Annotated in this window: 52 protein-coding genes (1 of these 52 running past the window's edge); 29 read left to right on the top strand and 23 right to left on the bottom strand. The window is 67.4% G+C overall.

The genetic code is table 11. The features are described from left to right. Positions 1–702, bottom strand: the 5' portion of a protein-coding gene (locus EIZ44_RS21815) for a chitinase (protein WP_051729071.1). 270 nt of this gene lie to the left of the window's left edge; 702 of the gene's 972 nt are visible here — the first part of the coding sequence; it begins with the start codon at positions 700–702; the stop codon falls past the left edge of the window. A 326-nt stretch (positions 703–1,028) separates the two neighbouring features. Between EIZ44_RS21815 and EIZ44_RS21810 the strand changes: the two genes are divergently transcribed. Next, entirely contained in the window at positions 1,029–1,682 is a 654-nt protein-coding gene (locus tag EIZ44_RS21810; protein WP_134730875.1) for an NIPSNAP family protein, read from the top strand. Between the two features lies 1 nt (position 1,683). Here EIZ44_RS21810 and EIZ44_RS21805 read toward each other — a convergent pair whose 3' ends face one another. After that, complete coding sequence (locus EIZ44_RS21805; protein WP_134730873.1) at positions 1,684–2,127, bottom strand: nucleoside deaminase; 444 nt, start codon at positions 2,125–2,127, stop codon at positions 1,684–1,686. Positions 2,128–2,206: 79 nt separating this feature from the next. Here EIZ44_RS21805 and EIZ44_RS44800 point away from each other — a divergent pair, with 79 nt between their 5' ends. Further along, a complete protein-coding gene (locus tag EIZ44_RS44800) occupies positions 2,207–3,211 on the top strand; it encodes a helix-turn-helix transcriptional regulator (RefSeq protein ID WP_167754235.1) in 1,005 nt (334 codons plus the stop codon). Here EIZ44_RS44800 and EIZ44_RS21790 read toward each other — a convergent pair. Then, positions 3,158–3,736 (bottom strand): TetR/AcrR family transcriptional regulator, encoded by a 579-nt coding sequence (locus tag EIZ44_RS21790; RefSeq protein ID WP_134730869.1) that lies wholly within the window; start codon positions 3,734–3,736, stop codon positions 3,158–3,160. The genes EIZ44_RS44800 and EIZ44_RS21790 overlap by 54 nt on opposite strands. A gap of 89 nt (positions 3,737–3,825) precedes the next feature. On the opposite strand from EIZ44_RS21790, the gene EIZ44_RS21785 reads away from it, so the two are divergent. Then, positions 3,826–4,728: an NADP-dependent oxidoreductase gene (locus tag EIZ44_RS21785; protein ID WP_134730867.1), complete on the top strand. Its 903-nt coding sequence runs from the start codon at positions 3,826–3,828 to the stop codon at positions 4,726–4,728. Here EIZ44_RS21785 and EIZ44_RS21780 read toward each other — a convergent pair. The 3 genes from EIZ44_RS21780 to EIZ44_RS21770 form a co-directional block, all read right to left on the bottom strand. After that, positions 4,725–5,330: a TetR/AcrR family transcriptional regulator gene (locus EIZ44_RS21780; RefSeq protein ID WP_037814765.1), complete on the bottom strand. Its 606-nt coding sequence runs from the start codon at positions 5,328–5,330 to the stop codon at positions 4,725–4,727. The two genes, EIZ44_RS21785 and EIZ44_RS21780, sit on opposite strands and share 4 nt — an antisense overlap. Positions 5,331–5,743: 413 nt before the next feature. Continuing rightward, entirely contained in the window at positions 5,744–6,193 is a 450-nt protein-coding gene (locus EIZ44_RS21775; RefSeq protein WP_134730865.1) for a hypothetical protein, read from the bottom strand. A 96-nt stretch (positions 6,194–6,289) separates the two neighbouring features. Further along, entirely contained in the window at positions 6,290–7,126 is an 837-nt protein-coding gene (locus EIZ44_RS21770; protein ID WP_240691371.1) for a tyrosine-type recombinase/integrase, read from the bottom strand. Between the two features lie 208 nt (positions 7,127–7,334). Between EIZ44_RS21770 and EIZ44_RS21765 the strand changes: the two genes are divergently transcribed. Further along, positions 7,335–8,210 (top strand): GGDEF domain-containing protein, encoded by an 876-nt coding sequence (locus EIZ44_RS21765; RefSeq protein ID WP_134730861.1) that lies wholly within the window; start codon positions 7,335–7,337, stop codon positions 8,208–8,210. 9 nt (positions 8,211–8,219) lie between these two features. Here the strand turns inward: EIZ44_RS21765 and EIZ44_RS21760 are convergent, their stop codons facing one another. Further along, complete coding sequence (locus EIZ44_RS21760; RefSeq protein WP_167754234.1) at positions 8,220–8,591, bottom strand: winged helix-turn-helix transcriptional regulator; 372 nt, start codon at positions 8,589–8,591, stop codon at positions 8,220–8,222. Between the two features lie 399 nt (positions 8,592–8,990). On the opposite strand from EIZ44_RS21760, the gene EIZ44_RS21755 reads away from it, so the two are divergent. Together EIZ44_RS21755 and EIZ44_RS21750 are read left to right on the top strand one after the other, a co-directional pair. Beyond that, on the top strand, positions 8,991–9,380 hold the full coding sequence (locus tag EIZ44_RS21755) for a hypothetical protein (RefSeq protein ID WP_134730857.1): 390 nt from the start codon (positions 8,991–8,993) through the stop codon (positions 9,378–9,380). Next, on the top strand, positions 9,381–10,496 hold the full coding sequence (locus EIZ44_RS21750; RefSeq protein WP_134730855.1) for a hypothetical protein: 1,116 nt from the start codon (positions 9,381–9,383) through the stop codon (positions 10,494–10,496). It abuts the gene before it with no gap. 1,053 nt (positions 10,497–11,549) lie between these two features. On the opposite strand, the gene EIZ44_RS21745 is transcribed toward EIZ44_RS21750, so the two are convergent. Further along, positions 11,550–12,149: a TetR/AcrR family transcriptional regulator gene (locus EIZ44_RS21745; protein WP_134730853.1), complete on the bottom strand. Its 600-nt coding sequence runs from the start codon at positions 12,147–12,149 to the stop codon at positions 11,550–11,552. Between the two features lie 94 nt (positions 12,150–12,243). On the opposite strand from EIZ44_RS21745, the gene EIZ44_RS21740 reads away from it, so the two are divergent. Beyond that, positions 12,244–13,437 (top strand): epoxide hydrolase family protein, encoded by a 1,194-nt coding sequence (locus EIZ44_RS21740; protein WP_134730851.1) that lies wholly within the window; start codon positions 12,244–12,246, stop codon positions 13,435–13,437. 571 nt (positions 13,438–14,008) lie between these two features. Here the strand turns inward: EIZ44_RS21740 and EIZ44_RS21735 are convergent. After that, positions 14,009–14,785 carry a GntR family transcriptional regulator gene (locus tag EIZ44_RS21735; protein WP_134730849.1) on the bottom strand — a complete coding sequence of 259 codons (777 nt, stop codon included), beginning with the start codon at positions 14,783–14,785 and terminating at the stop codon, positions 14,009–14,011. A 148-nt stretch (positions 14,786–14,933) separates the two neighbouring features. Here EIZ44_RS21735 and EIZ44_RS21730 point away from each other — a divergent pair, with 148 nt between their 5' ends. From EIZ44_RS21730 to EIZ44_RS21720, 3 genes are read left to right on the top strand one after another with little or no spacing between them, the layout of a single operon-like run. Then, entirely contained in the window at positions 14,934–15,509 is a 576-nt protein-coding gene (locus EIZ44_RS21730) for an HD domain-containing protein (protein ID WP_134730847.1), read from the top strand. Then, complete coding sequence (locus EIZ44_RS21725) at positions 15,506–16,663, top strand: Ldh family oxidoreductase (protein WP_134730845.1); 1,158 nt, start codon at positions 15,506–15,508, stop codon at positions 16,661–16,663. The genes EIZ44_RS21730 and EIZ44_RS21725 overlap by 4 nt, the downstream gene beginning before the upstream one ends. Then, positions 16,620–17,981, top strand: a complete 1,362-nt coding sequence (locus tag EIZ44_RS21720) for an MFS transporter (protein ID WP_134730843.1) — start codon at positions 16,620–16,622, stop codon at positions 17,979–17,981. The genes EIZ44_RS21725 and EIZ44_RS21720 overlap by 44 nt, the downstream gene beginning before the upstream one ends. A 491-nt stretch (positions 17,982–18,472) precedes the next feature. Here EIZ44_RS21720 and EIZ44_RS21715 read toward each other — a convergent pair whose 3' ends face one another. Next, positions 18,473–19,063, bottom strand: a complete 591-nt coding sequence (locus EIZ44_RS21715; protein WP_134730841.1) for a TetR/AcrR family transcriptional regulator — start codon at positions 19,061–19,063, stop codon at positions 18,473–18,475. Positions 19,064–19,174: 111 nt separating this feature from the next. Between EIZ44_RS21715 and EIZ44_RS21710 the strand changes: the two genes are divergently transcribed. From EIZ44_RS21710 to EIZ44_RS45965, 4 genes are all read left to right on the top strand, one after another. Further along, positions 19,175–19,747 (top strand): carboxymuconolactone decarboxylase family protein, encoded by a 573-nt coding sequence (locus EIZ44_RS21710; protein ID WP_134730839.1) that lies wholly within the window; start codon positions 19,175–19,177, stop codon positions 19,745–19,747. Between the two features lie 272 nt (positions 19,748–20,019). Next, on the top strand, positions 20,020–20,421 hold the full coding sequence (locus EIZ44_RS21705) for a carboxymuconolactone decarboxylase family protein (protein ID WP_205673260.1): 402 nt from the start codon (positions 20,020–20,022) through the stop codon (positions 20,419–20,421). Positions 20,422–20,449: 28 nt separating this feature from the next. Beyond that, positions 20,450–21,439 carry an SMP-30/gluconolactonase/LRE family protein gene (locus EIZ44_RS21700; protein ID WP_134730837.1) on the top strand — a complete coding sequence of 330 codons (990 nt, stop codon included), beginning with the start codon at positions 20,450–20,452 and terminating at the stop codon, positions 21,437–21,439. Between the two features lie 198 nt (positions 21,440–21,637). Continuing rightward, the gene (locus EIZ44_RS45965) at positions 21,638–21,766 is read left to right on the top strand and encodes a hypothetical protein (protein WP_275291873.1); all 129 of its coding nucleotides are present in this window, start codon (positions 21,638–21,640) and stop codon (positions 21,764–21,766) included. 103 nt (positions 21,767–21,869) lie between these two features. Here EIZ44_RS45965 and EIZ44_RS45960 read toward each other — a convergent pair whose 3' ends face one another. After that, a complete protein-coding gene (locus EIZ44_RS45960; RefSeq protein WP_275291874.1) occupies positions 21,870–21,998 on the bottom strand; it encodes a hypothetical protein in 129 nt (42 codons plus the stop codon). A gap of 163 nt (positions 21,999–22,161) precedes the next feature. On the opposite strand from EIZ44_RS45960, the gene EIZ44_RS21695 reads away from it, so the two are divergent. After that, positions 22,162–23,271: an aminotransferase class I/II-fold pyridoxal phosphate-dependent enzyme gene (locus EIZ44_RS21695; protein ID WP_167754233.1), complete on the top strand. Its 1,110-nt coding sequence runs from the start codon at positions 22,162–22,164 to the stop codon at positions 23,269–23,271. A gap of 186 nt (positions 23,272–23,457) precedes the next feature. On the opposite strand, the gene EIZ44_RS21690 is transcribed toward EIZ44_RS21695, so the two are convergent. After that, the gene (locus EIZ44_RS21690) at positions 23,458–25,110 is read right to left on the bottom strand and encodes an alpha/beta hydrolase fold domain-containing protein (protein ID WP_134730833.1); all 1,653 of its coding nucleotides are present in this window, start codon (positions 25,108–25,110) and stop codon (positions 23,458–23,460) included. A gap of 219 nt (positions 25,111–25,329) precedes the next feature. Continuing rightward, positions 25,330–26,652: an MFS transporter gene (locus EIZ44_RS21685; RefSeq protein ID WP_134730831.1), complete on the bottom strand. Its 1,323-nt coding sequence runs from the start codon at positions 26,650–26,652 to the stop codon at positions 25,330–25,332. Between the two features lie 139 nt (positions 26,653–26,791). Between EIZ44_RS21685 and EIZ44_RS21680 the strand changes: the two genes are divergently transcribed. The 10 genes from EIZ44_RS21680 to EIZ44_RS21635 all read left to right on the top strand — a co-directional run bounded on the left by EIZ44_RS21680 (position 26,792) and on the right by EIZ44_RS21635 (position 39,646). After that, positions 26,792–27,655 (top strand): helix-turn-helix transcriptional regulator, encoded by an 864-nt coding sequence (locus tag EIZ44_RS21680; protein ID WP_167754232.1) that lies wholly within the window; start codon positions 26,792–26,794, stop codon positions 27,653–27,655. A 363-nt stretch (positions 27,656–28,018) separates the two neighbouring features. Further along, the gene (locus tag EIZ44_RS21675; RefSeq protein WP_134730827.1) at positions 28,019–28,774 is read left to right on the top strand and encodes an IclR family transcriptional regulator; all 756 of its coding nucleotides are present in this window, start codon (positions 28,019–28,021) and stop codon (positions 28,772–28,774) included. Positions 28,775–29,113: 339 nt separating this feature from the next. Next, a complete protein-coding gene (locus tag EIZ44_RS21670) occupies positions 29,114–30,496 on the top strand; it encodes a RidA family protein (protein ID WP_134730825.1) in 1,383 nt (460 codons plus the stop codon). Positions 30,497–30,547: 51 nt separating this feature from the next. Further along, complete coding sequence (locus tag EIZ44_RS21665; protein WP_134730823.1) at positions 30,548–31,339, top strand: enoyl-CoA hydratase/isomerase family protein; 792 nt, start codon at positions 30,548–30,550, stop codon at positions 31,337–31,339. 48 nt (positions 31,340–31,387) lie between these two features. Continuing rightward, entirely contained in the window at positions 31,388–33,436 is a 2,049-nt protein-coding gene (locus tag EIZ44_RS21660) for a 3-hydroxyacyl-CoA dehydrogenase NAD-binding domain-containing protein (RefSeq protein WP_167754231.1), read from the top strand. A 55-nt stretch (positions 33,437–33,491) separates the two neighbouring features. Beyond that, positions 33,492–34,646, top strand: coding sequence for an acyl-CoA dehydrogenase family protein (locus tag EIZ44_RS21655; RefSeq protein WP_134730958.1), 1,155 nt, complete (start codon positions 33,492–33,494; stop codon positions 34,644–34,646). 8 nt (positions 34,647–34,654) lie between these two features. Then, positions 34,655–35,848: a CaiB/BaiF CoA transferase family protein gene (locus tag EIZ44_RS21650; RefSeq protein ID WP_134730818.1), complete on the top strand. Its 1,194-nt coding sequence runs from the start codon at positions 34,655–34,657 to the stop codon at positions 35,846–35,848. Positions 35,849–35,927: 79 nt separating this feature from the next. Beyond that, positions 35,928–37,277: an MFS transporter gene (locus EIZ44_RS21645; RefSeq protein ID WP_134730816.1), complete on the top strand. Its 1,350-nt coding sequence runs from the start codon at positions 35,928–35,930 to the stop codon at positions 37,275–37,277. 35 nt (positions 37,278–37,312) lie between these two features. Next, positions 37,313–38,194, top strand: a complete 882-nt coding sequence (locus EIZ44_RS21640; protein WP_167754230.1) for an acyl-CoA thioesterase — start codon at positions 37,313–37,315, stop codon at positions 38,192–38,194. Positions 38,195–38,245: 51 nt separating this feature from the next. After that, positions 38,246–39,646 carry an amidase family protein gene (locus tag EIZ44_RS21635; RefSeq protein WP_134730812.1) on the top strand — a complete coding sequence of 467 codons (1,401 nt, stop codon included), beginning with the start codon at positions 38,246–38,248 and terminating at the stop codon, positions 39,644–39,646. Between the two features lie 387 nt (positions 39,647–40,033). On the opposite strand, the gene EIZ44_RS21630 is transcribed toward EIZ44_RS21635, so the two are convergent. From EIZ44_RS21630 to EIZ44_RS21605, 6 genes are all read right to left on the bottom strand, one after another. Continuing rightward, the gene (locus EIZ44_RS21630) at positions 40,034–40,468 is read right to left on the bottom strand and encodes an SgcJ/EcaC family oxidoreductase (RefSeq protein WP_167754229.1); all 435 of its coding nucleotides are present in this window, start codon (positions 40,466–40,468) and stop codon (positions 40,034–40,036) included. 69 nt (positions 40,469–40,537) lie between these two features. Beyond that, a complete protein-coding gene (locus EIZ44_RS21625) occupies positions 40,538–41,359 on the bottom strand; it encodes a class I SAM-dependent methyltransferase (RefSeq protein WP_134730808.1) in 822 nt (273 codons plus the stop codon). Between the two features lie 478 nt (positions 41,360–41,837). Then, positions 41,838–42,920, bottom strand: coding sequence for an NADH:flavin oxidoreductase/NADH oxidase (locus EIZ44_RS21620; protein ID WP_134730806.1), 1,083 nt, complete (start codon positions 42,918–42,920; stop codon positions 41,838–41,840). A gap of 23 nt (positions 42,921–42,943) precedes the next feature. Further along, the gene (locus EIZ44_RS21615; RefSeq protein ID WP_134730803.1) at positions 42,944–44,173 is read right to left on the bottom strand and encodes an MFS transporter; all 1,230 of its coding nucleotides are present in this window, start codon (positions 44,171–44,173) and stop codon (positions 42,944–42,946) included. 72 nt (positions 44,174–44,245) lie between these two features. Next, on the bottom strand, positions 44,246–44,665 hold the full coding sequence (locus EIZ44_RS21610; RefSeq protein ID WP_134730801.1) for a Rid family hydrolase: 420 nt from the start codon (positions 44,663–44,665) through the stop codon (positions 44,246–44,248). Positions 44,666–44,700: 35 nt separating this feature from the next. Beyond that, positions 44,701–45,387 carry an HD domain-containing protein gene (locus EIZ44_RS21605; RefSeq protein ID WP_134730799.1) on the bottom strand — a complete coding sequence of 229 codons (687 nt, stop codon included), beginning with the start codon at positions 45,385–45,387 and terminating at the stop codon, positions 44,701–44,703. A 71-nt stretch (positions 45,388–45,458) separates the two neighbouring features. Between EIZ44_RS21605 and EIZ44_RS21600 the strand changes: the two genes are divergently transcribed. Continuing rightward, positions 45,459–46,391, top strand: coding sequence for a GlxA family transcriptional regulator (locus EIZ44_RS21600; protein ID WP_134730797.1), 933 nt, complete (start codon positions 45,459–45,461; stop codon positions 46,389–46,391). A 573-nt stretch (positions 46,392–46,964) separates the two neighbouring features. Here the strand turns inward: EIZ44_RS21600 and EIZ44_RS21595 are convergent. After that, positions 46,965–47,918 (bottom strand): aldo/keto reductase, encoded by a 954-nt coding sequence (locus EIZ44_RS21595; RefSeq protein ID WP_134730795.1) that lies wholly within the window; start codon positions 47,916–47,918, stop codon positions 46,965–46,967. 147 nt (positions 47,919–48,065) lie between these two features. Between EIZ44_RS21595 and EIZ44_RS21590 the strand changes: the two genes are divergently transcribed. Beyond that, a complete protein-coding gene (locus tag EIZ44_RS21590; RefSeq protein ID WP_134730793.1) occupies positions 48,066–48,986 on the top strand; it encodes a helix-turn-helix transcriptional regulator in 921 nt (306 codons plus the stop codon). 1,043 nt (positions 48,987–50,029) lie between these two features. Here the strand turns inward: EIZ44_RS21590 and EIZ44_RS21575 are convergent. Both EIZ44_RS21575 and EIZ44_RS21570 read right to left on the bottom strand, forming a co-directional pair. Beyond that, positions 50,030–51,451 (bottom strand): family 1 glycosylhydrolase, encoded by a 1,422-nt coding sequence (locus EIZ44_RS21575; protein ID WP_134730791.1) that lies wholly within the window; start codon positions 51,449–51,451, stop codon positions 50,030–50,032. 50 nt (positions 51,452–51,501) lie between these two features. After that, complete coding sequence (locus EIZ44_RS21570) at positions 51,502–52,875, bottom strand: serine hydrolase domain-containing protein (protein WP_240691370.1); 1,374 nt, start codon at positions 52,873–52,875, stop codon at positions 51,502–51,504. 130 nt (positions 52,876–53,005) lie between these two features. On the opposite strand from EIZ44_RS21570, the gene EIZ44_RS21565 reads away from it, so the two are divergent. Together EIZ44_RS21565 and EIZ44_RS21560 are read left to right on the top strand one after the other, a co-directional pair. Beyond that, positions 53,006–53,617: a QsdR family transcriptional regulator gene (locus tag EIZ44_RS21565; RefSeq protein WP_134730789.1), complete on the top strand. Its 612-nt coding sequence runs from the start codon at positions 53,006–53,008 to the stop codon at positions 53,615–53,617. A 663-nt stretch (positions 53,618–54,280) separates the two neighbouring features. After that, on the top strand, positions 54,281–55,159 hold the full coding sequence (locus tag EIZ44_RS21560; RefSeq protein ID WP_134730787.1) for an SDR family oxidoreductase: 879 nt from the start codon (positions 54,281–54,283) through the stop codon (positions 55,157–55,159). Positions 55,160–56,128: 969 nt separating this feature from the next. Here EIZ44_RS21560 and EIZ44_RS44795 read toward each other — a convergent pair. Next, a partial coding sequence (locus tag EIZ44_RS44795; protein ID WP_167754228.1) for a hypothetical protein occupies positions 56,129–56,591 on the bottom strand: 463 nt, incomplete at its 5' end.

Raw genomic sequence — 56,591 nt, 5'->3', positions numbered from 1 at the left:
CACCGCGGATTTCGTCATCGCGACCATGTCGCCGCCGTCGGAGAAGTCGAACGGCATGAGCGACCACACGTCGACGTCCGCGCCCAGTGCCTTCGCCTGCGAGACCAAGCGCTTGCCCCAGTCGTTCGGGCCCTGCGGCGTGGTGCCCATGGTGATCACGACGCGCACGTTCGGGTTCTTCTCCTTGACGATCTTGACCGCGCCGAGGATCCGGTCCTGCACCGCCGCGTTCTCGAACTCGTCGGTGTTCTCGATGTCGAGGTCGATCGCCTTGAGGTCGTAGGCGTCGATCACCTTCTGGTACGCGCCGGCCAACTCCTCCGGCGATCCGCAGTTCGGGCCCAGTTTGTTGCCCTGCCAGCCGCCGAACGACGGGATCACGTCGCCGCCCGCGGAGCGGATCTTCTGGATCATCGCGGCGTCGGTCCCGTCGAGCGGGCGGTTGCCGTCCCAGGCGGGCGTGCAGCCGCCGCCGGAAAGCATGAACGCGAGGGTGAACGCGCTGACGCCGGTCGCGTCCATCGCGGCGGACGGATCGCTCTGGCCGCCCCACTGGTACAGGTACGGGGCCGCGAGGACCGGGTCTCCCGCGGCTGAGGCGGTGCCGGTCGCGGTGGACAAAGCGGCGCCCGCGGCGAGCGCCAGCACGCCGAGACGTCCGGCGAGTTTCCGGCGGGAACTGGTGCGGCGCAAGGATTTCATGGGTCCTCCAACGGGGGAACGCGCACCTCGCGGCACGCGTCATCGGAGCACCTGGCGAAGCCGGACGTGGCGGCGGCGCCCCGCAGGCACTCGGGGGAGTGTGTGCGCAGCCACAATGGACTAGACCATTGAGAAGTGTCAAGACATGGGCGGGAGTGGGAAAAAACCTCACCGAGGGCGCCGAGGTCGCCGGGAGGTTCCGGGGCGCCGGTCAGCGGGACGATCGGGAAGCGGTGCGTGGCCGGGAGGGCAGCCGAGTCCGCTCAGCGAGCGCGGCCGCGCGGCTGTGTCAGGCTGGAAGGGCGAGCGAACGAAGTGGGAGCGTCATGACCGAACCGGTCCGGATCAGCGGTGCCGACGTCGCCCCGGAGCAGCAGGCTGTCCGATACGAGCTGGCGATTCTGTCGTTCCAGCTGCTCGACGGGCCGAAAGCCGTCGAAGGCGTGCTGCCGTGGGTCGAGGGGCACGGCGAACTGCTCGGCTGCTGGCAGACGGAAAACGGTCCGCTCGGCAGGCTGGTCGTGCTGCGCGGGTTCGAGAATCAGCAAGAGCTGGACGAGGAACGCTTGCGCGCCCGGCACAGCCGCGCACCGTTCGGCGGCGGCTGTCTGACCGACCTGTCGCTGCAGAGTTTCGCGCCATTCCCGTTCGTGCCGCCGGTGCGGCCGGGCAAGTACGGCTCGGTGTACGAGATCCGCGACTATCACCTCCGGCCGGGCGGTCTGACCGCGACGATCGACGGCTGGCGCGAAGCGTTGCCCGCGCGGCATCTGGTCGATCCGCTGACCGTCGTGATGTACGCGCTCGACGGCCCGGACCGGATCATCCAGATCTGGCCGTTCGCGAGTCTGGACGAACGGCTCGCGATCCGTCGCGACCTCTACGCGAAGGGGATGTGGCCGCCGCCGGGCGCGCCGGAGGAGATTCTCGACGCGGACTCGGTCATCGCGGTGCCGCTGGAGTTTTCGCCGCTGGCATGAGTCACGTCGGTTCGCCGATGTCCTCGAACCAGAGCGCCGGTTCCCGTTCGATGAATTCCGTCATCAGGGCGACGCAGGCGGGGTCGTCGAGGAGGTCGACGCGGACGCCGTGGTCGGCGAGCCAGCCGTGGCCGCCGGTGAAGGTCCGGGATTCGCCGATCACCACGTGCGGGATGCCGAATTGCCGGACCAGGCCGCTGCAATACCAGCACGGCGACAGCGTGGTGACCATGATCGTGTCGCGGTAGTGCGGGCGGCGGCCGGCGGCGCGGAACGCGGCGGTTTCGGCGTGCAGGGACGGGTCGCTGTCCTGGACGCGGCGGTTGTGGCCGCGGCCGAGCAGCTTCCCGTCGCGGTCGAACAGGGCCGCGCCGATCGGCACGCCGCCCTCGGCTTTTCCGGCTTCCGCCTCTTCGCGGGCGACAGCGAGCAGGTCGTCGAGCATGCGTCACTTTCGCACGCCGCCGCGACGCCCTGGCGATCGAGGACCGAAGCTGTCCGCGAAGCGTGGCAGAGTGCTCGGCATGTACGGAACCTCCGAACGCCTGTTGCGCCTGCTCTCGCTGTTGCAGGCGCGTCGCGAATGGCCTGGTCCGGACCTCGCGGGCCGGCTGGGGGTCGACGTGCGGACGATCCGCCGCGACGTCGAACGGCTGCGGCAGCTCGGTTATCCGGTGCACGCGACGCCGGGGGTCGCGGGCGGGTACCGGCTGGGTTCCGGTGCGGCGCTGCCGCCGCTGCTGCTGGACGACGACGAGGCGGTCGCGGTGGCGGTCGGCCTGCGCACGGCGGCGAACGGCACGGTGGCGGGCATCGAGGAGACGTCCGTGCGGGCGTTGGCGAAGCTCGAACAGGTGCTGCCCGCGCGGCTGCGGCACCGGGTGCGGGCGATGGATTCGGCGATGGTCCGGATCCCCGGCGGCGGACCGAAGATCGACGCGGAGCTGCTGACCGTGGTCGCGGCGGCGTGCCGGGACAACGAGCGCCTGCGGTTCACCTACGGCACCCACGCGGGCGAGGTGGCCGAACGCGACGTGGAACCGTTGCGGCTCGTGCACGCCGGCTGGCGCTGGTACCTCGTCGCGTGGGACCTCGGCCGAGACGACTGGCGCACCTTCCGGCTGGACCGCATCGACGGTCTCCCGGTGCCTAGTTTCCGTTTCACGCCAAGGGAACCGCCGGCCGAGGACCTCGCCGCTTACGTGTCGAGCCGGATCGCGACCGCGCCGTATCCGCACATCGTGACGCTGCGCGTGTCGGCTCCGGCGGAAGTGCTGACGGCGTGGATTTCCCCGACGACGGCGGTGATCGAGCCGATCGACGACGAAACCTGCCGGATCCGCACCGGCGCGAAAACCTTCGAATCCATTCCGTTTTACCTGGCGCAGTGGGAATTCGACTTCGTGGTGGAGGACGGGCCGCCGGAATTGCTGGACCGGATGGCGAACATCGCGCAACGATTCGCGCGGGCGACGTCAGGCCGGACTTCCGCCGGTGGCGACGGCGAGCAAATCCGCGGCGGCGGTTGACAGGGCCCCGGGGAAACTGTTGCTGTCGCGGTGTTTCTCGGTCATCCAGCGTTCGGTGGCGAGTCGTAGGACGGAGAGTCCGAGGTCGGTGGCCAGCCGGGCGGTTTGGGGATCGATGCCGCGGTCTTTCAGTGCGCTGGTGAGGGTTTCGGAAATGGTGACGAGTTTGATCAATTCCCGTTCACGCAACGGGGGATTGGCAGCGATCACGGTCGCTCGGCGCAGCAGGAATTCGCGCGGACGGAATACGCGTGGCGCCGTAGCGAAGGCGGCCAGCAGGGTCGGCAGCGCGGGCGTTCCTGGCGGGACGGCGTCGATCGCGGTGACGAATTCGGTTTCCAGTTCCTGGCTGCCGCCGAACAGCACTTCCCGTTTGTCCGCGAACCAGCGGTAGAACGACCGCTCGGTGAGGTTCGCGCGCTGGGCGATCTGCGCGACCGTCGTGCGGTCGTAGCCCTGTTCCTCGAACAACTCCAGTGCGGCTTGCTCGAGCCGGTTCCGGGTGTTGCCCTCCCATCGCGCCATGGGGCCAGTGTAGCGACAGCAGATGCTGTCATCACTCTGGTAGCGTCAGTGACGACAGCTTCTGTCATCACTCACGAGGAGACAGCCGGATGCGCACCCTTCGTTTCTCTGAACACGGTCCTGCGGCCCAGGTCCTGCGGGTCGAGGACGCCGCGGTCCCCGAACCCGGGCCGGGGCGGATCCGCGTCGCGGTCCAGGCGTGCGGTCTGAACCCGGCGGACTGGGCGTTGTGCGAGGGCCTCTTCGCCGGTGACCTGCCGCGCGGGATCGGCCTGGAGGTGTCCGGCACGGTCGACGCGCTCGGCGAAGGCGTGACCAGCGTCGAGGTCGGCGACCCGGTTTTCGGCATCGCGCCGTTCACCGGCCCCACCGCGGGCGCGTCTGAACAGGCGCTGCTCGACACGTGGTTCCCGCGGCCGGACGGGCTCGATGCGGTCCACGCGGCGGCTCTGCCGATGGCGGTCGGAACGGCTTACGCGGCGCTCGACGCACTCGGCTCCGGCACCTTGCTCGTACACGGTGCGGGCACCACCACCGGGTTCGCCGCGGCGCAGATCGCGCTCCTGCGCGGGGCACGCGTGATCGTCACCGCGGGCGAAACGCACGCCGCCGCGCTCCGTTCGGCTGGTGCGGAAGTCACCGGCTACCAGGACGGAATCGCCGAACGCGTGACGGCGCTGGCCGGGGGGCCGGTCGATCGAGTGCTGGACGCGGCGCCGTTCAGCGGCAAGGCGGCCGAACTCGTGCGCACGGTCAAGGAACCCGGACACGTGCTGACGCTCGACCTCAGCTCGGACCAGCCCGGGGTCCAGACCATTGTCAGCTCGGGCGCTCAGCCGCGCTACGACGTCCTCGGCGAGTTCGCGTCGCTCGCGGCGGAGGGACGGTTTTCGATCCCGGTTTCCCGGATTTTCCCGCTGGACGACTGGCGGGCCGCGCTCGAACTGAGCCAGTCGCGGCAGGCGCGGGGCAAGCTGGTGCTGGTGCTCTAGCCCGCGCCGAGCATGCGGAGGACGAGTTCGCCGTACTCCTTGCCGAGTTCGGTGGGGGTCTGCCGGGTCCGTTCGCTGTACCAGCGCGCGACGTCGACGCCCAGCGACAGCACCGCGCGCGCCGCGATCCCGACGTCGCCGACGGTGAACGCACCGGACTCGACCCCGTCGGCGATCACCTCGCGCACGCGCTGCTCGATCTTCCGCCGAAGCTGCGCGACGACCTGGTATTCCTTCTCCGGCAACGCATTCAGCTCGTACTGCACGACCCGCGCGACCGTGTGCCGCCGCGCGTGCCAGGCGACGAAATCCTCGACGAGCAGCCGCATCCGCTCCACCGGACCGGTGACGCGCCCGATCACGTCCTCGACGAGGGCCAGCGTCTGCTCGTGCCCGTTGCGGCTGATCGCGAAAAGCAGCGCGGCTTTGGACGGGAAGTGCACGTACAGCGCGGCCGGGCTCATCCCCGCCGCACCGGCGATGTCCCGCGTGGTGGTGGCGTGGTAGCCGCGCTCGGCGAACGACTCCACCCCGGCGAGCATCAGCCGTCGCGCGGTCTCAGGCTGCACGTCGGGCCACAGGTCGGCCGAGAGCGTGGTCATCCGGCGATCCTCCTCTAGTCCCGCGCCGGCCGGTGAGTCCGCCCGTCGTCTGTCGAGTGTAAGCGCTCGCTTTGTCGAGGAATCCGGTGATATCTCCCGCAATCGGGGATGACATACCGATGAGCTTAGTGGGTCGCGGCGGCCACGGCCGAGAAAGGTAGCACCTGTGAGCCCTGGATCGCGGCCGCCGGAACGGGCCTCTTCGCCCGTCGGAACCACCCGAGGTCGGCCTTCAGCGGCGGCATTCATCAGATGTATACCGGAGGTGCTGCGGTGCGGCAGGCTACGCAGGAACAGCACGTCGGCTGCGCGTGTTGCCCATCGGCTAGCTTGCTCATGGCTGCGTCGCGAGGACTCCGCGTCGTCGGCGGTGAGGTACGAGCCGAGGCTGCTATGCCGTGGTCGAACTCCGGCTATGCGGGACCGTGGTAGGCGCGGTACGCGGCGTCCATCGTGAGCCGGTGGCGGACATAGCTGTGATGATGTGCCAACGGGGCACCGCTGGACGACGCCAGGTGCACGGTCAGGTCCTCTAGCAGTTCGATCAAGACCTGGAGCGGAAGAACTGCCTCGGGTTGGCCCCGTTCGTCGGTCAAGCCACGGTCGATTCCGGCTGCGCGCAGGAACGCCTCCCGCGAGTTGTCGTCCTGCGGAATCAGGTCGCGGTCGCCACGGTAATGGCGTGCGCCCGTGTGGACGAGCCACGCGCCGACAAGGTCGTGTGCGTGTCGCTCAGCGGCCTCATACGGGTGCACCTGATCGTCGAGCTCTTCGCACAGTTCGAATGCCGCGACCAGTTCGTCAGCGTCCAGGTGCAGGTTGGCGTCGATCAGAGCTACGACGCGAGCATCAGGGTGAGACACGACGCACACCATACGCAGTGGCTGGAACGGCGGAGACAGTGCTGCGATCGAGCGCCGCTCCTGCTCTTGCCGGCCGCAGTTGCGGTGAGGGTCGAATCAGGGTCGAGCCGCGAGCGGGTGTGGTTCGCCGGTCAGAGCCGCCACCGCGGTGGCGATCTCCTCGATCGTCGCCGAGACGTACGTGAGAGTCGTCCCGGTCTGGTATCCGCCGGCATGACCGGCGAAGGCTGCTGCGACGGCATAGCCGAAGTTCCGTTCCACCCAGGTCAGCGTCGTGTAGCGCAGCCAGTGAGCGGTGATGCCTGCTGCGCTGATCCAGGGCAGATGCTGTCCCAGTCGCAACCACAGGGCGGCATACCGTGACGCTTGCATGGGAGTTCCGTTACGCGTGCGCAGCAGCCGGTCACCGCTGTCGCCGTTCGGGTTGCGCAGCTCCGTGTGCTCGATCAGGGCAGCCAGCAGGGTCGGTGACACCGGCTGCTCGCGGCTGGTCCCGCCCTTCTCGCGCAGTCGGATTGTGGAGTCGGTGTCGTTGAGATCGACTGGCCGAAGGGCGAGGGCACCGCCGCGCCGACAGGCTGTTTCCGTGTGCAGTCGGATCAAGAGAGCGTCCAAGTGCGGATCATTCCCCGTCGTGGCAGCGACTTCGTTGATGTCGGAAAGCTGTTGGTGCGACAGCGCTCGGCGAAGACTGTTGTGTCGCCGCGGCCTCTTCACTCTTGCGGCTGGGTTCTCGGCCGACCCGATCAACTTGTCCGAGACTGCTTGGCTGTAAAACGCCCGGACGGCGTCGATGAAGGTCGTCTTTGCGCCTCGTCCGTCTCGTGAGTTTTCGCGAAGGGCTGAACGTTGTTGCACGACGTTGGCGAGCTTGCCGATTTCGGAGGCGGTCGGTTCGTCGATCCGTCGGTCTGCCCACTCTTCGGTAAGCACACTCCAGTAGTGCTGCCACGTTTTCACGGATTTTGGGGAAACAGCGTCGACAACCACGGGTAGGTACTCGGCGAAGGTCGGAATATCGACCTTGTCGGGTATCTCGATCAGCTCAGACGGTGATACCCGCTACCTGCATCTCTGGTGGAGGGCGTCGCGATGGACCAGCGGGATCGACCCGTACCGCGCGGTGTTCAACACCAGCGCGATGATCGTCTCGGCGTGTGCCTCCTACGGCGTTGTTCACGCGCTGGCGCCCGGGGGAGTAGTGAGCGCGCCGAGCGAGACCAGCGCCGCAGTGCTCTTCGCCGCGCTCGCGACGTTCTGGCTCGTCAATACGCTCGCTGTCGGTGCCGCCATCGTGGCCGCGGAGAAGCTGCGTTCGGTCACGGGCCTCGTCGGCGGCTGGAGCGCGAACGCTTTGGAGGTCGTGACGCTGTTCCTCGGCGCGATCGCTGCGGTCGTCATCCAGTTGCGGCCGTGGCTCGCGCTCTTCCTGCTGCCGTTGATTTACGTTCTGCACCGCAGCGACTCCGTCAAGCACCTCGAGATCGCGGCCAGCACCGACCGCAAAACCGGCCTGCTGAACATGGAAACCTGGCGCTGCCTGGCCGAAGCCGGCTTGAAGAAGGCACGCCGGCACCGCGTGCCGGTCGCCGTTGTGATGCTGGACCTGGACTTCTTCAAGCGCATCAACGACACGCACGGCCACCTCTTCGGCGACGACGTCCTGCGCGCGGTGGCGCACGTGCTCGGCAGCGAGGTTCGCCGGACGGATCTCGTGGGTCGCTTCGGGGGCGAGGAGTTCGTGGTCTTCCTCGCCGACGTGGATCTCGTGCGGGCGACGGAGATCGCTGAACGGATTCGCAGCGCTGTCGCGGCGCTCGAGATCTCTCCCGGTGCAGGCGGCGCTTCGTCGGCAGTTCCGGTGCGCATCACCGCGGGCGTGGCGTGCGACGACGGGTACAGCGACGATGACGTCGACCTGAGTCAGTTGCTTCTTGCTGCGGATAACCGGTTGTTCTTCGCCAAGGGGCAGGGACGCGACCGGATCAACGCCGGCTACGCCAGGCAAGCCCGCTGAGGTCCTCGGCTACTGGCTAGGCGCCGTTTCGTAGCGGTGCATCCACTCGATCAGCGGCCGGACGGCGCGCAATGCTTCCGCGCCCTTCCTGGTGAGTTCGTACCAAGTCGGCTTGAAGTGGCCCTCGTCGGCGTACAAGCGGACGAGACCGTGGTCCTGTGCTCGTTTGAGTGTTTTGGTGAGGCTCTGGTCGGAGAGCGGGCTGGCGTCCTCGCCGTTGTCCGGTCGTACTTCGCCTTCGTTCACGCGGTCGCGAATGTCGCGGTACTGGAGCTTGTCCTCGGTGGAGAGCGCGGCGAGCACGACGATCATCCACCGTCCTCGGAGCATCTCGACCGCCGACTCGAAGGTCTTTTGGTACGACATGTTCTGGCTCGACACGTTGCCAGCTAACACCATTCGCAGGGTGCTGTCTCGCTGACTGGCAGATCGAGTGCTGCGTGGGCCGAACGAGTGAATGCAGCCCGGAACACCCCTGCGTGAGTCGACGCCTTTCTCTTGCCTGAGTCGGCAGAGTGCCTGGTAGGCATGCCGCAGCCGGGATTGACCGCCTGGCGCCGCACACAAGCGCGAGGCTTGGGCCGAGGCCAGGAGCAGGCCGCACGCCCAAGCCTCGCCAACGGGCAAAAGGGCGGCCCGCCTTCGCGGCGGGCTGAGTTCACGAGGGTGGGAATGCGCGCGAACCGAGCAGAAGAGCCCAGGCTGGAACCGAGCATGGTCGCGGACGTCGCGAGACTGGTCAGGGAAGTCCCGATTCCTCGGCCGTTCAGCATGAACGGCTTGGTCGACCGGCTGAACCGGCACCGAGGCAAACCCATCCGCCTCATGCGCGGCGATCTGAGCGGAACCATGCCGACCGGCTTGCTGCTCAGAACCGAGGCTGCCGACTACATCGTCGTGATCCGCGACGTCCAGCGCGGGCATGCCCGCCACATCCACTTCCACGAACTCGGACACATCCTCCTGGAGGACGCGGACCTCGCCGGGCCGTGCCTGCCGCAGGCGGACCCCCGTGCTCGTGCGGCCGACGAGTTGATGGCGGAGGAGTTCGCCCATCAACTGGCCGAGAGGATCGATGCGCACCCCTGCGCAGGCACTGGTGCGGAGACAATCCCGCCGTTGCGGCGTTGGGCAAGACCTTCGCGGCGAGGACGGACCTGCGCGGCGTGAATGCGTGAGCCGTACGGATTGGTCGCGCTGGCAGCGGGGGCGTTGGTCGCGGCGGAAGGCGTCCGGACGCTGGCTGTATTCGCCCGGCATCGTGACGCGCCGGGCAAGGCGTACCTCGGAACGATGCTGACGTTGTTCGGCGTGTCGCTGGCGTTTCGGGCACCTGAGATGACTGCGGTCGTGACCGAGACGACCGGAGCGCCGAACCTGACGACTTTTGTGCGCGGGGTGTGCTCGTTGGGAACGGTCATCGGGCCGGTCGGTCTGCTCGGACTCGGCGGATGGACCTGGTTGCGGTTGCGCTATGGCGTGGCTGCTGTCGTCGCCGGGACCGGCGCGCTGGCGTGGCTTGCCTTCGGTGCCTCGCTGCCGCCTGATAAGCCTGAGTTGTTCGGTGCGGTCGTCTGGATCAGCGGTGGTGTCCCAGGACTCGCCTTCGCCGTGTTCGCGACGCGATTCGCGAAGATCATCCGGCAGTCGCCGTCGCGTGTGCGAAGAGCGGGCGCACTCAGCCTTGTCGGCAGCACGAGCTGTGCAATAGGGGTAGCGGCCAGCCTGGTTGCCGCGGTCGGAGGGCCGGACTTGACCGGAGGCAGCGTCTGGCGCGGCCTGCTGGTGCAGAGCCTCGGCGGCATGCTCATCGCCACTGGGTCGTGGTACGCCGAAGCTGCGGACTTGGTCGCTCATTTCCGCGGGGGAGTGGAGAGCAAGAGAGTCCGGCGATTGTGGTGCTACGTCGAGCCGATCAGACAGACGATGGCAGATCGGATCCCGGCGGATGGGGTGCCTGGTCGAGAGATCATCGACATCTACGATGCGCTCCTCCTTGCTCGGCAGCAGAACTGCGGACGGGTGCGCGAGCGAGCGTCGTTGGTTGCGGACGCAGCGGGGCTTGGTGCGCGGGAGCGGGCCGAGTTTCTCGACGCCGTGGAGCTGCGCTCCGCAGTAGTCAGGCCGCGTCGTCCTCCCAGCGCAGTTACCAGCGATCGAGCGGGAGGGTTGGGCGTCGATTTGGAGGAGGATCCGCTTGACGTCGATGTCGCAGCACAGCGAGCGCAGGTAGCCAGATTGGCTCAGCTTGTGCTGCGGGATCGAGTGGTGCGCCGTACTGCGTGAATTTCCCGCGGCCCATGACGGTCATGCATGCAAGTGCAGTGCATTCTCTCCTCCGGCAGTGCCGGAAATTCCAGCCGTGGTGCGCAGGCGCGAGCCAATCTCAGGCGGACTGCACGATCATCAGATCGACTGAGTTCGACACATGCCGATACGAATCAATTAACCGGAGGGTTCTTGGTTCGAGTCCAAGCGGGGGAGCAAAGCCCAGGTCATTGACTTGGGCTTTTTTGTTACCCGTAAGTAGGGGCGATTTAGGGTCGATTTTGGCGATCGTTTAAGCGGCTGGCCGGTCGGGGTCGTCTGTGGGCCGCTGCGGTAGGCGGTGGCAGTCTGAAGCGGTGGAGTGGTTGCCCGCGCCGGCCGCTGTCAGTACTCGCGCGGTTGGATTCCGCTCGCCATGCCGATTAGTCGCTCGACATGTGCATGCAACTTCCGGGGCGGCTTCGGGTTGTTGATCGAGTCCCGGCCGGCGAGCTCGGCACGAGCATCACCGACTTGTTCAGTTCGTCCGAGCGCAGTAGCGGCCACGTCGTCCGCGCCGAAGAGCGCGAGGTCATCGTCGTCCAGTGGCCGCCCGAGAGGAAGCACACGCAGCGATCGAGGTTGCACGATCCAGCCGCGTGCCAGGTAGGTTCGCTCGAGCCCGCTGTCGATCTGAAATCGAATGTCCGTGGACGGCCCAGCCAGCCGATCTCAACTGACACGTTGCTTCTCCGGCTCGCGAGCACCCGATTCGTCCGGGCGGCCGCCATCTCGGAGGGCGAGGTGCGGCCACACTGCGTTGCGGCTGTCATCGTTGCCCTGCAGCAGGTTCTCGGGGCCGTGTGCTTGTGCGAGCCCTGCTCGCCACCTCGAAGCGAGGTGATGACCCTTTGCCCGGCAAGGTGCTGGCGCGGACGGTGACCGACGGCCGTTGCGAAACGACGTCGTCTAGAGGGCTGCCGGTGCCGAATCGGCGCTTCGCTTAAGGAACGTCGGCCACTGACTCGTGGCGGACTCGGCCTGCCGGTTCGCGGACTTGCGAGCGGCGATCCGGCTCGTGCGGCGCCGCGGTCAGGGCTGGTCGCCCGCGAGAGCGAGTGCGCGCTCCTCGGGAACTCCCAGCATCAGCAGACTCGTGATCGTCGCCGCACGAGCGCTGAGAGTCCCGTTCGAAAGGCTGTTGTCCGCGATGGCGAACACGGCGTTGTAGGCAAGCTGGCTCAGGATGGTTGCAGGCAGGTGCTCCGCGAACACGTCGCTGTCCTGGCCCCGCTTCACGAGGCCGGCCAGGAGGTCGTCGACCGGCCCGAGCAAGCCGTGAATCGCCTCGCTGTACTCGCCTCGGCGCAGCGCCAGCAGCACTCGGTACCGGTGCGTCACCGGCCAGACGCGGGCAACGAATTCGGCCCATCCCGCGTCCGCTTCCGCGGCCGACGCGTTGACCTCGGTGAGCACGGCTGTCATATCGGCGACGGCCCGTTCCGTGAGCGTCCGAACCAGGTCCAGGCGGGAGGGGAAATGGCCGTAGATGGTGCGTCGGACGACGCCGGCGGCCGAGGCGATGTCGCCCATTCCGGCGTCGGGGTTCTCTCCCAGCACGTCGAGGGCGACGTCGAGGATGCGGTCGCGCTTCTCGATCATCGAGCGCGTGCGGGAGGACTCGGCAGGCACGACACCATTGTTGCACACTGGTGTGCAACGGCGTAGATTGCACACCAGTGTGCAATGAAGGGTTGTGCTGTGCTTCGACGCTCAGGAGAAGGCAATGACCGCACCGACGCCGCCGGCCTCGGCTCTCGTCCGCCCGTTCACCGTCTCGATCCCGGATTCGGAGATCGACGACCTGAAGCGGCGACTTGCCAGAACCCGATGGCCGGACCCGGAAACGGTGGCCGACTGGTCGCAAGGGGTTCGCGTGGAGAACGCCAGATCTCTGGTCGGCTACTGGGAGCGCGGCTACGATTGGCGGCGTTTCGAGTCCGAACTGAACCGCTTCCCGCAATTCCTGACCGAGATCGACGGGCTGGACATCCACTTCATCCACGTCCGGTCCAAGAATCCCGATGCGATGCCGCTGCTGCTCACGCACGGATGGCCAGGTTCGACAGCGGAGTTCCTGAAGCTGATCGGCCCGCTGACCGATCCGGTTTCGTCCGGGGGAGACGCCGCCGATTCCTTTGACGTTGTCGTCCCGTCTCTCCCCGGGTTCGGCTTCTCCGAAAAGCCATCGGAGACGGGGTGGACCGTATCGCGCGTCGCGAACGCGTGGGTGGAGCTGATGAAGCGTCTCGGCTATCCGCGCTGGGCCGCGCAGGGCGGCGATTGGGGCGCTGTCGTCACCACCGCGCTCGGGGCCATGGAACCTGAAGGACTGCTCGGAATTCACCTGAACACTCAGTACGCCTTCCCCGAACAGATCCCCGATACCTTGTCGCCCGAACAGCGCCACGCCGTGGAGACCCTCGCCCGCTACGCCGGCGAACTCGGCGGGTCGAACCACCTCCAGGGCACGAGGCCGGAAACTGTCGGATTCGCCCTGGCGGACTCTCCCGTCGGCCAGGCCGCCTGGATCTACGAGAAGTTCCAGTCCAAGACCGACAACCACGGGCTCGCCGAGGATGCGATCGGCATCGACGACATGCTCGACGCGATTTCCCTCTACTGGTTCACCAACAGCGCGGCGTCGTCCGGCCGCATCTACTGGGAGAACAAATCGCTCACCTTCGCCGGCCCGAAGCTGAGGCTTCCAGTCGCCGTGACCGTCTTCCCGAAGGACATCCCACGCCTGCCGCGAAGCTGGATCGAAGACGCCTACAGCAATCTGATCCACTACGGCGAGGCCGGCAAAGGCGGACACTTCGCGGCCTTGGAGCAGCCCGATATCCTGGTCAATGAAATTCGCGCTGGTCTGCGCACTCTTCGTTTCGAAGCCCACTCCACGCCGGCAGTTCGTGAGTGAAGAACAGCTGCCGAGCCGTATCCAGGTCAGCGGTGTGTCGCGCCGCGTAGCGGCTTCCCGATCCATCAGACGCTGTTCCGGATCTGACAAAGAGAAAGCTCGGTGACGACGATCAGCTGTTTCGTCGTCAGCCTGATTGGCCGTGCTTCGACGAGAGCGAGAGCAAACAGGTCGGCGACGATGATCTCGCCCCTTGAGTCTGGCTCGCCTGCCAGGGCGGGCCGCCGGAAGGCCGAGCACCAGGCACTGCGGGCCGCGATACCCAAACTAGGCTGAGTCGCAGATCAGGCTCCCCCGTTCGAGAGATCGCCAGGCTCGCTGTTCGCGGGGCCGCGCGGGTGCCGACCTGGCCCGGCCATCGTCGAGCACTCTGACGACATACCGGAGCATTGCAGACATCCGCTGAACCACCCGTCGCTGCTGGCTGTGAAGCAGTTCGCGGAGTTCGCGACCCAGCCGGGGATGGAGGTGCCTGTTCCTTCGGCGAGACGTTGGCTTGATCCTGAATTCACGGAACAACCACGGGTACCCGCCAGGGGCTCTGCTTCGAATCGCGAGGCACCGTTGATGATCAGCGGCTGTGCTGTCTGGCTCGAGCTGAGGTCGTGCGCGCTGCGGGCAGTGGTTCGGCGAGGCGGCTCCAGTGCTTCTCGATCGCGGCGAGCGCTTTCGACATCAGCGACCGGGTGACTGCCTCGGCGAGGGCGCGGTCGCGTGCTCGGTAGGCGTCGACGAGGTAGCCGTAATCGCGGCAAGAGACCTCCAGCCGGCCCGGCAGCGACAATCCGAAACTGCGCAGCCGGTAAATCCGCAGGCCGAGCGAGTCGATCAGCGCGCCGACCCGGCGGTTGGGGCAGATGGCGGCCTCGACGCGGCGGAAGTCCACAGTGGCGTAGAAGTACGCCTGCGCGTCGCCCGCGTCGCGGGCTGTCCGCAACCGGGCGAGCGGCTCGTCCAGTTGCTGGATCTCATCGTCAGCGGCCCGTTCGGCTACCGCCCCGGCTATCAGTGCATACAGCCCTGCGCGGATTTCGTAGAGATCGCGCACCTCGGGGAGGGAGAGCGTGACCACGCGGGGGCGGCGCCGGGGTTCGATCTCCACCAGTCCTTCGCGCTGCAGGACCCCGAGCGCCTCGCGCACCGGGGTCCGGCTGGTGCCGAATCGCCTGCCCAGCTCGGCCGAGGTCAGCTGGCACCCGCTGGGCAGCTCGCCCTCGATGATCTCCCTGGCCAGCTCCGCGGTCATTCGCCGTACCAGCTCCCCGTGCCCGGCGAGGCTGGGCGAATGCGCCAGGGCCTCGGTGATCCCCGCGGGGGCGGCCGGTGAGGCGGGTTCCTGCGCGTGCATGGGGGCACCCTATCCCGGCCGCCGACGCCCCGGCACCTGCCGCGGTGTCCGCGCGTACCCGCCAATCTGTCGCCAGATTGCTTGCAATCATCGCTAGCGGCTGCCTATTGTGGGGCGCACTCCATAAAGTGTCGACAGATTGGCCCTCATGTCTCAAGTACCCATCACCGTGGACCACGTCCGCGACTTGCTTCCCGAAGCCGGCGAGATCGCCAGGAAGGACCTGCGCGACAGCGTCCTGGACGTCTGGGTCCGGGCCTGGCGCTCCAGTGCCTGGCAGCAGTTGTCCGACGTGCCGAAATCGGTCGACCTGCCCAGCAGCCGGACGCTGACGACGCATTCGCGAGCGGTGGCCCGGATGTCGGCGCAGATGGCCGACACCGTCACGCAGCTGCACGGCATCGCCGTCGACCGCGACGCGGTGCTGGCGATCGCGCTGCTGCACGACGTCTGCAAGATCCACGAGTTCGAGCCGGCTCCGGCGGGAGGCGGGCAGTGGTCCACGCCCGGACGCCGGTTCCAGCACGGTTTCCTCAGCGCGCATTGGATGCTCGAAGCCGGGATGGACGATGACCTGGTCCACGCGGTCATCGCGCACACGCCGCATTCGTCAGTGGTCCCGCAGACTCAGGAGGGGGTCATCGTCCATTACGCGGACTTCGCCGACTCCGACGCGCAACTGCTCGACGCCGGGCAGCGCTTGTTCTGCAAGAGGCGCCCGTGAACGCGACTGTCGACAGTTCGGGAGCGGTGCGTTACGACCTCGGCGTGCTGTGCGCCTTCGCCGGCGATGTGCTGCGGACGACGAAAATGCGGCCGGAAGACGCGCGGCTGCTCGCCCGTTCGCTCGTCGAAGCCGACGCGACGGGGGTGGCGACGCACGGGCTGACTCGTCTGCCCGCCTATCTCGCCCAGCTCCGGGCTGGACAGGTGAATCCGTTGCCACAGGAGAAAGTCCTCGCTGAAACGCCGTCCGCGGTCCTGGTCGACGCGGACCGGGGGTTCGGGGTTCCGGTCGGCGTCCGCATGATCGACCGGCTCCTGCCGAAAGCCCGCGAAACCGGGGTCGCTTTCGGCGGGGTGCGGCGTGTTGCGCATTTCGGGGCGGCCGCGTTCTTCACCCGCCGCGCGGCGGAACAGGGCTTCCTGGCCTTCGCGATGAGCAGCACGTCGCCGTCGGTGGTGCCCTTCGGCGGACGCGGCCCGAGGATCGGCAACAGCCCGATGTCCTTCGCCGCGCCGGGAACCGATGCGCCCGAGCTGGTCCTCGACATGGCCCAGTCGGTCAGTTCACGCGGGCGGATCAAGGTTTTCGCGGCGGAGGGCAAGGAGCTGCCGCCGGACTGGGCGGTGGATCGCGACGGCCTGCCCACCCGCGACCCGGCGGCCGCGCTGGCCGGGGGAGTGCTGCCCAGCGGCGGGCACAAAGGCGCGGCGCTGTCGCTGATGGTCGAAATGCTGGCTTCCGGGCTGACCGGCGCGCACTTGACCCAGGACATCCGGCACGCCGGGTTCACCGCGGCGGGCACTCCCGACCTCGGCGCCGACGTCACCGTCGGCAATGCCTTCCTGGTCCTCGACGCGGCGATGTTCGGCGACGCCGCGGCCGTGCGCCGCCGGGCGAGCGACATCGCGGACCACGTCCGCCGCAGCGAACCGGCCCGCGACGTCGAGCGCGTGCTCGCGCCGGGCGATCCCGAACGGGCGCGGTTCGCCGCGACGAGCGAGAGCGGCGTTCCGATCGCCCCGGCGACCGCGCACAGTCTCGACGTTCTCGCGGCTGAACTCGGGCTCGCCGCCCCACTTCCCCTCAACGACGATCAGGGAGCACTCAATGGACGCGGACGCGAGCACGGAACGGGCGCAGTATTCGAATGAGAACGGCCCGGCCGCGCGCGGCGGCCGGGAACGCTGGCGGATGATCATGACGGCGTCCGTGGGCAATTTCGCGGAATGGTACGACTGGGGCATCTACGGCGTCGTCGCCACCTTGATCGCTCAACAGTTCTTCCCCGCCGGCAACAGCGCGCTGGCGCTCGTCGGCGCCTACGCGATCTTCGCGATCGCGTATCTGACCCGGCCGTTCGGAACCGTTGTCTTCGGGCACATCGCCGACAGCCTGGGCCGGCCGAAGGCGCTGACTTTCACCATCGTCCTCACCTGCACGTCGACCGCGATGATCGGGTTCATCCCGACCTACGCCTCGATTGGCGCCGCGGCGCCGTTGCTGCTCGTACTGTGCCGGCTGATCCAGTCGCTCGGCACCGGCGGGGAGCACGCCACGGCCATCGCTTTCGTCTACGAGCACGGCGCCAGCGGCAAGAAAGCGAAAGCAGTCGGGATGCTCAGCGCGCTGACGCTCGCCGGACTGCTGTCCGGGACGCTGCTGGCGACCGGCCTCTCGGCGATCCTGCCCGACGGCGCGTGGACCTCCTGGGGCTGGCGCGTCCTGTTCTGGCTGTCGCTCCCGATGGGACTGATCGGGCTCTACGTGCGCCGGAACGCCCGTGACGGCGAGGAATTCCGGCAGGTGAAAAACCATCAGCGGCGGAAGGCCGCCCTGCGCAGCTCGCCGGTCCTGGAGGCGATCCGCACCTCGTGGCGCAAAATCCTGGTGTTCGTCGCCTTCCTCGGCACCTGGTCGATCGTCTCCGCGATCGTGACCTCCTACCTGGCGACCTTCCTGAAACAGAACCACGCGCTCACGCAAGCCCAGGCCTACGGCGCGAATACCACCGCCTCCGCGTCGGCGGTGGTATTCGTCCTGCTCTTCGCGCCAGTCGTGGACCGGGTGGGGCTGTCCCGGGCGACCGTCATCGCCAGCATCTTCGTGGCGGCGGCGATCGTGCCCGGATTCCTGCTCGCCGGAACCAATCTGGCCGGCGCTTACCTCGGCGCCGTCCTGCTGGGCATGGCCAAGGGAGTGCTGGCTGTGCCGTCGCTGCTGGCGGTCAGCCAGATCTTCCCGGCGCGGTTCCGGGTCAGCGCGGGAGGATTGTCCTACAACCTCGCCGCCTCCGCGCTCGGCGGCACCGCGCCGCTGGTCGCCGTCGCGCTCAACGAAATTTTTGGCTCCTCGCTGGGGTTCTCGTGCTACATCGTCGCGGCGGCTCTGGTCACGCTCGTCATCGCGCTGACCGTCGGCAGGCGGTGGATGACGGAATCCGCGGAACATCCGGGCAGTCTCGCCCGCTGATCCCGCGGGATCGGAAGCGCCGCGAGACCGGTTGGCTGCGGGCGGCTGATTCGCCCGCAGCCGGCCGGGTTGTTCGCGCTCTGGCCGGTGTCCGGATCGGGCCGCCGCCGCTCTCCGCCGGGCCGTGCCGGTTTGCGAAGCGACACGGAAGGTTCGTCATGGAACTGCACGCACGAGACCGGCAGGCCAGCGGCGGCTTCGATGGAAAGACCCCGCGGCCGGACCGGCCCCGACACGATGGGCGACTTTGCAAGGTCCACGTCAAGGGGCCGATCCTGCTAGCGAACTGCTGACGCCACACTTGCGCGACGGTTGGCCGTGCCCGGTATGTCGCGAATCCGGTGTACTTCGGCTGCTCGTCGATGAAGGGCGTGATCGAGGCGTGCACCAAGTGCGCAGTCAAGACTCTCGCCAGCCGCTCCGTCTTCGCAGGCTTTGACGCGGCGGTGCCATTCGGCGAACGACCGGTCTTCGGTGTCGTGCCGGGCCGCTCAGCTTCGCCACAGCGTCCGGACGGTGCCGGGGAATCCGGCAACTCCGCGTGGGCCGTTGAGAGCCAGGTTGAACAGGAATCCCGGCAGGATCGACAGGACCACAGCGGCGAACTCCTCCGCTGGCCGTCCGGCCCAGGCACCGGCCCGCTGGCGCTCGCGGATGAGGTCGGCGAGGTCCTGGCTCATGTCGACGCTCGCCTTTTCCAGCCGTTCGGCCAATGCCGGGTTGCGCAGCGCCTCGGACCAGACCATCAGTGCCACAGCGGCAAGCTGCTTGTCTCTGTGTCGCTCCGTCACCGCCTCCAGCAGCTCCGCCATCACCTGGCCGACTCCGCGCTCGCCGCCGCTGCGGGTCAGCGCGGCGTGCAGCACCTCGGCGACGTCGTCCAGGTTCTGGGAGGCGACGCCCAGGATCAGGTCGTCTTTCTTCGTGAAGTACCGGTAGACGGCTCCCGCGGACTTGCCGGCCTCGGCGAACACGTCCTGCATGGACGTGCGGTGGAAGCCGTTGCGGACGAAGCAGCGGCGTGCCGCGGCCAGGATCTCGGCACGCTGATCGTCCTTGTACTGCTGGCTCACCCGCGGCATGGGCCGTCCTTCCTCGCCGGTTGACACCCGTCGGACACAAGTCTATCTTAAGAAAAGCGGACGTCCGTTCTTTTTATCCGTCTAGTCCGCAGCACGACGAGGAGAGGATCCATGCGCCTGCCACTGCTCCGCCCTGCGGACCTGACCGCCGAACAGCAGTCCCTTTACCAGGCCTTCGACGCGATGGTCGAAGGCGGCGAGGAGTACACGGGCTTCGAGGTGCGCGATGCCGACGGTGCATACGTCGGGCCGTGGGGCGTGATGCTGCACTTCCCGGAAATGGGCCGGGCGCTCGGGCGCTTCGTCGACCTCGCCCAGCAGCTGCCTGGCCTGTCCGAGCGTGCGCGCCAGGTTGTCATCCTGACCGTCGGGGCGCGCTTCAACGTCGCGTACGAGATGTACGCGCACGCTCGGCTGGCCTCTCGGGCCGGGCTGCGCGCGGACCAGATCGCCACTCTGTGCGCGGGCGGCCGTCCGGCCGGCCTCGCCGAGGACGAGGTGCTCGCGGCTGACGTCGCGACGGCGCTGACCGAGAGCGGCCCTCTGCCGGGGCCGCTTTACGGCCACGTCGTCGAACGGCTGGGGCAGGACGCCCTCGACGCGATCGTGTTCGTGACCGTCCACTACCTGGCGCTCGGCGCCATCCTCAACGCCTACGACGTGAAGGCGCCCGCCGCAAGCTGACCGGCCGGAGCCGGGAGCACAGCCCGACCGCCGTCACCTGGCGACCCGACAGTTTTGGCGGCATAACAGAAAGGAGGAGAATTCCATGTTCGACGGAACCCCCGATCCCGCGGATTTCGGAACGTTTGGCCGCTACACGGAAACTCCAGTAGCCGAAATGCCGACGGAAATGCGCAGCGCGTACGACTACACCATGGAGCTGCGCGGCCTGGTCCCTGGTCCCTGGTCCGCACAAGATCTGGCTCGCCAACCCCGCGTTGCTGAAGGCCATCGTGCCGACCGGGGCGTACTTCCAGAAGGACTCGTCGCTGTCGAAGGCCGAGATCGAAATCGTCACCAACGTCGTCAACGGCCGCTGGCTCGCGGCCTACGGCAACTATGAGCACGAGAAGATCGGGGTGGAACTGGGGGGCTTGGACCCGCGGCAGGCCGAGGCCCTGATCGCCGGCCTGCCGACCTCGTTCGACGACCCCCGGCAGCAACTCGTGTACGAACTCTCGTCGACCCTGGTGCGGCCGCGCGTGGTTCCCCTCGGCCTGTACCGCCGGGCGGAGGAGACGATCGGCGTGGCGGGCATCGTCGATGTCACCGTGCTGATGGGCTGGTTCACCAGCGTCTCGCTCACCCTCGCCGCGTTCGACGTGCCCTCGAACGCGGCCGGCCTGAAGCAGTAACCCACATTCGAGAAATCGGAGAATTGCCATGCCGATGACACCTGTCCCGGACGTCGCCCTGACTCCGGTCGCCTATTTCCCGGAAAAGTACTTCCTGGAAAACCTCGCGGTCCGCGCCGATGGTTCGGTGCTGATCACCGCGGTACTCCAAAAACAACTCTGGATCGTGCCGAGCACGCCGCCGGGTTCGACGGTCGAACCGGTTCTGGTGCACGCTTTCGACCACCTGATCACCGGGGTCGTCGAGGTCGAACCCGATGTGTTCATCGTCAGCGTTACCGACGGGTACGCCACTCACGAATCGCATCTCGTGCGGATCGACCTGAGCGGCTGGGCGCCCGGCGAGCCAGTGGCCCCGGAGATCGTCTTCACCTTCGACGACCGCGTCCGTGCCCTCAACGGCAGCTGCCTGCTCGGCCCCGGAGTGCTGGCCGTCGCCGACTGCTTCGACCCCGGGCGGATCTGGCGGGTCGACCTGGGCGAAGGCGCGAGGAGTGCGAGCGCCCGGGTCTGGCTCGAGCACGACACGATGGCCGACGATCCGGACAGCGAGATCGCGCCGCCGCCGCAGCCGGGCGTCAACGGCGTCCGTTACAGCGCGCGGACCGGATACCTTTACTACACGTCGACCGCGCAGAAGGTCTTCATGCGGGTACCGGTCGACCCTGGCACGCTCGACCCGGCAGGCGGCGCGGAGTTCGTCGCCGCGATCGACAACGCCGACGACTTCTGCGTCGACGAGGACGCCGGATTCGCTTATGTCACGCGGCATCGCGCCAATACGCTCGACCGGGTGCCGCTCAAGCCGCGGCACGGCAGCGAGGTCCGCCACCTCGCCGGCGATCCGTTCGACGAGGTCCTGGTCGGTCCTTCCAGTGCCGTCTGGGGTCGAAGCTCCGGTGACTACGGCCGGGTCATGTACGTGACCACGGACGGCGGTACCACCGCCCCTCCGGACGGGGTCTTCCGCAAGGCCGCGTTGCTGCGCGTCGTACTGTCCCCTCGGGCCGAGTCGTGAACCGGCACAGCGAATTCGTCACCACGTAGGCCTCTATCGAGACCTGCGTCGACGGGACCGGGCCCGACGCGGTGACCTTGCCGCCCTGCGGCCGGGACGGCGGCGAGGACTTCGACACGGTCACCGGCGTTCTGGCCGACGCGGGGTTACCGGGGCCTGCGACCGCAACCGCCCGGCACCGGACGGTCGACCGGACCGATGACCGGCATCACCGTCGGCGAACTCGGCCATGGACCCGCCGTCGTGCTCGGGCACGCATACGGCAACTTCGATGGCCGAACCGTGGCCACCAACCACCCGGACACAGCGTCCGCGGTGCCTAACTGAACGGCTTCTTCGTCGCGGGGGATCCATCCTGATATCCATTGTGGACCGTCGTTCTCGGATGCCGTCGGGAACGGCGTTCACCTCGATGCGGCGCATGGCTCAGTCAGAGCGGTTCCTCGTGGATTACGCCGTTCTTCGCGATCAGTGCGAGGTTCTTCAGCCGGTCGGCGGGGGAGTCTTCCGCGAACACCCGCCGGTCCTTGGTGGGAGTGTTCGCATGGGTCGCGGGCACTCGGCCGAGACCAGTTTCTTCGAATTGGCCATGGAAGCAGATGCCGGTTGCGGGCACGGTATTGCCGTGCGGTTCGGCAGGCCGCGGCAGACGGCCGGTGCCCGGGTACGGATCCGGTCGAGCCGTGCGTTTTCTTGACCGCGGCAGCGAACGAGGAGGACATATGCGGATGCCCCGCTTCGCGCTCGAGGATTGGGTTGCCCAGTACCGGTCTGCCTGCGCCTATTCGATCGGTAGTTCCGATGTCGATCCCTTGACGCTCGACGAACTGCTGTCCGGCGCCGACAGCGAGATCCTCGGGCTCTGGTCGAAACTGACCCTGTCCTATGGCCACTCCCGCGGAGCGGCGGCCCTCCGGGACGAGATTGCCGAGCGCTACCAAGGCATCGACGCCGAGCGGGTACACACGTTCAGCGGCGCTACCGAGGCGATTTTCGCTCTGCTGAACGTTCTGGTCGCGACTGGTGACGAAGTCGTCGTCGTCGGTCCGAGCTATCAGCTGGTGTCGGACCTGCCCGTGGCCATCGGGGCCCAGGTCCGGCGGGTCGACCTGCGCGCCGACCGGGAGTGGGCGCTCGATCTCGATGAACTCCGCCGCGCGGTCACCGCGCGGACCCGGGTCGTCGTGCTCAACTTCCCGAACAACCCGACGGGCACGTCGCTGTCCCGGGACGAATTCGACGAGGTGCTCGCCATCGCCCGCGAAGCGGATGCGTGGCTGGTGAACGACGAGATCTACCAAGGGGTAGAAGACGACGCCGACCGGCTGCCTGCCGCGGCTGAACTCGGCGAACGCTGTGTGAGCATTGGTTCGATGTCCAAGGTCTACGGTTTGCCCGGCGTCCGGCTCGGCTGGGTCGCGGCACCGGACGCCAGGCTCATGGACGAACTGCGCACCTACCGCTACTGGACGTCGTTGAGCAACAACGTTGTCGGCGAAGTCCTCGCGCTCGCCGGACTTCGCCAATCGGCCCGCCTCATCGATCGCGCCAAAACACTGCTGAGTGCGAACAAGGCCGCGCTGGAGCAGTTCGCCGCTGGACACCCGGGCCTCGTCCGCTTTACCTCGGCGAAAGCAGGCACGACCACCTTGCTCGAACTCCGGAACCATGAGGCGACCGCAGTCGCGCGCCGGCTCGCGCAACGGCATTCGGTCTTCGCGGTGCCCGGAGCCGCGCTCCACCTTCCGGATCGGTATCTCCGGTTCGGGCTCGGCCGCGCCGCGGTGCCGGTCGCGCTGGAGGCCCTCGACAGCGTTCTGAAAGAATCGTAGAACTTCTCGTTCCGGCAGGGCTCCCGCGATTCGCCGGTCACCGCAGCCTGCGACCGGCCGGGTCGCCCCGGCTCAGGTGGCGCTGGCCTGGGTCTGCGCCCAGGCCAGCGAGCACGACGTCCAGCTCGACGAGGTCTTTGACGTCGCGCCCACCGGTGACCTCACCGGTCCGGAAACCGGCAGCTATCAGCGGCTGCTGGACATCGCCCCTGCCGCGGTCCAGCTCTGGCCGAATTCGAGGGGAACGACCTCGATCGGGTCACCGGCAAGATTTGCCGCGAGCTGGGTCGGCAGAGCGTCGCCGGGGGTGTGGTGGACCGGAATCACGGTCGATACCCCGAGCCATCGAGCTGCGGCTGCCGCGTCAAGGGGCGGTAGTTCGACTACGCGAGTCGCGCCGAGCCACAGCCCGCCGATTCCGAGTACGGCTGTCTCCGGACGGTAGAGCTCGCCCCAGGTTCGCAGGTCCTGGGACAGGGAGGTGTCGCCGCCGCAGAACACGCGCGCGCCGTTGTCCGTGGTGAGCATGAACGACTGCGGCTGGTCGGCGACGAATCCGCTCTCGGTGGTCATGCTCGACTCGTGGCGGGCGGGCAGGGAGCGCAGCGTCACGTCCCGGTGCCGCACCTCGACTCCGGAGACCGTGACGGCAATCCGTTCGATGGGAACTCCCGCGGCGCGAGCGGACGCGAACAGGGCTGTTCCGCACACCAGGACGGAGTGTCCTGATCGGACGATCTCCAGCGCCTGGGCACGGTGGTCGAATCCGGCGTGGGTCACGACCACCACATCGACGTCCGCCAGGTCGACCGGCCGGATCGGACTTTGCGGGAGTCCGTGATGGATGCCCTGACTGCCCGTGAGGTAGGGGTCCACCAGGACTCTGGTCCCTCGTTCGGTGGTGATCACGTAGCTCGCCCAGCCCACCCGCCGGATGGTCAGGGGACCGAGCGCGTTGCCTGCCGGACGACCCGCGAGGTGCTCAGTGGCGAACGCGGCGATCCGGTCCAGCAACAGGCTCGTCGCGTCGGTGTCGAGGACCGGGAAGCCGTGCGGCATGCCGTCGTACAGCTCGAGGCTGACCTCGTTGCCGGCGGCCGCGGCCCGCTCGGCGAATCGCACGGTGTCGTCCCGTAGCCGCTCGTCGCCGCCGCACACCATCATGAGCGGGGGCAAGCCTGGGCACGCTCCGGTGAGCGGCGAAACATCACCAGCTGGGTCCGCGTCCCCGAGAAACGCGTCCCGCGCCTGGCGAAGCTCCTGGTGCGTGACCACGTCATCATGGCCGTTCGCGATACTCGCGCCGCCGAAGGTGAAGTCCGTGATGGGGGAGACCGTGACCGCCGCCGCCGGCAGCGGTTCACCAGCCGTGCGAAGCCGCAGCAATGCCTGCAATGTCAGCGTCGCGCCGGCGGAATGGCCGATCAGAACGATGCGGTCGGCGGGGAACCCCTGCTCTAGCAGCGCTCGGTAGGCGTCGAGCGTGTCGTCCAGTGCGGCCGGATAGGGATGAGCTGGGGCCAGCCGGTAGCGCGGCATCAGGACCGGCCATCCGGTGGCGGCGGAGAGCTTGCCGGCGAGCACGTTCGCCGGTTCCTCGAATTGGAAACGACGGCCGTGCAGGTACAGGACGACTCCGTCGACGGAGGTGCCCGGCGCGGCGACCCATTCGCCGGTGATGCCGCCGACCTGGAACGGAGAGGTCGCGATCGTCGGACCCTGGTCGGCTGCCATGCTCACAAGGCGTTCTCCGGTGTCGGCGGCGCCGTGTGCTTTCGTGCGGACCTCCGCCATCCGCGTGGCGTCGCGCGCGGAAAGAGGATGGTGGATTGCGTGCATGGAAGAACTCCTCACTGGCCGGTTATATTGTCCGCAACGGTGACGTCCCGCGTGGTCGAAGTGTTCGGCAGCAGGTCGTCCGGCCACGAGGAAGTGCGCCCGCGTAGCCCGCTCCCGGAGTTCTGCGGATCCAGCACCGCACGAGGCGGGAAATACGGGACCGGCGACGGCGCGCCGCGTGTCTGTCAGCCGGTCGGCTGGTACACCGTTTTGCGTTGCTCAGGCGGCTGTGTCGCGTTGGGCGACCTGAGGCGACCGCATCTCGCGTGCGGGCGCGGTCCGCTGCCGCACGAAGCCCGCACACGCCGCGGCGACAACGGCCACAGACGCGAACAACAGCAGACTGGTGGCCGCGCTGGCGCCCGCACCGACGATCAAACCCGTGACGACGGGACCGACGACGGACCCAAGCCGTCCTGCGGCCGATACCCACGCCACGCCCGATGCCCGGCAGGACGTCGGATAGAAGTTCGCGGCGAACCCGTAGATCAGGACCTGGGTGCCGAGCGTGCCGCCGCCGGTGAGGAATGCGAGCGCGAGGAGCGCCGGCGTGGGCAGGTCGACAGTCAGCAGGACGATGCATGCGGCAGCGAGCACGAGGACGGAAGCGGTCACGACGCGAGGCCCGGCAAGATCGGCGACTCGACCGCTGAAGACGGGGACGATCATGCCGCCTGCGCTCAGCAGGAGCAGGAACAGCAGTGCCGTCGACGGACTGTGCCCTGTGCTCTGCATCAGCACCGGCAGCCAGGTCGACAGCCCGTAAACCAGCAGCAGAGTCAGGATGCTCAGCAACCCCAGCAAAGCGGTCACCCGCAAGTGATCGCGAGAGAACAGCCCCTTCATTCCGTTGCTGCCGCGCCCAGCACCGGCCGAGTCGGTCACGGCCCCGCCGTCGAGCCCGAATGCGTCGGCAATGGAGTCGGCTTGCTTGGTGCGACCCCGGGCACGGAGCCACGCCGGTGATTCCGGCAGCAGGAGCGCCAACACCGGCACGAGGACGACCAGCGGAAGCGCGCCGGTCCAGAACATCACGCGCGGCCCGAACTGGGGCAGCAGCGCCAGCGCCAGCAACGACGAGACGATGCCTCCTCCCGCGGCGCCGGTCCAGGCGATGGCGCTGTAGGACTGACCGCGGCCTCGTGGCGCGAACTCCACCGCGGTCACACCGGCCGCGGCCACTGCGGACCCGACGCCGAGGCCGACCATGAACCGCGCGATGCCGAACATCGCGACGCCTGCGGGCAAGGCGCACACGGCCATCCAGAACGAGAACCACACTGTGCCCACGATGATCGTCCGACGCCGTCCGAGCCGGTCGGCCAGCGCACCGGCCACGAGCGAGCCGATCAGGAGACCGACGAGCGAGCAGCTGCCGATCAGTCCCGCTGTCGCCGGGGTGAGCCCCCAGGAAGGCGTCTTCAGGATTGTCGGCAGCACTGTGCCGTAGACGATCAGGTCGTAACCCTCGACGAGGATGACGAGGAAGCACAGCACCAGAACCAGCCGCTGTGAACCATGTGTTCTTCCCTGAACAACCATGCTCGTATCCGTCCTTCTCCGAGTCAGCATTGACCGGGATGCCGTGTGCTGACGGGTAGTGTGTGGGACCTGATAGGCGGGTCACCAGTTACGGGACCTTCCTAGTAACGGCAGTTACCTGGCTCGGCGGAGAGTGCTTGTGGTTATCGAGGACCGCGAACGCAGGAAGGAGCTCGCCGCCTTCCTGCGGTCCCGGCGCACCGCGCTCGATCCAGTGGCCGCGGGCTTCCCGACCACCGGCCGGCGCCGTACGGCCGGGTTGCGCCGGGAAGAGGTGGCCGCGCTGGCTGAGATCAGCGTCACCCTGTACACCTGGCTCGAGCAGGCACGCCCGGTGCCGGTCTCTGTCGCCGCCCTCACCCGTGTCGCCGCGGCGCTGGCGTGCACCGACGAGGAAACGCAGCTGGTGCTCACGCTGCTCAGCGGACGCGGGCCGGCGTCACCGGAGCACGATGGCGCCGCGGCGGCGGGACTCGTCGGCTTGGTGGCTCAGCAAGACCCGTCTCCGGCTTGGTTGATCGGGCCGCGCTGGGAAGGCTTCGGGCAGAACGAGAGCGCGCGGCTGGTGTTCGGCGACTGGACGCGCCGGGACGTCGCCGATCGAGGACTCCTGACCCTGATGTTCACTGATCCGTTCATTCGATCTTTGTTCCGGGACTGGCACGAGCAGGCGCGGCGGCTGATCGCGGAGTTCCGGCTGAGCACGGCGCTGCACTCGGGCGATCCCGCGCTCAGCGCCATGGTGGACCGGCTCGTCCAGGAGAGCCCCGAGTTCCGCGAGTGGTGGCAGCAGTATCCCGCGCAAACCCGCGCCGAAGCCACCACCACGCTCGATCATCCGGAATTGGGGACCCTCGTGTTCCAGCACGTGCCCCTGCGAACCCAGGACGCTTCGGGCATCCGCGCCAGCTTCCTGGTACCGGCCGACGAGGCCACCGCTGGCGCATTGCGGTCGACAGGCATCCGGCCCCGCTTCGGTCCGGGCGACCTGACCGGTGAGTGACTCATCGCTGAGCCGCTGACGCGGTCCCGAATGGCCAGCGCTGTGCGAAATCGCCGAGCCGCGAGGTCTCTCTCTCCCCCCGGGGGAAGGTTCTCGGGGAACTGGCGAAGACAGGCCGGTCGGGTTAGTAGGTTCCACATCGAGGTGCACCCGCTGAGCAGAGGGGAGGAGACGAAGCAATCGACTCCTCGCTGCTCAGGGGCATTCTCGCGCAGCGGTCCGCTGGATGTGGACCAAGGTTGTGCGTCGCGCTTGCCCGTCCCGTGTTGCAGCCGCTTTAATGCCGTGTGACCGACCAGGTGCTTCGCGCGGTGGCGACTGTGCATATTCTGGGCTGTCTCGTTCCGCTCGCGTGAGGTGACCATGGCTGTTGAATCGACCAATCGCGCGTTGGTCGTGCTGGACATGTTGGCTACCAGCAATCCGGGTCCCAGCATTCGGCGAGTCTCCGAGCAGCTGGGCTTGAGCCGCAGCGCGACGCATCGCATTCTGCAGTCCCTCGCCGAAGAGGGGTACGCGACCCAGTCCCGGCACGGCGAGTACTCGGTCGGACCGCGCCTTGTCCAGCTGGCCGCCCGCGTGATGTCCGTTTCGTCGACGGCAGCGTCGATCGAAGGGGTCATGCGCGCGCTGGTGGACGAGGTCGGCGAGAGCGCTTACCTGTCGAGGTTCGACCCGGTGGATCTCGTCGCTGTGCACGTGCGCAGGGTCGAGTGCACCAAGCCGCTGCGGTACGTCCATGAGCTGGGCACGCAGATTCCGCTGCACGCCGGTGCCGCGGGCAAGGCGATCCTGGCCGAATGCGGCGAGGACGTATTCGAGCGTATCGACCGGGTGCGTTACACGGACAACACGATCACGGCGGTCCGAACACTGCGTGCGGAGTTGAAGGCGATCGCGAAACGCGGGTTCGCGACGAGTGTCGACGAGTACATCGAAGGCGCCGCGGGAGTGGCGGCACCGATTTGCGTGGGCGGAGCCGTGGTCGGCGCATTGACGGTCACGTTTCCTGTCGGGCGCACTCCGGAGGCGGGTCTGGAGTCATTGGGCCCGGACGTTCGCCGTTACGCCGCCCAGATCGCTCAGCTCCTCAGCGCGATGGGGATGACCTCGCTGTAACACGCTCCGCGTGCGGGAGTCGCCGACTTCGCGTCCTTCCTGCCCGGGCCACCAGGCCCGCGCTGCCACTGAGCCCACACGGCCGTCCGGATGGACGGCCGTGTTCTCTTCCACCCGCTCGAGGCGGAAGCGACCCGTATTCCGGGGCGCTCGCCGTGAGCCCACCTCGCGTCCAGCGTCTTTCGAAGGCTGCCAGAAACCGGGTCGCTGAGGGCAAATCGCCTCGGATTCGACCTGCCGGAGTTCCCGCCTGATGGTTGACACGGCCATTTCACGGCACCTACTGTCTCTGGGACAGTGTCCCGCACAGAGGGACGCTCGAGGAAGGGGAACCACCGCATGTCGCATCGAGGAGCCGAGGTCGTGTCGGCGGCGGACTACTACCTCGAGGCAGGAACGTCCCAGGAGTTCGTGTTCACCGGTGGCCAGACCGGGCACAACGCGGACGGGAAACTGGTGCTTTCGTTCGATGAACTCGATCCGTCGGTCCGTCACGAGCTGAGCACGGGCTTCCTGCTCGTCGACGCACCGGAGCGGCGCGTTCTTCCCCAGGCATGGCAAGCACTTCAGAACCTGGAGGACTCGCTCCGCAAGCAGGGCTCGTCCCTCGTTCAGGTCGCGCATCTGCGCGTGTTCCTTCGCGACCCGCAGCACTATCGAGGCGTCGTGCGGGTTCTGCGGCATGTGTTCGGGGAAAATCTCCCGTCGGCGACCGTTCTGGGCGCGACCGCTCCTGGCGTCGACCCGCGGGTCGACGTGCTGCTCGACGCGATCGCGCTCCACGGGGACCGCAGGCCCGACCATCGGACTGTGGACCCGCTGGGCCGGCTGACCGCGCCGTTCCCGAACGCGACCGTAGCGGGCTCGCTGGTCTTCACCACACCGGTAGGCGGTGTCGACCCGGCGACGGGGCTCGCCGTCGGAAGCTTCGAGCAGCTCTCCGCTCCGGACGCCGCCAATGGCCGGGCCAACTGTCCTGACCCGTGGAGCGAAGCCGCGGTAGCCGAGCACATCGCACTGTGGCGCAACGTGCGAACGGTGCTGGAGGGCGTGGGCTCCGACTTCGGTCAGCTCGTCCGCCAGTGCGGCTGGCTGGGACAGTCGCTGCAGGATTACGCGCCGACGGCCCACATCAGGAAGCACATTATGTCCGAACAAAACCGTTCGGCGATGAGCGCGTTCCCGATGAGCTGGCTTCCGGACCCCCATGCGGCCGTCATGTTCGGCGTGATCGCGGTTTCCGAGTCAGGGCGTGCCACCGGGGGCGAACGGCACAACCCGCCCGCGCCGCACGGGGTCGGACCGTACTACGTGCCGGCCACCCGCGCCCGCGACGTCATCTTCCCCGCGGGCGAGGTGCCGATCAACACCGAGCTGCCGAAGCACATCGACGGGTTCGACGACCTCGACGTCGCGCTCAAGCCGCGCTTGAGCGGCCGGATCGTCGAAGAAATCGACAACACCTCGCAGACTCACTTCATTTACAACAAGATCGGTGAGACGCTGGCCGCGCACGGGGCCTCCCTGGCCGACGTGGTGCACCAGACTGTCTATTTGCGACAGCCGTACAAGCTGCCCGCGGTCGAGCGTGTCGCCACGCTGTTTTTCGGTCCGACGCTGCCGGCCACCACCGTCGTCCCTATCGTCGGCACCTCGCCGTTCGCCGAGGCCTCGGTCGAGATCGAGGTCACCGCGGTAAGCCCGCGGTCCGGCAAAGCCTGAGACGCACTGGCTGCGCCAAGGGGAAAGACACCTAGCAAGAAGGGAATTTCCGTGGAATACCAGGACATCGAGGTCTCGATCGACAACGGCGTGATGACTCTCGTGTTGAACCGGCCGGAGCGGATGAACTCCATCAGCAAAGCCACCGGGGACGAGATCCTCGACGCGCTCACCGCGTACCGGGACGATCACGACCTCCTTGCCCTCGTCATTACCGGCGCGGGTGAAAAGGCGTTCTGCAGCGGGATGTACGTCACGGAGGCCGCGGAGGATTCGGCGAAATCCGGGCGGACCCAGGGATACACGATCTTCCGGCCGTGGACGGACATGATGCAGTCGCTGGAGAAGCCCATCATCTGTGCGGTCAACGGCGCGTGCGTCGGCGGTGGATGGCACCTCGTCGCCGACAGCGATATCGTCCTCTGTTCCGATAACGCACGGTTTCTCGACACGCACGTGAACATCGGGCTGATCAACGGTGTGGAGGCGGCGGGCTTCGCATGGAAGATGCCGGTCGGCATCGTCATGCGCATGGCGATCGAAGGCAGGGACTTCGTCGTCGACGCCGAGGACGCCTACCGCTGGGGACTGGTCACGGAGGTGACCTCTCGAGAGGATCTCCTCGCCCGGGCGACACTGATCGCGCGGAACATCGCCGACAAGGCGTCCCCGCTGGCCGTGCAAGGCACCAAGCGCGCCGTTCACGGCGCGCTCCGCCGCGGCTTTCTCGAAGGAATTCCGTTCGCGTGGGAGACCCTCGAGGACATCCAGGACACCGAGGACGTGGCCGAAGGCTTCCGCGCGTTCGTCGAGAAGCGGGCACCGCACTTCACCGGAAGGTAATTCGCCGACATGACGAGGCAAAGCCGGTACCAGCCAGATGGCCGGTACGTGACCGAACGGATTCGCCGCGGCGTCGTGTTCATCGAGTTTTCGTCCCCTCCGGTGAACGCGCTGTCCTTGCCCCTGCGCGCCGAAATTTATCGTGCGGTGTCGAAGCACGCCGACGAGCACAGCGCCCGAGCCATCGTGCTCACGGGGGCACGCGGCACCTTCTGCGGTGGGGCCGACATCCGTGAATTCGACTCCGGTGGGAACCTCGAGTCGCCCACCTTGCGCGAAATCATCTCGCTGATCGAGTCCAGCCCGGTCCCGGTCATCGCGGCCATTTCCGGGGTTGCGTTGGGCGGCGGCCTCGAACTCGCCGCAGCCTGCCATGCGCGCGTATCTCGAGAAGACGCACAACTCGGCCAGCCGGAGGTGGTGCTCGGCATGGTGCCCGGCGCCGGTGCGACACAACGGCTTCCACGACTCATGGGGGTGGGTTCCGCGCTCGAACTCATCACCACCGGACGGTCCGTCTCGGGTGCGGATGCCGCTGCCTCCGGCCTCGTGCAAGCCGTCATCGGCGAAGACATGGTGAACGACACTCTCGAGTTCCTGGACCACGCTCGTCCGGAACAACTGCTCCTCGCTCGCGATCGACGGATCGCGTCGACCGAGGAAGAGGATCGCGCTGCCCTCGAGCGCCTAGCCGCTAAAGTGCCTGATTGTCTTCGTCCCGGCTCGCCCGAAGCTCTTTGTGCCGAAGCTGTGATGAACGTGCACTCCCTTGGCATGGACGACGGACTCGCACGCGAACGCGAACTATTCGAGGTGTCTCGTGCCTCGCGGGCGGCAGCCGCGCGGCGGCACCTCTTTTTCGCGGAACGAATCGCACGGCGCACGCCACGCGGGGCCAAGGCGCGTCACATCACGCACATCGCTGTTGTGGGACTTGGGGCGATGGGCCGGCACATCGCCGTGGCGGCGGCGCGGGCCGGCTGCAAGGTGAGCGGATACGACGTCAGTAGAGAGGTCACCAGCGACGCCCGACGCTGGTCGGCCGCATTCGCCGAGCGACAGCTGCAGGCGGGGAAAGTCACCGCCGACGAAGCAGGCAGGATCGCCACCGGCATCACCTGGGAGTCCGATTTCGACAGCGGAGCAGCCGCGGATCTCGTCGTCGAAGCCGTTGTCGAGCAACCAGCGGTCAAGGTGAAGGTGCTGAAGGAGGTGAGCGGCGCTGTCGGCCGCGAAACGCTCATCGCCACCAACACATCCGGCATCGACCTCGACTACCTCGCGTCGGGAACCGTTGACGCCAGTCGATTTCTTGCGATGCATTTCTTCAACCCCGCGACGCACATGCGCCTGGTGGAGATCGGGCGCGCGAAAGAGACCTCGGACGACACCGTGGCAACAGCAGCCGATGTCGCCACGCGGATGTCGAAGGTTCCCGTCGTCGTCGGAGCCCACGACGGGCTCGCCGCCAACTACACGTTCAGAGCTTATCTTCGCCAGGCCGAAAACCTTGTTCTGCGCGGGGCGTCCTGCGGCGAGGTGGACGAAGCGTTGCGGGAGTTCGGATTCGCGATGGGCCCGTTCGCGGTCGCGGATCTCGCCGGCATCGACGTGGGGTGGCACGGCCGCAACGAATCGGCTCGGGTGAACGACATTCGCCCGTGGGCGCCTGTCTCGGACGCGCTCTACGAGGCGGGGAGGCTCGGCCGCAAGGCACGGGCCGGGTGGTACGACTACCCGGCCGGAGAGCCGCCGCAGGAGTCGGCCGAGACGATCAACGTGCTTCAGCAAGTCCGAAAGAGGCACGAGGTCCCGGCGCAGACGTTCGCCGACAACGAAATCGTCGACGCCTGCATGTTCGCGATCATGAATGCGACTGGACGACTCCTTGAAGCGCAGGTGATCACGGACAGCGCGGCCATGGACGTCATCTGGACGAACGGGTACGGACTCAGCCGGGACGCGGGCGGTCCCGTGTTCCAAGCCGAACGTGGGCTGTTCGCGCGCTGGCGGGCAAAGTGCGACGTCTTGCTGGCCTGGGACGAGGTAAATGATCCGGCGTTGTCGCCGTGGCTGAGCGATGCGCTCGGGGCGTAGTTCAAGTTCGAATCACGAGAGAAGAGGCGACGTGGCACAGAAGGAAAAAACCCGGATGGACCCGATGGACCCGGCGGGCGTTTCTTCGTTCCTCAGCGAGGACGAGGTCGCGGTCCGGGACACCGTTCGGCAGTTCATCAGGGAGCGCTTCCTCCCGAACGCGGGACGCCGCTTCGAATCAGGAGAACACGACCGGGAGTTCGTGCGCGAACTCGGGCGCCTCGGCGTCCTCGCCATGCATCTCGACGGCTACGGGTTCGGCGGTGCATCCGTGGTCCAGTACGGATTGGTGTGCGCGGAACTCGAGGCCGGCGATTCCGGCATCAGGCAGTACGCGAGCGGGCTGCCGGTCACCGCGATCCACAAGTTCGGCAGCGACGACCAGAAGAACCGGTACCTGCCCGGTCTGGCGACGGGCGACCTGCTCGCGGCCTATGCTCTTACTGAGCCGGACGTCGGCAGCAACCCCGTCGAAATGCGGACCCGCGCTCGACGGGACGGCAAGGACTGGATCATCGACGGCGCCAAGACGTGGATCACCAATGGGCACACCGCAGATGTCACGGTCGTTTGGGCGGTTTCCGACGACGGCATCAGGGCCTTCCTGGTATCGAAGGACACTCCGGGTTTCACCGCCCGGCCGATCCCGAGCCTTCTGTCGATGCGGGTGTCTGCCACCAGCGAACTGTCCTTCGACGGCGTCAGAGTTCCCGAAGAGGCCGAACTCCCCGGTGTGCGGGGCCGAGGGCTTTCCGCGGCTTTCTCCTGCCTGACCTATGCCCGGCTGGGAATTCTGTTCGGCGCCGCGGGGGCCGCTCGCAGCTGCCTTGAGGCAGCCGTGGACTACGCCACCACGCGTACCCAGTTCGGCAAGCCGATCGGCAGTTTCCAGCTGACCCAGCGAAAGCTGTCCCAGATGGCGATCCAGGTCGCCCAGTCCCAGTTGCTGGCCCTGCACATCGGGCGTGCCAAGGACGCCGGCACTGCCTCCGACAGCCTGATCTCGATGGGCAAGGTGTCCAACGCGAAGGCGGCACTCGAAGTGGCCCGAACGGCACGGTCGGTGCTGGGCGCGAACGGAATCTCCTTGGAGTACCCGGTCATGCGGCACCTGGCCAACCTCGAAGCCGTGAACACGTATGAGGGTACCGAGGAAATGCACACCCTGATCATCGGCCGCGCCCTCACCGGGCTCTCCGCGTTCAAGTAGGAGGCGTCATGCGTTCGCCAGCACACGACCGGCCGCTGCTGGACGGGGTCCGAATCCTCGACTGCACCCGGAACATCGCCGGGCCGGTCGCGACCATGCTCGCCGCCGAATTCGGGGCCGAGGTCGTCAAGGTCGAGCCGCCCGGCGGGGACGAGATGCGCCGCTGGCCTCCGTTCCGCGACGAGCAGAGTGCGTATTTCGTGAGCTGCAATCGCGGAAAGCGAAGCATCGCATTGGATCTGAAGGCCGAGGGCGACCGCCGCATCTTCGACGCCCTGCTGGCCCGGGCGGACGTGTTCGTGGAGAACTACCGGCCGGGAACACTCGAGCGGCTGGGTATTTCCTGGGACGAGGTGCACGCCGAACACCCTGAGCTGAACTGGGTATCGGTGACCGGCTACGGGCCGACCGGCCCCAGAGCCGCACAACCCGCGTACGACTCGATGATGCAGGCGTACGTCGGGCTCATGGGAATCACCGGCGAGGCGGATGGCGCCCCGGTGCGTGCCGGCGGCTCGCCCATCGACATCGCGACGTCCTACCTTGGCTGGGGAGCCATCATGGCCTGCGTCGCGAACCTGCGCGGCGGCGGCGAAGGGCTGCGGTTCGACCTCTCGCTGATGGAATCGGCCATCGGGATCGCGCACGCCTACTTCCAAGGCGCGCTGTTCGGGTCACCGCTTCCCGGGAGGCTCGGGTCGGAGACGATGGGCATCTACCCGCTGGGAGTTTTTCCGTCTGGAGACGGAAAAGACTTGATGCTGCAGGTCAGCAACGAACACCAGTGGCAGCGCTTCTGCGCCGGGACGGACTCGGAGTCTTATCGGGACGATCCGCGCTTCGCGACCAATCCGGACCGGGTGCAGAACCGGGCGGAGCTGCGGCCGCTTCTCGTCGAAGCGCTGGCAAAACGCTCCGCCGACGACTGGACCGAACTGTTCTCGGATCTCGGTGTCCCGGCGTCGACGGTCAAGACTTTCGCGGAGGTGGCGAAGGACCCGCAGCTGCGCGCCCGTGAAATGGTGACGGACACGCGGTTGCCGAGCGGGGAAACTGTGCCGACGTGGGGGGTTCCGGTGAAGGTGCACTCGGACGGGGTCAAGGTCGCCGGGCCCCTTTCGGTGCCGGGGATCGACGAGCACCGAGCGGAGATCGTCGCCGAACTCGGCGGCCTGGAAAAGCGGGGAGCACCGGCGGAGTGATGCCGTTCCACAGCAACTGCAACCACTAGTTCCAGGGGTCCATGCTGGGCGAGCCGGCAGGCCCCGGAGACGAGGAACCATGCGGAGTCAACCATCCAGTGCTGCGTCCCCGGGCCGGGTCGCGGCGGCGTCCTGCATCGGAACGACAATCGAGTGGTACGACTTCTTCATCTTCTCCACCGCGGCCGCGCTGATGTTCAACAAGGTCTTCTTCCCGGAAGTCGGCTCGTTGCAGGGAACCATGTTGTCCTTCGCGACCTTCGGCGTCGGATTCGTGGCACGACCGCTGGGCGCGATCTTCTTCGGTCACTTCGGCGACAAGCGGGGCCGTCGCCAGATATTGATGATCACCCTGCTCCTCATGGGTTTGGCGACATTCGCCATTGGGCTGCTGCCTGCCTACGCGACGGCCGGCGTCCTCGCGCCGATCCTCCTCGTGATTCTGCGCATCATCCAGGGGTTTGCGGTCGGCGGCGAATTCGGCGGTGCGACGCTGATGGCCGTCGAGCACGCGACTCCGCGGAAGAAGGCGTTGTTCGGCTCATTCGTGCCGCTGGGCTCGCCGATCGGCCTGCTTCTGGCCACGACAGTGTTTCTGGCTGTGCAGGCCTTGCCCTCGTCCTCGCTCCAGTCCTTCGGCTGGCGGATTCCTTTCCTGCTCTCCGTCCTGCTCATCCCGGTCGGCTTCGTCATCCGCGTCAAGCTCACCGAGAGCCCGGAGTTCGAGGCGGCCGAGGTCAAGGAGGCGCTGCCGCGCGTGCCGATCGCCGAGGTGGGCCGCAGGCACTGGTCGAAGCTGCTGATCGGCATCGGGGCGTTCACGGGCAACTTCGCCGCGTACTACCTGCTGACGTCCTTCGCTCTGGTATACGCCACCAATACGCTGGGGATGTCGAAATCGGTCACGTTGCCCGCCAACATCATCGCGGCGATCTCGGAGGGCTTGTTTATTCTGGTCGCGGCGCTGGCGAGCCTGCGGATCGCTTCTCGCACCATCGCGTGGACGACCTCGATCGGTCTTCTCGTCTGGGCATTTCCCGCCTACGCCTTGATGCGCGCCGGGGAACCAGCGGCATTGTGGGTATCGACGTTCGTGACGATGATTTTCGTCGGGGCGTCGTACGGCGTACTGCCGAGTTTGGTGTCGCAGCTTTTCCCCACGGAACTCCGTTATACCGGAATATCGGTATGTTACCAGTTCGCCGGGGTTATTGGTGGGGGACTGTCGCCGCTTCTCGCGACGTATCTCCTCGACGTGGGCGGCGGTTCGATCTGGCCGGTTGCGGGATTCGCCTCGGCCGCGGCCGTCGTCATGACTCTCTGCTGCCTGCTGCTGCCCAAAAGCCAGGTGCCCGAGCGTGATCGGACGGACGAGGGCGGCCCCGCATCGTCGGGCGCTCTCAACCCGGTACCGCGGGCTGAGCGTTGAGCCCGGCGCGCGGTCGCGAAGGCGCGGTGCCTGCCGTGTCGCTTGCCGAATTGCGGCGGCTCCTGCGACTCCGTCTTGAAGGTCCCGCTGATGCCTGGAAGACCCGATGGACCGGAGAACCGCAGGAGATCCCCGGCGGGCGGATCTTCGGCGGGTTGCTGTTGGCCCAATCGCTGGTCGCCTCGTCGCGGACAGTGGCGAGCCGGCAGAAGATCGTGAGCATGCAGGCGGACTTCATCGGCGGTGTGCCGACCGACCGTCCGCTCGAATGGGAGGTCACCCGGATTTCCGACACGCCTTCGTTGTCCACCCGTCGCAGTTCGCTGTTCGGCGAGCGCGGCCAGGAAATGTTCAGCGCGGTAACGCGCTGGGCGACGACACGGGAAGACCTGCCTTCGCACGGTTCGGCCCGGCCCGCGGCGGCCCCGAGCCCGGAAATGCTCAGCGATGTCGCCGACCGGTTTCATGCTGACGAATCCATTCCTCTCTGGTGGCGCATCGAGCGCCCCGTGCACTTCCGGCACGCGGGACCGCCCGCCTACCAGGTGGCCGCGAAGTCGGACCGGACGGAGACGACCTTCTTCAAGGCGACCAGCGAACTGCCCGACGAGCCCGGGCTGCGGGCGGCGGTGTTCGCCTATGCGACCGACATGAGCATTCTCGAGCCGGCCTTTCTCGCGCTGGGCGTCGCCAGGCACACTGAAGGCGCGAGAATTTTGAGTCTCACGCATTCTCTGACTTTCCATTCCGATCCGGACCCGTCAGAGTGGAATCAGATCGACTGCCGCGTGGATGCCATCGCTCACGGCCGGGCGCTTGGCACCGGTGACGTCTTCGACCGTGGTGGCCAGCACGTCGCGACAGTGAGCCAGTTCGGGTTGGTTAAGGTTCCCGCGTCGATCAGGACGAGCGGCTGACGATTCCCGTATATCGCGCGATAAACCGTGCGTTCTGCCGAGGAGAAGGTCATGCAGGATATCTGGCGCCTTTCGGCGGCCCGGCTCGCGGCGCTGGTGCGCGCACGCGAGCTCTCCGCGGCGGAGGCGGCCCGATCCGCCATCGCGCGGCTCGAGGAGGTCAATCCGGAGGTCAACGCGGTCGTGGATCACCGTGCCGAACATGTGCTGGCGCAGGCCGAGGCGGTCGACCGGCGCGTGGCGCGCGGTGAAGATCCCGGCGGGCTGGCCGGTGTGCCCATCACGATCAAGGACAACGTCGATCAGGCGGGCTTCGCCACGACCAACGGCATTCGCGCTCAGCGCGGGCACATCGCCCGCGAAGACAATCCGGTCGTGGCGAACCTGCGCCGCGCCGGCGCGGTCATTTTGGGCCGCACCAATACCCCGGCGTTCTCCTTCCGCTGGTTCACCGACAACCTGCTGTATGGCCACACCAGGAATCCGCGTGATGCCGGAATCACGCCGGGAGGCTCGTCCGGCGGTGCGGGTGCGGCGACCGCCGTCGGCATCGGGCATATCGCGCACGGCACCGACATCATCGGCTCGGTCCGCTATCCGGCCTATGCCTGCGGCATTCACGGTCTGCGGCCGACGTTCGGGCGCGTTCCGGCCTACAATCCGTCGCTGCCCGAGCGAGCGCTGAGTCCGCAGATTTCGGCCGTATCGGGACCGCTGGCGCGCACCGTCGGTGACTTGCGCATAGCGCTTGCGGCGATGTCACAACAGGACTTGCGAGATCCTTGGTGGGTGCCGGCACCGCTGGAAGGACCGCACGTGGTACGTCGCGCCGCGCTGTGCCTGAGGCCTGACGATCTCGAGACCGAACCCGAAGTGATCGACGCGGTGAAGGATGCCGGGTGCCGGCTGCAGAACGCGGGCTGGGCGGTGGAGGAGGTCGAGGACACTCCGCCGCTTCGTGAAGCCGCTGAGTTGCAGCGTAAATTCTGGCTCGGCGACGGCTATGCGGTGATGCTGGATGCCGCCGAGCGCGAAGGTGATCCCGGTGCGCTGGCCTGGCTGCGCGGCCACCGCGACGAAGTCGCAGCGCTCGATGTCCAGGAGTTTTCGGCGTTGCTGCGGCGTCGCGCGACGCTTACCCGGGAATGGCAGTTTTTTCTCGAGAAACATCCGGTGTTGGTGATGCCGGTGTCCGGCGAACTGCCGTTTCCCGATCAACTTGACCTCAAGGACGCTGCCTCGTTCGCGCGGGTCTGGCGCGCACAGGCGCCTCAGGCCGGCATCGCCTTCATGGGACTCCCGGCTCTGACAGTTTCCACCGGCCTTGTCGGACGCGTGCCGGTCGGTGTACAGGTGGTCGCTGGTCGTTATCGCGAGGATCTTTGCCTGTCCGCGGGCGAAGCGATCGAAGCCGGTGGCACCCCGCCGTCGCCCATTGACCCTGTGGGCTGAGAGCACCCTCGCACGACAGCCCCCACCCCCAGCGACAGCCAAGCGAGACCGCCCTCGGTGCGCTCGGCAACTCGGCCCGGATCAGATCTATGAACTCGTCCCCGGCTGCCAGTCCGGCTCCACGGGCTAGGAGCTGGGTGCTCAGTCGGGCGTCAGTCGGCCATCGGCTGGCACCATCCTCCACCGGCACCGCGTGCCAATGCGCCGCCGCTGCCTTTTCGTGCAGAGCAGGTACCCGCCGACAGCCGATCTGGATGCTCAGTTGTTCTCTCGTACGCGATCCGGTGATCGTGGCGAGAACGACGATCGCGGCGGTGTGCGCGATCCCGACCACAGCTTCGGCTCCAACTCGGCGCGGCGGGTCCAAGACAGGACCGAGTGCTCTCGCTAGCGCCCGGCCAGGGATTCGAGAGTCATCATGGCGTCGAGGGAAAGCACGCGCGCGTTTTCGAGGGCGACCACCACCCAGCGGTCGTCCCGCCACACCGTGACGAACAGTTGCATGGAGGTGCGCGTCGGAGGCGGCTCCTCCTCGCCCGGCATGAGGACAGCGACGCGGGCGTGAAGCACGCCGACACCGGGGCTGATGATCCGCGCTTCGTGCACCTCGCCCCGCACCATCCGGGAGCCCTTCAGCACGGTCCGAAATGCTTCCGCCTGCGCCGCGACCATGTCCGCGCGGCGGCGGTACGTGGTTCCTTCGAGTTCCACGAACAGGGCGTCCTCGGCGAAATCAGCGAAGAAACCCTCGGCGTCAGCACGGTTCCACGCTTCATACATCCGCTCCGCAATGGCACTCATCGCCTCGACCGACTGCTCCATGCGAACATCATCCTCCGTTGATCGAACTGTCGTCGAATCCATCGACGCCGTTGTTTCTCTCGTCGCGGCTTAGGGAACGCGAGCCCAGGCGGCACCCAATTCGGCACTCCAGAACGTCGCATCGGCGGTCTTCAACTCCCGGGCCGTCCGCTCGGCCAGCGTGTCGATGTCGATCTCGGCCTCGGTGGCTTCTCCGTGCGCGAGCGCGAAGGGAAGGAGGCTGCGAAGCGTGCCCTCTAGATACGCGGGCATGGCCGATTCCGCATAACCCGCCGGTCCGGCGCTGGCGGCACCATTCACCGACAGACCGGCACGGCGCAGGATCGATCCGACCTGTTCGCCAAGGTCCGGGTCAAGCCCGGCGGTGCGCATCGCATCCACGATCCAGCCCACGCTCTTGGCTACCAGCGGAGTCGATGGCACCGACCGGGTAGCGGTGGCGTTGAGTTCCTGGAAAGTCACCACACCCCGGGGGCGAACCAGCCGGGACAACTCGCGCACCGCGGCGACCGGTTCCGGGAGGTGGAGCAGGATGAGCCTGCCGAACAGCGCGTCGACCGATTCGTCGAGCCGGAGAGAGGTCAGGTCCGACTCGACATATGACACACCGGTCAGGCCCGCGGCGGCGGTGCGGGTGCGGGCCAGGTCCAGCATGGCAGGGTTCAGATCGACACCGACGACCGAGCCTTCCGGCCCGACGAGTTCAGCGAGCAGCATGCTCGTGTCGCCCGCGCCGCAACCGATGTCCAGTACCCGCATGCCGGGCGTGATCCCAGCTAGCCGCGCCAAATGCGCACTGTGCGGGGCGAGGACGTCGGCCTGCAGCTGAAGCCGCTCGGTCTCCGCGGCGGTTCGGCCCATCGCGTAACGATCGGCAGCGGGTTTGATCATTGCTGAAAATTAGCCCGCACTGCTGAGGCTAGGCGAGTAGCAAAATTGCCTTCAGCGGTCAGGAAATTGCCACGTTCGCGTGCTGAGCGCGAAGCCCGCCGGCTGAGCGCCTGCGAACAACTGCAAGCGGATGGGCTGAGGACTGTCTCAGGATGGCCGGGGGGGGGCGTTGATCAAGACTCCCGGGGTCGGTCGTCGCCAACGTCGACACCCGCAGGACGGGTCGCGGCAGGAACACCGACACCGCGCAACCGCGGCGACTGCCTTGGTACGCGAGCTCGCCATCGCGGGACGTATCCCGTTCGGACTCCGCGACATCGGCGGTGCCCGAATCGTGGTTGATCATTACGGGACGATTCTCAGCACCGATGACACCCGACCAGGATTCCCGCGAGCGGCCAGCACGGGGTGCGGTGCGACTCCGCCCGCATGTGCAAAGCGATCGCGTCGAACCCGTCGTCGGCCGGGGGAGCCGTGCTCACGACCGGTACGCGCCTCGCAGGTACTGCACGGGGCAGGGAGCGTCCCGCACCGCCACTCCCAGTTCGTGGGCCGCGCGCAGCGGCCAGGTCGGCTCGCGCAGTGCCGCCCGGCCGAGGAAGATCGCGTCGGCGGCCCCCTCGTCCACAATTTCCTGGGCCTGCCGAGATTCGGTGATCAGCCCGACCGCCGCAGTAGGTGCTTCTGTCTCAGCCCGTACGGCGCGCGCGAACGGCACCTGATAGCCCGGTCCCGCGGGTATCCGCTGTCGCGGGTCGTTGCCCGCGGAACTGAGGTCGATGAGGTCCACCCCGTGCTCGACCAGCAGGGCCGACAGTTCGACCGTTTCCTCAAGCGTCCACCCGTCCTCGACCCAGTCAGTCGCGGACAGCCTGACGAACAGGGGCGTGCTGTCCGGTATCGCCGCCCTGACCGCGTCGACGACCGCGAGGAGAAACCGCACCCGGTTCCGGAACGAGCCGCCGTAAAGGTCCGTCCGCCTGTTGGACAGCGGGGAGAGGAACTCGTGGAGCAGGTATCCGTGTGCCGAGTGTATTTCGACCACCTCGAAACCTGCTGCCATTGCCCGAGAAGCGGCGTCAGCGAAGGCGCGCACTGTTGCGTCGATGTCGGTGGCGGTCATCGCGATCGGGGCGGCCAGTTCCTGATACGGCAAGGGAGACGGCGCGATGGGTGTCCATCCGCCCTCGTCCGGACGTAGCGGGACCCCACCGTGCCAGGGTTGCGCGGTGGCAGCTTTGCGTCCCGCGTGTGCCAGCTGGACGGCCGGGACGGCTCCTTGCGAGGCAAGGAAATCGGTGATGCCGCGCCACGCGGCTGCTTGGCCGTCGTTCCACATCCCGGTGTCCTGGAGTGTGATGCGTCCTTCCGGAGTGACCGCGGTGGCCTCGGTCATCACGAGCCCGAATCCGCCCGTGGCACGCGAACCCAGGTGCACGAGATGCCAGGCGGCCGGCACGCCGTCCTGGGCGTTGACGGAGTACTGGCACATCGGAGCGAGCCAGACGCGATTGCGGACAGTGGTTCCGCGGAGGCTGATCGGATCGAAAAGGCTTGGCACGGCTCGTCATCCTCGGTTGGTGGTCAGAGCTTCGCACTGGGGGCGCAGCGCGGCTCACGGGGTGGCTCTGCGGAGCGTCTGGTGCCGATGCCGTGCAGGAGCATGATCAGCGTCGCGACTGCGAACGTGATGACGAACAGGGAATAGTCCCGGGTGGCGTTCAGCAGGCCGCCGCCGTACACGACAAGGAACCCGGCGCCGATGGCGGGAAGCCCCATGCCCAGGTAGCAGAGGACGTAAATGGAGGAGAGAACGCCGGGGCGTTCGGGTTCGGCGGCCAGCGGCACGACGGTGCGCATCCCGCCCTGGAATCCCGCGCCGAAACCGATTCCGGAGACGAAAGTGCCGGCGAAGAATCCGGTGATCGACGACGCTTCGACTGCCGCCAGGGTGCACAGCGAGCCAAGTACGAGCAGCGCGATTCCCAGGAACATCACCGTCTTCGCCGCCATGCGCGCGAACACGACGACGGTGGTCGAGGAAACCGCGGTGAGCACGAATAGTCCGAGCGCGCCGAGCACTGCCGAGTTCGAACCGGACAACTGACGCGCCAGGCCTGGTGCGAGAGAGCCGTAGAAGCCGCCGAGCGACCATACGGCGAACAGCACCGGTGCCACGGTGAGAAAAGCGCGTCGAAGGCGGCGGGGCACCACGAGTTCGGGTACGAGGGCGGTCCGCAGACCGGGCCTGCGCCCGGCGCCTCGCGGCAGCAGTGCGACGCCGAGGGCCTGGACGGCGAAGATCCCGATGAACACGGCATAGACGAGCAGGGTCGGTGCCGGCAGGTACTGCACGATCAGCCCGGAGAACAAGGCGCCGGTTCCGGAACCCAGCCCGGGCGCGACGGCATTCGCGCGGGTGCCGCGTTCGCGGTCGACGTCCAGCATCATCGCGCCGAGTGTGCCCAAGGCGCTTCCGGTCGCGATCCCTTGCATGATCCGCCCGCCGAACAGGGCCGCGGTGCCGTCGGCTTCGCCGAACGCGACCATGGCGGCGACCTGCAGGCCCAATGCGCCCAGCAGCACCGGTTTACGGCCCAGGTGATCGGATGCCCTGCCGAGCACGAGCAGCGCGGCCAGGACGGTAATGGCGTACACGCCGAAGACGGCGGTGGTTGTTATCGGCGAGAAATGCCAACGATCGGCGTATGCGGCGTAGAGCGGCGTCGGAGCGCTGGACGAGGCCAGGAAAGAGACGATGATCGAGGCCGGCAACAGGAGGTCGCGAAGGCGCGGACGCCGGACGATCTTCATGAGCAGTTCCAGAGAGGCTGTCGGCCGCTCCTGGTGTCAGGCGCTCGCACCCGGCCCAGGAGCGGCGGTCGGTCAGGACGGGTCCGGGTAGGCGGCCGTAGCGCGGATTTCGACCAGCAGCCCGGGGCTGGCCAGTCCGCTGACACCGATCAGCGACCAGGTGGGGAAGGGCGGGGTGATCAGGCGAGCCTTGGCCGCGGAGAAGCCGGGCAGGTGCTGGTGAATGTCGACGTGGTAGCTGGTGACGTCGACGAGCGCGGACAGGCCGAGCCCTTCCAGCCGCAGGATCTCCTCGATCCGGCGGATGGCGATCTCGGTTTGTTCCTCGATGTCGTCGGGGATGGTGCCGTCGGCCCGGCGGCCGATCGTGCCGGCGATGAACAGATGCCCGTGCGAGCGAACGGCGGCGGAGTAGCCGAAGTTCGCGAAAGCGCTGACAGTCTTCCCGAACACTTCCGAGTCCTCGGGGACTTCGACGCGGTGGAGGCTCATTGCGGTTTCCCTTTCGTAGTGCTGAATCGCGGGTTTCAGTTGCCCCAGCGGGACGAGCGGAAGGAATGCTCCATCCTGGTCCGGCCGAACTCCTCGCGTTCGCGGAGAAGCTCTCCGGGGATCGAATACCGGGGCGCGTTCTTCGGGTCTTTCGCGGCTTGCGCGACGATCGCGTCGACCAGCGAACCGACCATGTTCAGCCGCGGGTACACCGCGTGCACGGCATCGGCCTGGTCGTCGCTGACCGCTTCGACGTGCTCGTTTCCCATCGGGCCGCCGAAGTCGAGCGCGACACCTTCGCGGACGAGCAGGCACAGGGTGCCCCTGCGGTTCGCGATGCCGCTCGATGTGTGCAGGGCGATCGCCTGCCACACCTGATCGGCGTCCGAAGCGGACACTCCGCGGCCGACGAGGAATTCGGCCGCGCGATCGGCGCCCTCGACCTCGAAACGCTGACGGTTCGGGCTGTCCGCGGCGACCCCGAGGTCGTGCATCGCGCACGCGGTGAAGAGCAGGTCGTCGCTGTAGTCGCTGCCCGCGGACAGGCCGAGGCGGTCCGCAAGCAGCCGGGCGAACAGGTAACTGCGGATGCTGTGGTTGAACACCGACGGCGTCTCCACCGGGCGGATGAGTTCCACGACGGCCTCAGCCAACGGCGTACCGGGCAGCGCGGTCAGGCCCTCTGCTCCCGCAGGGGGCGTCTCGTGGGTATGTGCGGTCATGTCGTTAGCTTGCCTAAGTTGGCCCTGACCTGGCGATAGGCAAAATCGCCGCCTATCGATAGGATATTGCCATGAAGGCTCATCGGATCGCGATCCTCGCCCTGGACGGGATCATGCCCCTCGACCTGGCGATCCCAGCGCAGATTTTCTCCGCTCGCCCGGAGACCCCGTACGAGACGACCGTGTGCACTTTCGGTGCGAGTACGCACACCGCCGGGGGATTCGCGGTCGTCGCGGAAGGAAGCCTGGAACAGGTGCGCTCCGCCGACACTGTGATCGTGCCGGGGTCCGAACCGCCCTGCCGGCCGTCGGAAGCCGTGCTTGCCGCGCTGGCCGAAGCGCACGAACAGGGCAAGCGCATCGTGTCGATCTGCACGGGAGCGTTCGCACTGGCCGCCGCGGGTGTACTCGACGGGCTGCGCGCAACGACCCACTGGCAGTACATCGACGAGTTCGAACGCGAATTCCCTGCCGTGTCGGTAGATCGCGATGTGCTCTACGTCGACGAGGGCGACGTCCTCACCTCCGCCGGCGTGTGCTGCGGCATCGACCTGTGCCTGCACATCGTGCGTCGCGACCTCGGCGCGGTGGTGGCCAACCGGATCGCGCGCGGCCTGGTCGCGGCCCCTCACCGCGAAGGCGGGCAAGCCCAGTACGTGCCGGCCCCGGTCCCGCTGGCCGGGGACGCGGCGCTGTCCGACACCCGCGATTGGGCCCTGCAACGTCTCGGCGAGCAGATCTCCCTGCGGCAACTCGCCCAGCACGCGGGCCTTTCCCAGCGCACTCTCATCCGCCGGTTCGCCGAGGAGACTGGCACGACCCCGTTGCAGTGGTTGCTCGACGCCCGTCTTGGCCGGGCACGGGAACTGCTGGAGACCACCGATCAGCCGATAGATCTGGTAGCACGCGAATGCGGACTGGGCACGGCGGCCAACCTGCGTCTCCACTTCCGGCGCGCGCTGAACACCACCCCCACCGCTTACCGGCAGACCTTCAAGGGCTGACCCGGCACGACAGAGACCAGAGGTTCAGCGATCGGCGCGGTGATCAACCGCGCCGTCAACGCCGGGACGGGCAGGGTTTGGGCGCGGCCCTCGGTCAGTCAGCAGGCCATTGCGGACGGCGAGATGCCTGCCGCGATCCCGGCCTCGGCCGCGTCGCACGCCCCTTCAAAAGCTGGACTAGCGCGACGGTCGCATTCCGTGGGCGGCTGACAGTTCGGAGGCGATCAGCGACCACGTGCGCCCGCTGTACCGCATCAAATCTGGTCGGCTGGTCCGAGCGGAGCCGCTCCCTTGTCCCGGTCAAGCATCCCCGCCCGCGCCAACCCGTCCGGCGATGCGCGCAGAACAGCACACTCCGTGGCCATAACACCATTCCGGGCTGGCTGGGCACCGGCTCGGTCGTCCAGGTCACCGCCCGATCCGATGGGAGCGGCATGCCCGTCGCATCGTCGCTTCGCCGGCGCCGGGTCACCCGACCACTTGCCATGCCGGGCGACAGAGTTCGGCAGCCGGACCTGGCGGATGAACATCTCTCCCTTCCGCACGACGTCTCTCTCGGCCCGTCGGCGCCTGCTACATGGCGTGCTCCCAGGTGCCGCGCGTGTCGACGTTCGCGGCGTCGGCGAGCGCTTCCAGTTCCGCGATCTCCTCGTCGGCGAGTTCGATGCCGTGCGCTCGGACCAGCCCGTCGACGTAATCCGCTTTCGTGACGCCGATGATCGGGGTGGTGTCTTTGGCGATGGCCCAGGCGGTGGCGACGTCGGCGGCGGAGGCGCCTCGGGCCGCGCCGATCGCTGCCATCCGGTCGGTCAATGCCTGCAGTTGGGGCAGGATCTCGTTGTACACGGCCGCCCGGCTGCTGCCTTCCGGCAACGGACGGGACGGGCTGTACTTGCCGGTCAGCGCGCCTTGTTCGAGGACCATGTAGGAGAAGAACCGCACATCGTTCTCGCGGCAGTGCTGGAGGATGCCCGCGCGCTCGGAGCTGCGGTACAGGAGGCTGTAGTGGTTCTGGACCGCCTCCACCCGAAAGCCGGCCTTGCCGAGGATCTGGTCGGCGAGAGCGATTTCCTGCAGGTTGTGGTTCGAGACGCCGATGTGCTTGATCCGGCCGCTCTGCAGCAGCGGAATCAGCAGCGGCGTCCAGCGGGCCACGTCGGCCGGGTTGTGGATCCAGTACAGGTCCACATAGTCCGTGCCCAACCGGTCGAGGCTCTGCTCCAGCATGTCCGCGACCGGATCGTCGCCGTCGCCCGCGACCTGCGGGGTGAACTTCGTCGACAGCTGGTACTCGCTGCGGGCGTAGCCTTTCAGTGCCTGAGCGAGGGCCGTCTCCGAGCGGCCCATGCCGTACACCACCGCGGTGTCCCACAGCGTGAGTCCGTTCGCGTGTGCCTTTTCGACGACCTCTCGCAGACTGGTCTCGCTCAGCTGACTGCCGAAATAGCCGTCGCCGGCCTCGCCGCTGTCTCCCCAGGCCCACGTGCCCAGCGCCACCGGCGGCGCTGTCAGCGTCTTGCTCGTCATGTCCTGTCTCCGTTGCTTGTTCTTGGGTTTGTGCCGGAACGTTCGATCCTCAGGAAACCCCGATCGCCGCTGTCGGAGAAGGTCGCGTTTATGGGGGGTACGAGTTCAACCCCCTTCGCACCGCGACCGGTAGCTATTCTGGACGCCATGGACCAGCAGCCCGGAAATCGCGGCGAGATCCGGGACTTCCTTGTCAGCCGGCGAGCCAAAATCACGCCGGATCAGGTCGGTCTGCCGGCCAGCGCCCGTCGTCGGGTCGCTGGGTTGCGGCGGGAGGAGGTCGCCGTCCTGGCCGGGGTGAGCACCGAGTGGTACACGCGGCTGGAGAAGGGGCACATCGGCGGCGTGTCCGAAGACGTTCTCGACGCGGTCGCCCACGCCCTGCGGCTGGACGACGACGAACGCACCTACCTGTTCGACCTGGCCCGGTCATCGCGACCTGCGACCCGCGCGCCGTCGCGTCGCCGGGACGTCGAGGTCCCGCCCCGGGTCCGGTGGCTGCTCGACTCCATGACGATGTCTTCGGCGTTCGTGCGCAACGGCCGCACGGACGTCGTCGCGGGCAATCCGCTGGCGCGGGCCCTGTTCGCGCCGATGTTCGACAGCGCTACCGTCGACAAGCGCGGCCGTCCGAACATCGCTCGCTACATCTTCCTCGACCTCGGTGCACGTGACTTCTTCGTCGACTGGGACGCCGCCTGCGCTGCCACCGCCGCCTTGTTGCGTGCCGAGGCCGCGCGGGAGGCCCGCGACCGCGCGTTACGCGAACTCATCGGCGAACTGTGCACCCTCAGCCCTGAATTCCGCGGCCTCTGGGCCGCGCACGACGTCCTGATCCGCCACGACGGCATCAAACGGCTCCAGCACCCCGAAGTCGGCCGTCTGGAACTGACCTTCCAGTCCCTCGACCTGCCCCTGCCGGGCCGGGCCGTGCACGACCTGATCACCTACACCGCCGAACCCGGCACCGAATCCGAAGACCGGCTCAAACTCCTCGCCAGCTGGGCCGCTACGCAATCCCAGGCGGCCGAGCCCGCCCGCCGCTCTCCTCAGCCCGGGCCGCTCTGACCCGTCGCCGTTCGCCTCGCCGGGAGGCCGGAGCAGGAACTCGACCGGCCGCACGAAGCTCTGCGGAGCGGCAGGGCTGCAGCGGGCAGGAACACGTCTAGGCCTCGGACGAGCCGCTGTTCGACCCTTCTGTCCGTCCGGGACCGGGATGCGCTGAGCGACGTCCCGAACAGTCGCAGCTCGACCGTCTCGTTGTGTTGCGCGCGGAGCTGAGGTGCTGCAGCTTCCTGCTCGCAGTCGGTGGCGGCTGCCACGAGGAAGGACCGCTTCGGAGCCGGTTTGCCAGGAACACGGGACCATTCGGTGCCGCTGACGGGACACCCGGCATGGCTGCGGGGCTTCCGGTCGCTCGGCGATGGCGACGATCATGTCGAAGGTGAGGTCGGCCGGACCTCCGCGGGCCTCCTGGGCAGTGGTCAGCTGCTAGCGCCAGAGTGCGACTGTTGCGGACGAAGGGACCGTCTTGGTGGGTGAATCCGAGTAGTTCGGATGCGATGAGACGCTTGCCGGGGAAGGACTCGAACAGCCGGCGTAACCAGGTGGCGAGTGTGGCACCCAGCTCGTCACCGGTGTGGGCGGTCGCGCGGAGAGCCGCAAACCCGTCGGCATAGAGCGCTTCGAGAAGTTCCCGCCTCCTGGGGAAGTCGCAGTACAGAGTCGCCAATTCCGACATCGGCGAGACGTGCGATCTCGGCATTGCGGCCTCAGAAGCGAATCGGCGAGTGCGGTGCCGGCGGTGCCGACGATCTTCCTGGTCCCGAACTCCCGTATCCCGGGGCTGATCGGACAGTTTGTGCCGACCGCGTCCGCCACCGAGCACAAGTGCCACCAGGGAGGAGGAGCCGGAGATGCCAATGGCGGACGCGGCTCGAAGCGCCCGAGCCCAACGACTTCTACGAGCTGAGCGTCAAACGCCACCGCGAGGCCTCGACCGTGATCACGAGCAACCGGGAACCTTCCGAGATTCTGACCATGCCATCGCTCCCGCCGATCCGGGTTTCGCGAGGTTGCGCGGATCCGGAGCGACGCGACGTGTGCGGCTGTCATGAGCCGGGTTGTCCGGCCGGGCTCCTGAACGGTGCGGAGAGGGCCGTGCTGGCTCGTCGAGGTTCTGGCTGATACGGCAGTACAGATTGAGCCACTCCGTCGAGCAGGCTCGCCGGCGGGTCCGCCAGCGAGCCGAGCGCGGGCTGGGCGACGGGGGTGTAGTCGCGTGGCACGCCGCCGTTGGCGATCGTGCGGCGGTAGGTCGAAACGGCGTCGGTCGGCCTGCGCGTAAGCGTCGGGTCAGTGAGCACGTCGACGGTGTACAGGCCGAAGCGCGGGCGGTAGGAGCCCCATTCGTAGTTGTCGGTGAGCGACCAGTAGTTGTAGCCGATGACGGGGATATCTTCGGCAAGAGCGCGTTGCAGCCAGTAGAGGTGGTCGCGGAGATGTGCCGAGCGCGTGTACCCGTCGCTGCGCGGGGATCCGTTGTCGGTGGCCATGCCGTTTTCGACCACGTAGATCGGCAGCCGGGGAAACTTCTCGCGGTAGTACCGCAAGGCCCAGTAAAGGTCCTTGGGCTCCGGGCGGATCTCCCATACCTTCCCGTCGGTGACCTGGTGCTGGGCGGAGAGATCACTGACAGCCGCGCCGTAGTAGAAGTCGAGGCCGAAAAAATCGAGCTTGTCGGCCACCTGGTCGATGAAGACGGCGTCGGCCGCCGCGTAGAGCGCGGGGAAATAGGCGCTGTTGCTGGTGACCTGTGCGCCGGGATCTATCTCATGGATCAGGTCGTACGCCTGCCGGTGTGCGTCCACGAAGTTTCGGGTGGCCGCGGGGATCTGCGCCGGGTCGAGGCCGCCGTTCTTCCGCTCGAGCAGGATATAGGCGAAGACTTCGTTGAAGGTAATCCAGGTGACGCCCATGCCGCGGTAGCGGCGGGAGACGGATCGCGCGTAGGCGACGTAGTCCACGACAGTCCGCTCTGCCGCCCAGCCGCCGTTGTCGACGACCCACCCGGGGTGGACGAAGTGGGACAGGGTGATCATCGGTCTCATGCCCGCGGCGCGGATCCGGGTTACCACGTCGTCGTAGTACGCCAGAGCGCTTGGCGACCAGACTCCGGGCTCGGGCTGGACGCGAGCCCACTCGATGCCGAACCGGTAAGTGTCCACTCCGAGCGAGGCCGCGGTCCGGATGTCCTCGGCGTATCGGTGCCGGAAGTCGACGGAGTTCTGGTAAGGATCCTGGACGGAGGCGGTCTTCGCTGAGACGTAGCGGGACCAGTTGCTGTCCGGTGCGTATCCCTCGCCCTGGAATCCGGGACCGGCCACACCCCACCGGAAACCGCGTGGCACCCGTGGCAGAAGGCCGGATGTTCCGGCCGCCGCCTGGCCTCCCGTGCCGAGCCAGAGCCCCGCGACGCCGAATGCGGTCGTGGTGCCCGCGCTGGTCAGAAATCCTCGGCGCGTGATCGCCATCGCGGCTCCTCTGTCGACGCTGTTCGTGGTGGCATCAGGCATCTCGGACGTCACTGCCGCCGGGCCAGCGTCAGGACGGTGCGGATGACCGACTCGGCATTGAGCGCAGCGCCCCGCTGCGGGATGGTTCCGTCGCAGAAGAGCAGGTTGCAGGTCGAGTTCGGCAAGGCATCTGTGAGCAGCACGCTCGGGTCGAGATCGTTCGCGCCGTCGGGGTCGAATGTCGTCGACGGCAGCGTGTACGGCCCCGGGTCTGGTACCTGCTTGTCGCGGACGCCGCGCATCAGGATCCGGAAAAAGGTGTAGTAGAGGTCCGAGACGTTGGGGCTGCCACTGGTCAAGCCGCCGATGTCGGGAGTGGTGTCGCCGAGGAACCCGGTCCAGCTGACGGTCATCTTCAGACTCGGAATGACGAAATTGTTCTGGTGGAACGCGCCGATCATCAGGTAGGTGTCGCGCGGGGCGCTCGGAAGCATGGTGCGCGTGGTGACTTCAGGCCCGCTGGCGCACGGCGTGCCGGCGTTGGTCCAAAACAAGAAGCCGTAACAGCCATTGGTCGATGACGGCTTCCCGGCGTGGTGCACGTAGTCCGCCGGTACCACCTGATGGCCGTTCCAGGCGCCGTCGTTCTGCATGAGCAGGCCGAGCTTCGCGTATTGCAGGGGAGGGATGAACAAGAAGGCGTAGCCGTAGGTGTTGCCTGCACGGTCTCGCAACCAGAAGTAGCTGGACCTGGGAATCCCGATCGGGGCGAAAAGATTTCGTTGCGCGAATTCCTGGAGGTCCTCGCCGACAGCACGCTGGACGACATAGGCCAGCAGATCGGGGTCGCGTTGGCCGTAGGCGAAGCGAGTGCCCGGGCGGTGTGTCAGCGGCTGGGCCAAGGCCTCCTGCGCGACGTTCTCATCGGTGCCCGCGGTCGCGGTCTCAGCGAAGATCGACTGCTTGAGCCCAGAGCTTTCGTCCAGCAGTTGGCGGACCGTGATGGCGCGATGCGCCGCGTCGCCCCACCCGGCGCCGGTCGGCAGATGCTTGCCGATCGGGTCGTCGAGACCGAGCCGGCCTTGGCCGATCGCGATCCCTGTCAGCATGGAAACGACGCTTTTGGTCGAACTCCATACGTTCCACGGCACCTCCTCCGTGATCGGATCAAGCGGTCCGGTGCCGACGCGGCAGTTGTTGCGGAAGACCTGGACCGAGAGGCGAAGGTGGGTGGCGGCATAGGCGACTGCCTTTCGCACGGCAGCGGGGTCCAGAGCCTCTTGTGCGGGAGATGCGGATTCGAAGCCCCCGCTGCTCGGCAATGCGCACGGCTTGGCCGTCGAGCCGGTCGCGGCGGCAGACGGTGCGGCCGCTAGTGCGTTCATAAAGCCAAGCGTCAGCACGCAGCTCAGCATCGTCCGCAGAAACTTCCTGTCTCCCATGACGTCGCGCTCCTTTGCGCTGCGGCAATTCGCTCGAACTCGGCCTTCTGGTCGGAGCGAGGAGAGGGTAACCGCCGTGAGACGTTGTTGGCAATGTGTCTCACAGTGAGTCGCTGGTAGTATCATGTCCGTGGAACCTTCGGCCGCCGGAACGTCGCTCGCGTATCTGCACTCGTCCGGACTCCGTGCACCTCGCGTGACGCCGGCGCGTGCGTTCGAAGTCGCGCGCGACCACTTCAGGCGGGGCGACCGCCTCGACATGGCCGCCCTGGCCACCGAACTCGGGATCGGGCGGGCAACCCTGTACCGGTGGACCGGGGACCGTGAGCGACTGCTGGCGGACATTCTGATCTCCGAGTTCGACGCCATTGCGGCTCGTCTCGAGGAACGCACCGCCGGTGCCGGAATCGAGCGCATCGAGCGCGGCGTCGCGAGCTTCATCGAGTTGATCGCCGCGGCGTCTGCGATCAGAGCGCTCCTGTGCAACGAGGGGGACGCCGGTCTGCGGTTGCTCACCTTGCCTTCCAGTCGTGTCCGTCGCCGATTCGTTCAGGTGCTCACGGCCGTGATCGCCGAGGAGGAGGAAACCGGTGCCTATCGCCCGCCCGCTCCCGCGGAATCGCTGGCAGAGGGGATCGTCGTCATCGGCGAGAGATTTCTCCACCACGGGGGCGACCCTGACCTCAACCCCGACCCCGCCACGGCCATCCAGATGATCCATCTGCTCCTGCGCTCGCAGTAATCGGCCGGGCGCAGGGCGGGATCGGACGGCTGGCATCCGGCAGTGTCTGGGGATTAGAGCGCTGGCGGCCGGTGGGAATACTCGGCATCGGCTCCGGCTTCACCAGTCGCGCAGGCGGCGGAAATACCCCGGGGTCAGGGAGCCTGGGAAAACTGCGGCCATCATGCATCGGATCCTCAGGCGTCTTCTGCGCTGTCGATCTTCTTGTCCGCTCGGTCGCGACGCGCGGCCGGATCCACGGTTGAGCCGCGGACCGTGAATCCCGCATCCGCAACGACTCGACCTGCCCGCCGTCCCGGGTTTCATGCGCGATCCAGGCTTGGCCGCCCGGCCTCCGGGGTCACGTATCGGGCGATCAGCGGGTTGACCGGCGACGATGCGCGCGATACGTCATCGCTCAATGGCTTCTGGCAAACGGGTTGCACGAGACCGCTGATCATCGCCGGTCCGGTCATGCCTGGCCGGCTGGCGTCGGATGGGGCCGAAAAGGACGGAAATCCGGTTGAGGCCACTTGTTCCACAAAGGACTTTTCGCCCGCGCGGCGGCGTACCAGGGTTCGTCCGGCGCGTGCCGCCGCCTCATCCGATCGAGGTGATGACACTTGGTGTCGTCGCCTGTTACGGTGATGGGAGCAAGTCGCATCACGGTGGTGGAGGATTCTCATGCGGGTATTCGTGACGGGCGCGTCAGGCTGGGTCGGGTCGGCGGTCGTCCCCGAGCTTTTGGGTGCGGGCCATCAGGTTGTCGGGCTCGCCAGGTCGGAGTCGTCGGCTGCCTCCCTTGCCAAGGCCGGTGCCGAGGTGCTTCGCGGCTCCCTGGACGATCTGGACGTCTTGCGGACGGGCGCAGTCGAATCCGACGGAGTCGTCCATCTGGCGTTCGTCCACGACTTCGGTCAGTTCGAGGAGTCGATCGCTGCGGACGCGCGGGCGATCGAGACGATGGGTGCCGCCCTGGAGGGGACCGGCAAGCCTCTGGTCGTCACCGCCGGTACGCCCGCGGTGCCGGGTCAAGTGGCGACAGAGAGGGATCAGCCGCCCGCTGACTCGCCCGCGGCGGCGCGTGCGGCGAACGCGGCTTTGACGCTGGCGTTGGCGCAGCGCGGGGTGCGCTCGTCGGTGGTGGGCCTGCCCCGATCGGTGCACGGCGAGGGCGATCACGGCTTCATCGGCCGCTTGGTCGACATCGCACGGGAGAAGGGTGTTTCCGGTTATGTGGGCGACGGGTCCAACCGCTGGCCGGCGGTGCACGTGAAGGATGCCGCGCGGGTGTACCGGCTGGCTGTCGAGCAGGCTCCGGCCGGGTCCATGCTGCACGCGGTCGGCGACGAGGGCGTCCCGATCCACGACATCGCTGAGGCGATCGGCCGTCACCTGAGCCTGCCGACGGCGTCCGCTCCGGCCGAGGACTTCGGTTTCCTCGGCGGGCTTCTCTCGATCGACCAGCCAGCCTCTGCCGCGCTGACCCGTGAGCTGCTCGGCTGGCGACCGGTAGAGCCAGGGCTGATCGAGGACATCGACAAGGGCCACTACTTCCGTTGAGCAGCTCGTCACCGGGGTGTGCGGGCGGCACTCTGCGCGGTGCGAGGGAAACGAGGAAAAGCCCGCAATAGTCGGAAAAGGTCGTGCGCGTCATCGGTTCCTCGGATCCGGCGCACCTTGAAGGCACTGCCCGTTTGCGAACAGCGGCGATGGCGTTCATCGGGGAGCCTCTGCATGTCGTTCAGGCTGGCGGACTGCTCGGGCAGACGGCATTGCCGCACTCTGGGCATTTCCGGGATGGCAGAACCTACTGCGCGGTCGGGACTTGATCGGATTCGTCCTTTGTAGCCGGTGCCAGCCCGTTGCGTGCCTACCGCCCATGCAGCCGTTCGGATTCGGTCGCATCGTTGATGTGAACGATATGCATCATCCCCGCTGAGCTTCTTCGGTCCGGGTGCAGATCGACAGACCTGTCAGTTGTTCGCGGGCTCGGACGGAAGCCGCACCTGCTGGCATCGCGTTCAGCTTGCACATCTGCAGAGTGGGCAATTCGGCGTATGTCACCGCGCTGACCTGCGAATAGGTGAAACCGGGGACGCGCATGTTCGATGTCCGCAATATTCTCCAGTCATGTGAGATCGGCCGCGACAACCCGGCTCCCTGCCGTAGATTCATCGCTTACCGGCCATTTCGGCCAATATCCTGATGGTGCCGTGCAGCTGTCGCGACTTCCACGACGGACGGCGGGCGTTGGTCCCACCCTGCCGAAGGTCGAGGCGGGGGACTTCGTGCAGGAGGCGTGTCGGCGTCGTGGGCAAGCTGGTGGGCGCGGTCGACGGTCAGCGTGCCGTCGATGGTGACCGCATCAGGCGCATCCGGAGCTGGGATGCGTCAAGGACACCAGGAACGGCTCGTGCGGTGGCTCCAGTGAGGTCGAGTGTCGCGTATCCGGGCCGAGACTGGCCGACATTGTCGTAACGGCATCTCGCGGCTCGCCCTCGCGGCCAGGCCGTGCGGGGCGTTACCTGCTCATGCGGACGTTGGCCTGGTCAGATAACCGATGGTCATGTCAGCGATCTCGTCACGCCACCGGTCCCATGACAGCCCGTCGGGCGAACCGCTTCCCGCGAGGGCGCGTTGCACGCAGGCTCCGAGCACAGTGCGAGCGACAAGCGAGAGGGCGGTGATGGGGTCGGATCGTCGAACCTCGCCGACGTGGCCGGAGGCGGCGTCGAGCAGCAGCCGCTGGGCGGCCGCGAGGGCGCTGAGCGCCGGGTCCTCGGGCTGCAGTTCGGTACGGGTCTCCGCGATGTGCTGGCGGAGGACGTTCCCGGCTCGGGAGATATTCCGCACCACCGAGTCGACATAGATGTCAATGGTGGTGCCCAGGTCGGGCGTTGGCGCACGGAGAGCACTCGCCAGGTCGGTCTCAAAACGTTCGAGGATACGGACCTGAGGTTCACCCCGAACGGTGGACAGGGGCTTACGAGGG

Source organism: Amycolatopsis nivea (assembly GCF_004522235.1).
GTDB classification, from domain to species: domain Bacteria; phylum Actinomycetota; class Actinomycetes; order Mycobacteriales; family Pseudonocardiaceae; genus Amycolatopsis; species Amycolatopsis nivea.
This window is presented reverse-complemented; position numbering and strand designations above follow the sequence as displayed.

What these genes read in the sequence shown, in the direction of transcription:
- EIZ44_RS21560 (WP_134730787.1), top strand. Translation starts at nt 54,281, where the DNA reads ATGCGGGTATTCGTGACGGGCGCGTCAGGCTGGGTCGGGTCGGCGGTC.
- EIZ44_RS21750 (WP_134730855.1), top strand. Translation starts at nt 9,381, where the DNA reads ATGCGTGAGCCGTACGGATTGGTCGCGCTGGCAGCGGGGGCGTTGGTC.
- EIZ44_RS21630 (WP_167754229.1), bottom strand. Translation starts at nt 40,468, where the DNA reads ATGGAGCAGTCGGTCGAGGCGATGAGTGCCATTGCGGAGCGGATGTAT.
- EIZ44_RS21695 (WP_167754233.1), top strand. Translation starts at nt 22,162, where the DNA reads ATGCGGATGCCCCGCTTCGCGCTCGAGGATTGGGTTGCCCAGTACCGG.
- EIZ44_RS21595 (WP_134730795.1), bottom strand. Translation starts at nt 47,918, where the DNA reads ATGACGAGCAAGACGCTGACAGCGCCGCCGGTGGCGCTGGGCACGTGG.
- EIZ44_RS21635 (WP_134730812.1), top strand. Translation starts at nt 38,246, where the DNA reads ATGCAGGATATCTGGCGCCTTTCGGCGGCCCGGCTCGCGGCGCTGGTG.
- EIZ44_RS21805 (WP_134730873.1), bottom strand. Translation starts at nt 2,127, where the DNA reads ATGCTCGACGACCTGCTCGCTGTCGCCCGCGAAGAGGCGGAAGCCGGA.
- EIZ44_RS21715 (WP_134730841.1), bottom strand. Translation starts at nt 19,063, where the DNA reads ATGCCGCGGGTGAGCCAGCAGTACAAGGACGATCAGCGTGCCGAGATC.
- EIZ44_RS21700 (WP_134730837.1), top strand. Translation starts at nt 20,450, where the DNA reads ATGCCGATGACACCTGTCCCGGACGTCGCCCTGACTCCGGTCGCCTAT.
- EIZ44_RS21740 (WP_134730851.1), top strand. Translation starts at nt 12,244, where the DNA reads ATGACCGCACCGACGCCGCCGGCCTCGGCTCTCGTCCGCCCGTTCACC.
- EIZ44_RS21675 (WP_134730827.1), top strand. Translation starts at nt 28,019, where the DNA reads ATGGCTGTTGAATCGACCAATCGCGCGTTGGTCGTGCTGGACATGTTG.
- EIZ44_RS21645 (WP_134730816.1), top strand. Translation starts at nt 35,928, where the DNA reads ATGCGGAGTCAACCATCCAGTGCTGCGTCCCCGGGCCGGGTCGCGGCG.
- EIZ44_RS21690 (WP_134730833.1), bottom strand. Translation starts at nt 25,110, where the DNA reads ATGCACGCAATCCACCATCCTCTTTCCGCGCGCGACGCCACGCGGATG.
- EIZ44_RS21605 (WP_134730799.1), bottom strand. Translation starts at nt 45,387, where the DNA reads ATGACCGCACATACCCACGAGACGCCCCCTGCGGGAGCAGAGGGCCTG.
- EIZ44_RS21735 (WP_134730849.1), bottom strand. Translation starts at nt 14,785, where the DNA reads ATGCACGCGCAGGAACCCGCCTCACCGGCCGCCCCCGCGGGGATCACC.
- EIZ44_RS21710 (WP_134730839.1), top strand. Translation starts at nt 19,175, where the DNA reads ATGCGCCTGCCACTGCTCCGCCCTGCGGACCTGACCGCCGAACAGCAG.
- EIZ44_RS21685 (WP_134730831.1), bottom strand. Translation starts at nt 26,652, where the DNA reads ATGGTTGTTCAGGGAAGAACACATGGTTCACAGCGGCTGGTTCTGGTG.
- EIZ44_RS21610 (WP_134730801.1), bottom strand. Translation starts at nt 44,665, where the DNA reads ATGAGCCTCCACCGCGTCGAAGTCCCCGAGGACTCGGAAGTGTTCGGG.
- EIZ44_RS21785 (WP_134730867.1), top strand. Translation starts at nt 3,826, where the DNA reads ATGCGCACCCTTCGTTTCTCTGAACACGGTCCTGCGGCCCAGGTCCTG.
- EIZ44_RS21790 (WP_134730869.1), bottom strand. Translation starts at nt 3,736, where the DNA reads ATGGCGCGATGGGAGGGCAACACCCGGAACCGGCTCGAGCAAGCCGCA.
- EIZ44_RS45965 (WP_275291873.1), top strand. Translation starts at nt 21,638, where the DNA reads ATGACCGGCATCACCGTCGGCGAACTCGGCCATGGACCCGCCGTCGTG.
- EIZ44_RS21655 (WP_134730958.1), top strand. Translation starts at nt 33,492, where the DNA reads ATGGACCCGATGGACCCGGCGGGCGTTTCTTCGTTCCTCAGCGAGGAC.
- EIZ44_RS21810 (WP_134730875.1), top strand. Translation starts at nt 1,029, where the DNA reads ATGACCGAACCGGTCCGGATCAGCGGTGCCGACGTCGCCCCGGAGCAG.
- EIZ44_RS21730 (WP_134730847.1), top strand. Translation starts at nt 14,934, where the DNA reads ATGTCTCAAGTACCCATCACCGTGGACCACGTCCGCGACTTGCTTCCC.
- EIZ44_RS21575 (WP_134730791.1), bottom strand. Translation starts at nt 51,451, where the DNA reads ATGGCGATCACGCGCCGAGGATTTCTGACCAGCGCGGGCACCACGACC.
- EIZ44_RS21590 (WP_134730793.1), top strand. Translation starts at nt 48,066, where the DNA reads ATGGACCAGCAGCCCGGAAATCGCGGCGAGATCCGGGACTTCCTTGTC.
- EIZ44_RS21670 (WP_134730825.1), top strand. Translation starts at nt 29,114, where the DNA reads ATGTCGCATCGAGGAGCCGAGGTCGTGTCGGCGGCGGACTACTACCTC.
- EIZ44_RS21650 (WP_134730818.1), top strand. Translation starts at nt 34,655, where the DNA reads ATGCGTTCGCCAGCACACGACCGGCCGCTGCTGGACGGGGTCCGAATC.
- EIZ44_RS44800 (WP_167754235.1), top strand. Translation starts at nt 2,207, where the DNA reads ATGTACGGAACCTCCGAACGCCTGTTGCGCCTGCTCTCGCTGTTGCAG.
- EIZ44_RS21600 (WP_134730797.1), top strand. Translation starts at nt 45,459, where the DNA reads ATGAAGGCTCATCGGATCGCGATCCTCGCCCTGGACGGGATCATGCCC.
- EIZ44_RS21780 (WP_037814765.1), bottom strand. Translation starts at nt 5,330, where the DNA reads ATGACCACGCTCTCGGCCGACCTGTGGCCCGACGTGCAGCCTGAGACC.
- EIZ44_RS21570 (WP_240691370.1), bottom strand. Translation starts at nt 52,875, where the DNA reads ATGGGAGACAGGAAGTTTCTGCGGACGATGCTGAGCTGCGTGCTGACG.
- EIZ44_RS21625 (WP_134730808.1), bottom strand. Translation starts at nt 41,359, where the DNA reads ATGATCAAACCCGCTGCCGATCGTTACGCGATGGGCCGAACCGCCGCG.
- EIZ44_RS21720 (WP_134730843.1), top strand. Translation starts at nt 16,620, where the DNA reads ATGGACGCGGACGCGAGCACGGAACGGGCGCAGTATTCGAATGAGAAC.
- EIZ44_RS21615 (WP_134730803.1), bottom strand. Translation starts at nt 44,173, where the DNA reads ATGAAGATCGTCCGGCGTCCGCGCCTTCGCGACCTCCTGTTGCCGGCC.
- EIZ44_RS21765 (WP_134730861.1), top strand. Translation starts at nt 7,335, where the DNA reads ATGATCGTCTCGGCGTGTGCCTCCTACGGCGTTGTTCACGCGCTGGCG.